Below are 55,336 nucleotides of genomic sequence, written 5' to 3'. Positions count from 1 at the left end.
CAAATGGCGTGTGGTCGGGTCTTTGTCGCCGATTTTCACGATCATCTGGCGATATGACTCGATCGCTACCCGTTCCGCGATCAGATTGGCACGCACCATGCTCTGCACGTCTTCAGAGTCATCATACTCGGCATGGCTACGCGCAAGCAATGTTGCAGGATTAAAATCTGGCTTGCCATTCAATTGCACGATGCGTTCGGCCAGCCAGTCGGCGTGTTCCTGCTCCTGCTGCGCATGTTCCAGGAACTCGGCCTTGATGCTGCCGTTGTCGCGTCCGCTCACCGTGTAGTAATGGCGTTTATAGCGCGCAATACACACCAGTTCGGTGGCCAGCGCCCCATTCAACAGGGTGATCAACTCCTGACGGTCGCCCTGGTAGCCGGCCGTCACGGCACCGTCGTCCAGGTTTTTGGCGGCGGCGCGGATGGCGGCCGTATCGATGCCAGCTGGAATCTCAACAGATGTTTGGGTCATGATGTTTCCTTTCAAGTCTTGCATGGGTATCCACCGGCCAACCTTCGGCCGGTGCTGCCTTTCTACTGCCGCGTCAACTGACGCAGCTTAACGGCGGGCGGGAATGGCCGTGTTGTCCTCGGACAAGACGATTTCCACCCGGCGATTCAGCTGGCGGTTCGCCGCGCTGTCATTGCCGGCGGCCGGATAGGCGGCGCCATAGCCTTTCGTGGCGATGCGGTCGCGGCTGATGCCTTGCTCCAGCAGCGCATTGCGCACGGATTCGGCGCGGCGTTGCGACAATTCCAGGTTGTGCGCGGAACCGCCCGTGCTATCCGTAAAGCCTTCGATCAGCACGGTGCGCTGCGGGTTGTTTTTCAGCACGTCAGCCAGCTTGCGCGCCGTATTCGCTCCATCGGCCGTCAGGTTCGCCTTGTCCGTGCCAAACAGCACGTCACCCAGGGTGATCACCATGCCGCGTTCGGTTTTCTTGGCGGCCAGGTCGGCCAGCTGCGCTTCGAGTCCGGCGGCGCGGGCTTGCGCATCGCGGGCCGACGCTTCGGCCGCTTGCGCCTGGGCCTTGGCCGCTTCCGCATCCGCTTGCGCCGACTGGGCGCGGGCCGTGGCCTGGTCAGCTTGCTGCGTGCGCGCATCGAGGCGCAACTGGTCGCGCTGCTTGCCGGCGTTGGCAATATCGGCTTCCGCGGCCTTTTGCTTGGCAACTTCTTGCGCCGTGGCTATCTTTTGCTTGGCCAGGTAGGCCAGCTTGTCGACCTTTTCGCTATCTTCCTGGCGCGTGGCGGCCGCGTTTGCCGCTTCCAGCGCAGCGCTCGCTTCACGGAATTCGCGTGGCGCATAGGTCGACACGATCGGGTTCGATTGCGCCGCCATGTAGTCGCCGCGCGTCTGGTCGAGCAGGCTGGTGGTGGTCGGTGCGGAGCTGCAGGCGGCGACAAAAGCGGCCATGGCCAGCAGGCCGGGAATGGTGGTGTAAGTAGCTTTTTTCATGATGGGGTCCTGTTATTAGTTATTGTTGTGGCTTATTGTTTTGGGGCTTGCTGATTGGCACGGTCGAGCTCTTCGCGCATGACGCGGATGTTCTCGTTGATTTCATCGGCGGCGCTGGTGGCCTTGGCCGAGTTGGCCTTGCTTTGCGCCAGCTTGGCGTCTGCTTGCGCCTGGTCGGCCAGGTCGCGTGCCGTCTTGTAGTCGCGGTCTTTCAGGGCCTGGTTGGCCATGCGCATTTTTTCGCGTGCCGAGCGCATTTCATCTGGAGCCAGGTCGGCGGCGCCGGCGCTGGCGGCGTTATCGACGGCGGCGCGCGACACGGCGACGTCGGCCGTGGCTGGCGTTTTCAGGCTGGAGCAGCCCGTCATCAGAACGACGGCGGTGGCGCAGGCGGCCAAGGCGGCCAATGGGGACATCTTGAAATCTCGGTTTGTCATTTTTCTTCTCCTGGAGAATGTGAAGCATGGGGTAGATATCGGTACATCTGGAATCAGGAACTGCGTTTGATGTATGACGTTATAGGCTCCGGTTCCCCGCATATCCGTTCGGTGCCGCACATAGAGTAAGAAATCGACAATACTTGCATGGGCAACGTGCGCCAGCGCACGTGTCCGCCAGCAAACCCTGAAACAGGCCCGGCTTTGAAGCGATTCCTGTAGCATCGCAACTACTTGTCCAGAAAGAATCAGCTTATGCCGCTCTCCCGTCGTCAGAAAATCACCCTCGTCAGCACCGCCGTGCTGATCGCCCTGCCCGTCACCGCCTCGCTCATCCTGCTGAACATGGACTGGAACCGCGCCAAGCCCTGGCTCAATGCGCGCGCCAGCGAAGCGCTGGGGCGGCCGTTCGCCATCGAGGGCGACCTGGCGCTGACGTGGCAGCAGCCAACTAACGCGGGGCAAAAAACCTGGCGCGACTATCTGCCCTGGCCGCACCTGCAAGCCAAGGACGTGCGCCTGGGCAACCCGCACACCATGGCGGACACGGATGGCCAGGCGCAATTGGCCAGCGTGAGCCAGCTGGCGTTCTCGCTCAATCCGCTGGCCTTGCTGGACAAGAAAATCATCATTCCTCAATTGCGCTTCGACACGCCGCAGGTGCGCTTGCTGCGCAGCAAGGACGGCAAGAACAACTGGACCTTCGACAAGCAGGACCAGCCGTCGCCATGGCAGCTGGAACTGCAAAGCGTGGTCTTCAGCAAGGGCACCGTGACCCTGAACGATGGCGTCAGCAAAACGGCGATGCGCGCCGATGTCGACACCATCGCGGACGATGCGCGCTACGGCATCGCGTGGACACTGTCCGGCACCTACCGCGGCGAAACCATCAAGGGCGGCGGCAAGGCGGGCAGCGTGCTGTCGCTGCAGCGGCAAGGCACGCCCTTCCCCATCCAGGCCGACATGCGCGCGAGCGGCAGCAGCGTGGCCATCGAAGGCACATTGACCCGCCCGACCAACCTGGCCGCGCTCGACGTGCGCCTGAAGCTATCCGGCCCCAGCATGGCGCGCCTGTATCCCTTGACGGGCGTGCTGCTGCCGGAAACGCCGCACTTCAGCACGGAAGGCCATTTGACGGGCACGCTGGCGCCGCGCGGCGGCGAGTGGGTCTACGACAAGTTCAGCGGCAAGGTGGGCTCCAGCGACATCAGTGGCAAGCTGGCTTTTTTCTCCAGCACGCCGCGCAAGCGCCTGACGGGTGAAGTCCATTCGCGCCTGCTGCAATTTTCAGACCTCGGTCCGCTGGTGGGCGCCGATTCCAGCGCCAGCAAGAAGGAACGGGGCGTACCGTCGACGCAGCCGGCCGGCCGGGTGTTGCCGGTGGAAACCTTCAAGACGGAGCGCTGGACCAGCCTGGACGCCGACGTGCGCTACACGGCGGACAAGATCACGCGCGATGCCGAGCTGCCGATCAGCAAGCTCGACACGCATGTGGTGCTGACAGATGGCGTGCTCTCGCTCACGCCCCTGAATTTCAACGTGGCGGGCGGCACCCTGACGTCGCAGATCAAGCTCGACGGCAGCGGCAAGGTCATCGCCAACGGCATCGCGGCCGAACTCAAGGCCAGCGCCCGCCATCTGCACATCCAGCAACTGTTCCCCCGCCTGCCGGCCCTGCAAGCGAGCGTGGGCGAAATCAATGGCGACGCGTCGCTGTCGGCCACGGGCAATTCCGTCGCCACCCTGCTGGGCAGCTCGAACGGCGAAGTGCGCGCGCTGATCAACCGGGGCAGCATCAGCAAGCTGTTATTGGAAGAAATGGGCTTGAATATCGGCAGTGTCGTGCTGGCCAAACTGTCTGGCGACAAGCAGGTCAGGCTGAACTGCATGGCCGCCGATTTCGTTGTCACCAAGGGGCTGATGCGCACGCGCCAGTTCATCGTCGACACGGATGATGCCGTCCTGAGTATCGACGGCACGGTGAACCTGGCCGATGAACGGCTGGACCTGACCCTGCGACCGGACAGCAAGGGTTTGCGCATCTTTTCGCTGCGCTCGCCCCTGTATGTGCATGGCACCTTCAGCAAGCCCGACGTGAGCGTCGACAAGGGCGTGCTGGCCCTGCGCGCCGGTGGTGCACTGGCGCTGGCCGTGGTGGCGCCTGTGGCGGCCCTGCTGCCGCTGGTGAATACCGGCCCCGTCGAGGATAGCGAATGCGCGGCACTGCTGGCCCAGGCGCGCGTGAAGCCGGTGGCGCCGAAACCGGGCAAGGCGCCGCGCAAAAGCCGTTGAAGGAGATGAGCAGATACGGCAGCCGTGCGCGATTACAATTGTTACACCCCTATGTGCGTTGCCGAACAGACCCTGCCTTGCCAGAATCCTATTCTGTGATCGTGCCTGAAACACCCAAGACGTGGCGATACGAAGTCCTACCGGCCCATACCATGCCGGCGCCACGAGGTCCGAATTCATAGGAGAACTATCATGCAAATCATTAAAAAAATCGCCGCTACCACTTCCGTTGCCGCTTTGCTGCTGAGCTTGACTGCTTGCGCCAACATGTCCGGCCAGGATAAAAACACCGCCATCGGCGCTGGCGTCGGCGCCGTTGCCGGCTCCGTGCTGACGGGCGGCAGCGCAGTCGGCGCAGTCGGCGGCGCCGCAGTCGGCGGCGTGATCGGCAACCAGGTCAAGCCGAAGTAATCGTTGTCTCAAAAGCGGGGTGGGCGCGCAGGCGCCCGCCCCGCTTTTTTGCGTCCGGCTTCCGTTGATGAAATTGAAAAGTTATTCTGAGGAAATTAGACAAAGACGTTGGCCATGCCGATGGCGCCGCTGTCCTTGACCAGCTCGTAACAGCGGCAGGAAACGGCTTCCAGGCCGGCAGAATCGAGGATCTCGATATTGCCGCGGCTGTAGGTGATGAGTTTTTGCTGTTGCAGCGCGCTGGCCGCCTTGGTCACGCCGACCCGCCGCACGCCGAGGGTGTGGGCGAGAAATTCATGCGTGAGGTGAAATTTTTCGGACTGCAGGCGGTCGCGCGTGATCAGCAGCGAACGGGCCAGGCGCGCTTCGAGCACGTGGAAGCGGCTGCACACGGCAATCTGGATGGCTTGCGCCAGCAGGGTGTCCGTGTAGCGGTACAGCAAGCGCTGCAGGGACTCGAGCTGGGCGAACTCGGCGCAGAACTCGGCCCGCGCGATACGGCTGGCCGTACCGGAACGTTGCACCACGGCACGCACTTGCGCCAGGTCATGACCGAGCGCGACGGACGCGCCCAATACGCCTTCGCGGCCGACGGAGCCCACTTCCAGCGTCATGCGGCCCTCCGCCACGGCCAGCAGCGAAATCAGGCAATCGCCGGGAAAATAGATGTGGCCGATAGGCTGGCCCGGTTCGTATAGCACCTCGCCCACCTCGACCGTGACGGTATCGAACAGCGCCGTCAGGTGCCGCAAGTCGTGCTCGGGCAGGCTGGCCAGCAAGCGGTTGCCGGCGTCAAGCGCGCCCACGGGCGAACCCAGGCCGGATCGGCCTGCATCGCGGGACAGGGTCATGCTGGCAGTCGTTGGTGGCATTGCTTTTCCTTGGTGTCGTTACAACTCGACATAATTTTTACTTAGCCTACGGTGCAGTACCGGCCCTGTATGTACGGTGACGCACGGAAGCGGAGCAAGCGGCACAGCACACTGGCAACAGACGCAAATAACACGCAGAACACGCATGACCCTTTTTATTATTTTAAAAAAACCAAGGAGCCTTCCATGACTACCACCACCAAATCCCTTCATCCGCTGGTACTTGCCGCCGCCGTCGCCGTCCTGCTGTTTTGCGGCGTCGGCACGGCTGCCCTGATGGGCTGGCTGCCTTCCTCCCAGGGCGATAGCCAGCCGCTGGCGGCCAGCACCTCGGCCGAGCAAATGGCCAACTTGCAGGCGAACCAGCCGCAAGCGAACTTGCAACCGTCCGTAACGCAGCCGCTGGCCGCCCTGCCGCCACAGCAGCAACAGCAGCAGCAACAGCCGGTGCGCCAGCCGCAGCCGCAGCCGCAGCCACAATACGCGGCCGCCCCGGCGCCGCAGGTATGCAGCAATTGCGGCGTGATCGAAGCCATCCATGAAGTCAATACGCGCGCCGAAGGCAGCGGCGTGGGTGCGGCCGGCGGCGCCGTCGTCGGCGGCTTGCTGGGCAACCAGGTCGGTGGCGGCCACGGCAAGCAACTGGCCACCGTGCTGGGCGCCGTCGGCGGCGCCGTGGCCGGCAACCAGATCGAAGGCAGCGTGCGCGCCACGCGCAGCTACAACATCGTCGTGCGCCTGGATAACGGCAAGACGCGCACCGTGCACCAGAGCGCCGCGCCAAACTGGCGCCAGGGCGACCGCGTACGCGTCGTCAACGGCGGCTTGCGCGCCATGGGCTAAGCAAACCGCGGCGGCGCCGCTGCCGCGATTAGTTGCAAATAAAACACACGCCCAGCCTGTCCGGGCGTTTTCTTTTTGGCAATGTTCGTTGGCGTACAGATGAGCTTGCCGTCGCGCGAGATGATGCATTCAGGAAAGTTCAACGAAACGTCATCAAGGAGTAGCCATGCAAGACGACAAGACAGGCAGCAACAGGATCTGGCTGGGCTTTATTGGCGGTGGTTTGCTGGCCACCGCGCTGGGCTTCTGCGCGCTGGACCTGGCGCCGCAAGCGGGCGGACCCGTGTTCGGCGTCATGCTGCTACTGACCGGCGGCATGGTCAGTTGCCTGGCAGGCGCCGTCGGCATGGCCGGCATGCTGGCGTGGGTGCCGGGCATGGCCGATGAACAGGCCGACCGCTCACGATAGTTGAGACTTGTGTACGACAGCGTACAGAACGCAAGGGAAACAAAGTAGACACTTAGTCATGGCATCAGCGTTCAGCGACCCAGTCGCCGCGCAATGACAAGAACCGATGACGGCGCCACGCGCCAGCGCCTGCAAGGCCACGGCAGTCGCCGTCATCCACACATTACTCTCGGAGGACACATCATGCTGTATACAATCGCCGTCGTACTCATCATTCTTTGGCTGCTGGGCCTGGTAACTTCCTATACCATTGGCGGCTTCATTCACATCCTGCTGGTGGTCGCCGTGATCATGGTGCTGCTGCGCCTGATCAGCGGGCGCGGTTTATAGCCCAGGCCGTTAGTCTGGCCTGACAAGAGCGGCGCGCGTGCAAACGGGCGCCGCCTTTTTGCCTGCATTGTGCGTGCACTGGCACGCCGCGCCATTTTGCAGTAACGTGTGCAGGTAATTCCTGGGTATGTCCCAATAACAAAACAAGGAGAAAATCCATGAAAGAAACATTCAAAAAAGGCCCTGGCGCCAAATCCCTGATCGGCATGCTGGTGATCGCATTGGCCGCCACCGGCTGCGCGGACATGTCCTCGACGCAACGTGGCACGGCCACGGGCGCCGGCATCGGCGCGGGCCTGGGCGCCTTGATCGGCGGCACCACCGGTGGCGGCAGCAGCGGCCGCACGGCCGGCGGCGCCCTGCTGGGTGCGGCAGCTGGCGCCGTGGTCGGCAATATCTGGTCGAACCGCATGGAAAACCAGAAGCGCGCGATGGAACAAGCGACACAGGGTACTGGTGTGCAAGTGTCGCAGACGGCCGATAACCGCCTGAAAATGGAAATCCCAAGCGATATTTCCTTCGACACCAACCGCGCCGACATCAAGGGCAACTTCCGCCCCATCCTCGATCGCTTTGCCGCCACCCTGAACGAAAACCCGAACACCACGGTCAGCATCATCGGCCATACGGACAGCACGGGCAGCGATTCCATCAACGAACCGCTGTCGGTGGAACGCGCCGCCCACACGCGCGACTACCTGTCCATGCGCGGCGTCTCGCCGACCCGCGTCGTCACGGAAGGCCGCGGCGCCCGCGAGCCGATCGCCTCGAATGCGGATGCCTCGGGACGCGCACGCAATCGCCGCGTGGAAATCTACGTAGCAGAATTAGCCCCACGGGGGTAACACCGAACCAAACCTACTGCGCGTCGGTATAGGCGGCTTGCGATGCTCACCGTACTTTAGTACGGTTGCGCTTCTCGGCCACCTCTCCCTTCCGCTCGCTACGGTTTTGTCCGGTGTCGGGACGTTGACATCAAAATCAAGATCGTAAAAAAACCCGCTGGCAAGGTCACTTGCCAACGGGTTTTTCTATTTAAAACAGCTTATTTTGAAGTAGCTTATTTCGACGTCGTTGCCTTGGCGCCGCTTTCGCCCTCTTTCGCCACCTTGGCGAAGTCGCCCGCCACCACCACCGACACGGCCGAGGGCTTCAGGTATTCGCGCAGACCCTGGTTCACTTGCGCCAGGGTCAAGCCGGCCACTTTCGCTTCCAGGTCCTTGTCGTACGCCATGGTGCGGTCTTCGGCAAGGTAGCCGGCCAGTTCGCGCGCCAGGCCAGCGTCTTGCGTGCGGCCCACTTCTTGCGATTGCAACCAGCCTTTCTTCGCCTCGGCCAATTCCTCTTGCGTAAAGCCGTCGGCCAGCACCTTGGCGATTTCCTCGCGCAGCGCCGCTTCCACCTTGACGGTGTTTTGCGGCGCGCTGATGGCGTACGCCATCCAGTAGCCGGCCGGTTCGCGCGACGGCACGCTCACTTGCGAGCCGACGCCGTACGACAGGCCTTCCTTCTGGCGGATGCGGTCGGCCAGGCGGCTGCGCAAGGCGCCGCCACCGAGCATGTGATTGGCGATCAGCAAGGCCGGATAGCTGGCGGCATCATCCTTGAGGGGAATCGGCTGGATGGCGAACAGCACGCTGTTCGCCTTGTCCGGCGTTTCCAGGGTGACTTTCTCGCCGCTGACGGGCTTGACGGCGTCGGGAATGCGCACATACGGCTGCTGCGCCTTCCAGCTGCCGTACAGGCTGGCTACCTGCGCCTTCAGCGCGGCCGGGTCGAAGTCGCCCACGGCAGCAAAAGTCGCGTTGGCGGCGCCATAATAGGCGCCATGGAAGGCTTTCACGTCGGTCACCTGGATGGCTTTCCATTGCGCCAGTTCGGCCGGCAGGGTGGCCACGTGGCGCACATGGCCTTCCGGCGTGGCGTCGAGCAGGCGGCGGAAGGCGTTCACGGCCAGCGGTTGCGGTTCAGGCAGCTCCTGCTCCGCGCGTCCCACGCGCTCGCGCTGAAATTCCAGGAATTCCGTTTCGTTCAGGGCCGGCTTTTGCAGCACTTGCGCCAGCAAGTCCATGGCGGCCGGCAAGTTCTCGCGCTTGCCTGTCAGCATGGCGGTGACACCCTCGGCGCCGCCCGAAATCGCCACTTGCATGCCCAGCTGGTCAAACTTGTCCTTCACTTCCTGGCGCGACAGGTTATCCGTGCCGCGCGACAACAGATTGGCCGTGTAGACGCCTACTTGCGCTTTGCCGCGCAAGTTTTCTTCGCTGCCGATCTGCAATTTCAACACGACGCTGACGGTGCTGCCCTTGGTTTTCTTCGGCAACAAGGCGCCCTTCAAGCCGTTCGGCAAGGTGAAGCGCGTGGTGCGTGCTTCGATATTGTCGGGGCTCGGGTCGAACGCTTCGCCCTGCGCCACCACGGCGCGGCCCGTGTAGCCGGCCAGTTGCGGCGCCACGTCAGCGTAGGCCGGCACGACGGTGCGGTCCGGCGCATCGGTCGGGATGAAGCGGCCCAGGGTACGGTTCGAGCTCTTCAGGTATTTCTCGGCCGCCGCCTGCACCTGCGCTGTCGTCAGCTTGTCGAGCTGGTCGCGCTGCAGGAAGAACAGGCGCCAGTCGCCTGCCGCCAGCGACTCCGTCAGGGCGATCGTCAGGCGTGCCGTATTCGAGGTGGCCAGTTCGATCTGTTTGGTCAATTGCTGTTTCACGCGCGCCACTTCCGCATCTGTGATGGGCTGCGATTTCAGCTCTTCCAGTACTTTCAGCATGGCCGCTTGCGCCGCATCAAGGTTGCCATCGACGGGCACCAGCGCGCCGAACAGGTTGTAGCCCGGCTCCAGGTTGCTCACGGAGTTGTATTCGATCTTGCTGGCCAGCTTGGTTTCCACCAGCGCCTTGTGCAGGCGGCCGGCCGGTGCGTCCGTCAGCACGTGGCCAAGCACTTCGATGGCGACGGCGTCCGGGTTGCCGGACGGCGCCACGTGGTAGCCGGCGCCGACGAACTGCGTGCCGCCGCTGCGGCGCACCGTCACGGCGCGCTCGCCATCCTGCACCGGTTCGGCCGTGTAGGTCGGCTCGATCACGCGCGTCGGTTTCGGGATCTTGCCGAACAGCTCATTGATCTGCTTCAAGACCTTGGCTTCGTCGAAGCGGCCCGCCACCATCAGCACGGCGTTATCCGGCTGATAATATTTATGGTAAAACGCGCGCAAACGGGGAATATTCACCTGCTCGATGTCGGAACGGGCGCCGATGGTCGACTTGCCGTAGTTGTGCCAGTCGTAGGCGATGGCCTGGATGCGTTCGCTCGTCACGCCGATCGGGTCGCTCTCGCCCATCTCGAACTCGTTGCGCACGACGGTCATTTCGCCCTTTTGCGTCTTCGGATTCCACAGGTCGTTCTGGTCGATGGCCGCGTTGACCATGCGGTCCGCTTCCATGGCCAGCATCTGGCGCAGGTTGTCGTCGTTGGCGGGGAAGGTGGCGTAGTAATTGGTGCGGTCATACCAGGTGGTGCCGTTGAACTGGGCACCCGTCGAATTCAGGATCTCGACCGGGGTCTTGGTGCCCTTCTTGACGCCGAAGTTGGCGCTAGGCTTGAACAGCAAGTGTTCGAGCAAGTGGGCCATGCCCGTTTCGCCATAGTTTTCATGGCGCGAACCGACCAGGTAGACGATATTCGTCGTCAGGGTCGGCTTGCTGGCATCGGGGAACAGCAGCACGCGCAAGCCATTGGCCAGGCGGTATTCGGTGATGCCTTCGACGGACGTGACTTTGACGGCGGCGGCGCGGTTGGGCGCAGCCTTGCCGGCTTTCTGGGTCGGCGCCGCTTCCACCGGGGTGGCGGCAAGGATGAATGAAGGCGAGAGGATGCCGGCGGCAAGCAGGAGGGCGGTAATGGGTTTCAAGGCAGAGTCCTGGTAACACTACGTTATAGACGTGCGCAAGCAATCGGCGCAGGCGCGATGTGATACGAACGCAAGAATAGTCACGGGGCCCGCGCTGCGTCTTCGCCGCCACGTGAAATTATTGCTATTTCGTAATTTACGGCATACGTATCACTTATGCAAGTCCTGTCATCGAGCGGTTATGCGCCCGTGTTATACTCCACGGTTCCAGAACTATCTGCCTGTATATGAGACGAGCTCTCGTCCTGCTCTGCCTTTTTGTTTTCATCGCGTTACCCCAGGCGTTCGCCAGCATGGCCTACGCCAGCCCTTCCCCATTCCAGCATGCAATTGCGGCCGGCACTACCGCCACGCCCGCCTTCAGCATCGATTGTGCCGACGCCAGCCTCCATGCGGACCTGCCTGGCGACAGCTGCGATAGCGAAGAATGCGACAACGACCCCATCACGCTGTACCCGACCTCGCGCCAGGGGGCGCCGTTTTGCGCCATCATTTGGCAAGCGGGACCGGGCGCACTTGCCGAAGCGGACGTGCGGCTGGCCACCCGGCCGCCGCGCGTCCGCCCCTGAAGACATGCATGCAGCACCCACACGCCCGGGGCTTTAGCCGCCAGGCACGCTTTACACTGATCGACTTTACAAGGTTACACACATGGAATGGTTATTTGACCCGACAATCTGGGTCGGCCTGCTGACGCTGGTCGTACTGGAAATCGTACTGGGTATCGACAACCTGATTTTCATCGCCATCCTGGCCGAGAAACTGCCGCCGCACCAGCGCGACAAGGCGCGCGTGCTGGGCCTGACCCTGGCCCTCGTCATGCGCCTGGGCCTGCTTTCGCTGATTTCCTGGCTGGTGACATTGACCACGCCGCTGTTTTTTGTCTGGCAATTCTCGTTCTCGGGACGCGACCTGATCCTGCTCGTCGGCGGCCTGTTCCTGCTGTTCAAGGCTACCACCGAGCTGCACGAACGCCTCGAAGGCGTCACGCACGCCCAGACGGGTCCGAAAGTCTATGCCGGCTTCGGCCTCGTGGTGGCGCAGATCGTCGTGCTTGACGCCGTGTTTTCGCTCGACGCCGTCATCACGGCCGTCGGCATGGTGGAAAACCTGTACGTGATGATGGCGGCCGTCGTCATTTCCATCGTCGTCATGATGCTGGCCTCGAAGGTGCTGACGCGCTTCGTCAACGCCCACCCCACCGTCGTCGTGCTGTGCCTGAGCTTCCTGCTGATGATCGGTCTGTCGCTGGTGGCCGAAGGCCTGGGCTTCCACATTCCGAAAGGCTATCTCTACGCCGCCATCGGATTCTCGATCGTCATCGAATTCTTCAACCAGCTGGCGCGCCGCAACTTCCTCAAGCTGCAGTCGAACGCCCCGCTGCGCGACCGCACGGCACAAGCCGTGCTGAGCCTGCTGGGCGGGCGCAAGGGCCGCGAAGCCGTGGAAGAACATGAAGTCAAGGAAATACCCGATGTCTCCGCCTTCGGCGTGGAAGAGCGCAACATGGTCAGCGGCGTGCTGACCCTGGCCGAACGCTCGATCCGCTCCGTCATGACGCCGCGCGGCGACGTCTCGTGGGTCAACCTGAATGACAGCAGCGACAAAATGCTGCAATTGCTGCGCGAAACGCCGCACAGCATGATTCCTGTCTGCAATGATGACCTCGACAACGTGGTCGGCATCGCGCGCAGCAAGGACCTGATCGAAGACCTCGTATCGCGCGGCAAGATCGACCCGGACAGCATGCGCGAAGCCGTCGTCGTGCCGGAAGCGGCCGGCGTGCTGAAAGCCATGGAAACGCTGAAGCGCTCGCGCGGCCAGCTGGTGCTGGTGGTCGACGAGTTCGGCACCGTGCAAGGCGTGCTGACGCCGATCGACATCCTGGAAGCCATCGCCGGCGAATTCCCCGACGAGGACGAGCAACCCGACGTGGAAGTGCTGGGCCCCGGCCACTGGCGCATCGACGGCGCGACGGACCTGCATTACCTGGAGCAAGTGTTCGAGACGGAAACCCTGGTCAGCGAAGACGGCGAATACAATTCGCTGGCCGGCTTCCTGCTGGCGCACTTCGAAAACATGCCGGCCGTGGGCGAAGTGCTGGAACTCGATGATCTGCGTTATGAAATCGTCGAGGCCGACGAGCGCCGCATCGCCTGCGTGGACGTGCGCCGCATCGAGCCAGATCACAGTTTGTAACACAATGGCAAGCGTGCCCCGCTTGCCATGCCGTATGCTGGGGTCTGCCTTTTCTGGAGACGCCAACATGAAACACTCTTTGCTACGCCTGACCCTGCTGGCTTGCGCCGCCTTAGGCAGCCAGGCCAATGTCATGGCCGCCTCGCAGGCCGCCACCATCAAGCCGGGCCTGTGGCAAGTCGACAGCAAGATGGCGTCGCCGGATGCCGCCACCGACAACGCCATGTCCATGGTGCTGCAGCAACTGGGCAACCTCCCTCCCGATCAACGCAAGCAGCTGGAAAACATGGCGGCCAGCCGCGGCATGGCCATGCCCACCGTGGGCGCCGACGGCGCCGTGCGCGTGACGGCATGCGTGACGCCGGACATGGCGGCGCGCAGGCAGATTCCCACGGGCCAGCCCGGCGATTGCAAATCAAAAAATACGGACATCGCGGGCGGCATGCAGGTGTCGTTCACCTGCGCCAATCCGAAATCGAGCGGCGAAGGCAAGGTGCTGTTTACGGGCGACCAGGCATTTTCCATGCAGCTGGCGGTGACCACCAGCGCGCGCGGCACGCCGGAACAGGTGAATGTGACGAGCAACGGCAAGTGGCTGGGGGCAAGCTGCCCTGCCCCATCGGCGACCGCGGCTCAGAAACCGTGACGAAAGCCCAGGTTGAATGCCGCGTCGCCTCTCCCCGCGTCGCTGGCATTGCCCACCGTGTAGCGGGCGCCGTTCTTGTTGTGGATCTTCGCGTAGGACGCATAGAAATCGCTGCGCTTTGACAGGGAATACGTGAGGCCAATGGCCATCTGGCTGGCGTCGCGGTTGGCCAGGTCACGGTCATCCTTGTGCACCCATGATGCCAGCAGCTTGAAGCCAGCCACGGGCACGGATACGCCCAGCAAAGTGTCGCGGCTGTCCGACGACGACATCGACAGGGCCAGCGCGCTGTAGGCATTGTTCGGGTCCCACGGCGAACTGCCATAGCCCTTGTTCATGCCCACGGCGGCAAAGGCGGTGGCCACTTTCAGGTCGATATTCGCCGCGATCAGGGTGTTGCGGGCCGACATGTCGATGGCGGGCAAGGTGCCGGAAGCGAGGATGAGGTTATTCTTGCGCTGGTGCGACACGCTGACATTCACGGCGCCGGCCGAATAGCCTAGGGTGGCGCCATACGCGCGGTTGTTGGCATTGCTGTACGGCGACTCGCCAAAGCTGTAGATGGCGCTGGCGGTCACGCCGCGCAAGGCGGGCGTCACGTATTTGACGGTATTGTCATAGCGTTTCATGCTGTAGCCGGCCAGGTTGCCGGCGCTGCCGGCCATGCCGCCCTTGAACGGGTCGGCCACATCGGTCAGGGCCAGGTAGTGGGGATTGTACTGGCGCCCCAGGGTCAGCGCGCCCAGGCGGCTGTCGAGGCCCACGTAGGCCTGGCGGCCGAACAAGCGGCCTTCTTCCGACTGGCCCGTGTCGTTCTGCACGCCCGCTTCCAGGGTAAATACGGCGGACACGTCATTGCCCAGGGCTTCGCGGCCCTGCACGCCCAGGCGCGAGCCGGACGCGACGCCGCCGGACACCTTGGTGCCGGCGCAATTGGCGGCGCAGCCGCGCTCGGCCACCATGCCCGCGTCGAGCACGCCGTACACGGCAACGTTACTGGATGCGGCACTGCCTGCGCCATCGGCAGCCTGGGCCGGTGCAAAGAGCAGCCACGGCCCCATCCCTATCACAGCAAGCGCAAAATACGAGGTCTGCATGATAAATATCTCGGTAACGTGAATTGAAACTTCCCGGTATTGATCAGGACATGCGCTGTGTGTCTGATCTTAGTGTTACCTTATCCTCGCTTTTTGTCCAGCCATCCGTGCGTTGTACAACAGAAACTTCAGCTTAGTCCCTGACTACGCGTCGCGTACTGACAACACGCAAGAGTGACCATGATTCAGCTAATTTGCGGCAAAATGGCGTGAAATGCAGGCCCTGCCGTAAAGCAATGTTCGGTGGCGAACGTTGCGCGATTTGACGCAGGCGGTACACTACTGGTTTTACCGACAGCGGCTCGCCCGTTTTTTCTGCATGCTAGCTATCCTCGAACGCATTGACCCCAACTCCAGCAATATCGACTTGCTGGTGGAATTATTCAACTCACTGCGTCCCAAGCGCTCGCACGACAGCGCTACCGCGATTGCCAACGTGCGCACCCTGCGCCAGCTTCTCAAAGGTAACCCCGCGCAAGCGCGCGCCCTGCACGAATACGTGCTGCGCGTGCTGGCCGCGCGCCGCCACGCCAGCCTGTACACCGATATCGGCGTACTGTCGAACAGCGGTTTCTTCACGGAATTGAAACGCCGCATCGCCTACCGCATGCTGCCGCCCGCCCTCGGCGACGAATACCTGAACGACGCGCTCGACCAGGTGCTGTACCTGAAAACCGATTATTTGTGGATCAGCAACGTGCCCGCCACGGACTGGCTGGAACTGTTCGACGTGCTCACCAGCGACGACATCGAACTGGCCGTCGGCGATGGCAACATCATGCTGCCAGGCATGCTCGACGCCATCCGCACCCTGTCCTACCGCGTCTGCGCCATGGGCCTGGAACCGGAACTGACGCGTTTCCACAATGAAATTGAAGTGTTCCAGTCGCCGTTCATGGTGCAGAACACGGAAGTGAACGCCTACCTGGACGCCTACACGAATTTGCTGCAAGGCGACATCGAGCACATCGAGGATGCGCGTCATTTGCTGGTGATGCTGGACCAGTGCGACGCCGTCATCGCCAAGATCCGCAAGAAGGCGCTGTACCAGGGCACCAGCATTCCCCTGACGTATTTATTGGTGGCCTTGGCGCAAAGCATCGAGCGCCTGCGCAAGCTGCTGTTCCTGGTCGACACGAGCGGCGAGCTGCCGGCATCGAACAACGTGGACATCGCCGCCATCACGGTGGACGCCACGCAGGACTTGCTGCACCCGCAACCGGTCAGCCGCCGCCGCGCGGGCGCCGTCGGGCTGGCGCTGGAACTGATACGCGCGCATAACCACAAGTACAAGGTCAGCGACCTGTTTTCCGACAACATCAACTTGTTGGCGCGCAATGTGACGGAAAACGCCAGCCGCACGGGCGAACATTACATCGCGGAAAACCGCCGCGAGATGGGCGCCATGTTCCTCTCGTCGGCCGGCGCGGGCGTGATCATCGGCTTCATGGCCCTGTTCAAGATATTGATGTCGTATTTGCGCTCGGCGCCGCTGGTCGAAGCCTTCATGTTCAGCATGAATTACTCTATCGGCTTCATGTTCATCCACTTGCTGCACTTCACAGTGGCCACCAAGCAGCCGGCCATGACGGCCTCGCGCATCGCCGCCGGCCTGCACAGCAAGGATGGACGGAATATCGACCTCGACAGCATGGCGGAACTGATCAACAAGGTCTTCCGCACGCAAAACATGGCCGTGCTGGGCAACCTGGCAACCGCCATCCCCACGGCCTGGCTGATCGCGCTCGGCTACAAGGCGATCACGGGACACAATCTGGTGACGCCGGAAAAAGCCATGCACTTGCTGCACGATATCGACCCCATCGGCAGCCCCGCCATCTTCTACGCCATGATCGCCGGCGTGTGCCTGTTCGTGGCCGGTCTGATTTCGGGCTACTATGACAACCAGGCCCTGTACACGCGCTGGGCGCAGCGCATCGCGCAATTGCGCGGCCTGGGCCGGGTGATCGGCCAGGAACGCCTGCAACGGCTGGGCTTGTATCTGGAAAACAACCTGGGCGGGCTGATGGGTAACTTCTATTTCGGTATCCTGCTCGGTTCCATCGGCACCCTCGGTTTCCTGATCGGCTTGCCGATCGATATCCGCCACATCACCTTCTCGGCCGCCAACTTTGCGACGGCTCTGGTGGGCCTGGACCACAACATGAGCTGGCAACTGGCCGTCAAGTCGCTGTCGGGCATCTTCGCCATCGGCACGGCAAACCTGCTGGTCAGCTTCGGCCTGGCACTGTGGGTCGCCCTGCGTTCGCGCCAGGTACGATTCAAGCACGGCATGCAATTATTGAAGATTCTGGGCAAGCGCTTCCTGCGCTCGCCCATTGTCTTCTTCTTCGGCTCGAAAAACCCGCCACCTTTGGCACTGGTCGACGAGTCGGCAAACCTGTCACCCACGACCAAGGCTCAAAAATGACCGCTAGTCGCATGCAACCCTGCCTCACCGCCCTACTGCTGTGCTGGACCCTGGCTGCATGCGCCTCGCTGCCCAATGTCAAGAATCTCAATACCACCCTCGAACCGGTGGCCAAGCCCAATGTGATCACGAGCAAGGGCGCCTTGCTGAACGTCAACAGCCGGGCCGCCCTGCTCAACAAGCGCTGGGCCAGGTCCGGCATGGACCTGAAAACCCAGGCCGCGCTGGAAGAGGCCGCCACGGGCGTGCCTTTGATCAAGGGCAACAAGGTGACCCTGCTGTTTGACGGCCCGCAAACCATGACCGCCATGTTCCAGGCCATCAGCGAAGCGAAAAACAGCATCAACCTGGAAACCTATATCTTCGACCAGGACCCGCTGGGCCTGAAGTTTGCCGACATGCTCATCGAAAAGCAGCAGGCGGGCGTGACGGTCAACGTCATCTACGACAGCGTGGGCACCCTCGGCGTGCCACAGGCGTTCTTTGAGCGCATGCGCGCGGCCGGCATTCACCTGGTCGCCTTCAACCCCGTCAATCCCGCCAAGCTCAAGGGCGATGACTGGAAGATCAACAACCGCGACCACCGCAAGGTGCTGATCGTCGATGGCAAGATGGCATTTACGGGCGGCATCAATATCAGCGATACCTACGCGAAAAGCTCGCTGTTCCGCTCGAAATCGAAAGCCACCGACAAGAAGGACGTGGGCTGGCGCGACACCCACGTGAAAGTGGAAGGCCCGGCCGTGGCCGCCTTCCAGTGGCTGTTCATCCGCACCTGGGCCCAGCAAGACCAGGCCGACTTGCCGGACGCCAATTATTTCCCTGTACTTTCCGAAGTGGGCGACAAGCTGGTGCGCGTCGTGGCCAGCGAGCCGGACGGCGGCTTTGAAATCTACAAGGCGTACATCCTGGCCATCCAGGAAGCCAAGAAATCCATCCACATCACATCCGCCTATTTCGTGCCCGACCAGCAGACGGTCGACGCGCTGGTCGCGGCCGCCAAACGGGGCGTGGACGTGACCGTGGTGCTGCCCGGCGTGTCCGACAGCGGCCTCGTGTTCCACGCGGGACACGCGCTGTACGACCAGTTGCTGGCTGGCGGCGTCCGCATCTTTCACTTGAAACTGGCCGTGCTGCACGCCAAGACAGCCGTCATCGACGGCGCCTGGTCGACCGTGGGTTCGACCAACATCGACATGCGCAGCTTCCTGCACAATAGCGAGCTGAACGTGATCGTGCTCGGCGACAGCTTCGGGCGCGAAATGGAAAACGCTTTCCAGGAAGACTTGCGCGATTCGGAAGAAATCACCAAAGCAAAATGGGAAACGCGGCCTATCTCGGACCGCATGAAGGAGTGGGCGGCGCGCTTCATGAACTACTGGCTGTAAATGTAGGCGTAGTTCAACGGCTGGATATTCGCACTGATATGCACTATATTGCACCAATAGTATGATGATCGTCGTATTGCTCATTTCTGGAGTTGACCATCATGGGAACCGTGCGCAAGACCATTACCTTGACGGACCAGCAAGACGACTGGATCAAGGCGCAAATTGACGCCGGACGCTATACCAACGACAGCGAATACATCCGCGATCTGATCCGGCGTGAGCAGGAGCGCAGCGCCGAACTTGATGCGATCCGCGCGGCGCTGCTGGAAGGAGAGGCCAGCGGCGAACCCCAGCCTTTCGACGCCAGGGCATTCAAGCAGCCAGCGTAGGTCGGATTAGCGGAGCGTAATCCGACATCACCACAACCATTACCAAAGCCAACAATATTGTCGGATTACGCCCGGCTTCGCCGCGCTAATCCGACCTACAGGAAACCTACAGCGGCCGCAAGCTGGCCCACACGCCGCCCTGGCGCTCGAACGCTTCCGTGCTGACTTTTTCAAAGTCGGCGCTGTCTTCATTCCAGCTGTAGCGCTCGACCCGGATGCAACTGTTTTCCACGCGCAGCACGTTGAAGGAGTTCGACTCGCCCCTGCCCCGCGTCGACGTGGCCGTGCCCGCCTGCACCATCAGGGCAGCGTAGCCGGCGATCTTGTAGCGTTCGGCCGTGTTGCCCGCCACGCTGGCATGCAAGTGTCCTGCCAGCAGCAGATCCACGCCGCATTCGGAAAACATTTGCAGCGCCTGCGGGGCGCGGTCGACCAGGTCATCCTCGTCGAAGTGCTCGGGCAAGTCAAACGGATGATGCGTGACGATGATACGCGTCAAACCGGGTGGCAAACGGCCCAGGCGTTCGCGCAGGAAATCAATCTGTTCGTGACTGATGCGCCCATCCTTGAAGGTCAGGGAGCGGGCGGTATTGATGCCCAGCACGGCGATTTCCTCATCCACATATTCGGGCGACAAATCGTCCGTCACATGGCGCCGGTATTTCACCAGCGGCGTCAGGAAGCGGGAAAAGACGTTGTACAGCGGCACGTCATGGTTGCCCGGCACCACGATTTGCGGCCCCGGCAAGCTGTCGAGAAAGTGCCGCGCCTGTTGGAACTGGGCGCTGCGGGCACGTTGCGTCAAATCGCCCGAGACCACGACCACGTCCGGTTCCAGGCGCTCGACGAGTGCGCGCAAGGGCGCCAGCAGGTCCGCGTCGACCCTGCCAAAATGCAAGTCGGACAAATGCACGATGGTACGCATGCCTTACTCCCCAGTCGGTGCCGGCGCTGGCACCAGCACCGCCAGCGCGGCCGGGCGGATGCGGTACTGCAGCGGCGTATTCATGATCGTCACCTCGCCATCGGTGGCCACACGCAGACGGCGGTGATGCGTCGCGATTTCCAGGTCGGTGGCCGTCAGCACGTCAAAATCCTTGGCTTGCGACAACTTGCCGAACAGCGCGTGCAAGGCCAGCTTCAGCAAGCCCAGGCGGCCCGGACGCTGCGCCACGTACAGGCTCAGCTGGCCGCCATCGAGCCGCTCGCGCTCGCCGATATTCAAGCCTTCCATCAGGTATTCATTATTGCCGATGAAAACAAAGGGCGTGCGCCGCGCATGCACGGCGTCCTTGAGTTTCAATTGCACGCTGAGGAAGGGATAGCGGCGCAAGGCCGCCAGCAGCGCCCAGCTGAAGGCCAACCACTTGCCCCGTCCCAGCCGGCGCTGCTGCTTTTCGCGGTCGCGCACGATGTCCGGATACAGGCCCAGGCTGGAATTGTTCAGGAAGATGCGGCCATTGACTTCGCCCACGTCGACCTGGTGCGGCACGCCCTGCGCCACGTTGGCAATCGCCGCATCGAGCTCGAGCGGAATATTCAAATCCTTGGCGAAATGGTTCAAGGTACCCAGCGGCAAGACGCCAAACGGCGTGCCGCTGCCGACCACGACGGAAGCGACGGCGTTGATGGTGCCGTCGCCACCACCGGCCACGACGATGGGCGCGCCATCGCGCAAGGCTTGTTCGGCCGTGGCGATCATGTCTGCGCCGCTGGCGGCCAGGGTGATGGCAGCGTCGAGCCCCACGGCGGCGAATTTCGCTTCGAGCTGCTGCGCCCAGTCAGGCGCATAGCCGCAACCGGCACCCGCATTGATGATGACTGCAATCTTGCTCAGGATCACTCCCCTTATTTGGTTTGCCGGATATGCCGGCGGCGGCGCAGGGTCGACACGCCGGCGATGCAGATGGCCAGCCAACCATAGCTTTCCGCCATGGCCGCCAGTACATCGCTCAGGTAATGCGCGCCCAGGTAAATGCGGCTGAAACCCACAAGTGACGCCATCAGGAAGGCGCCCAGCGCGATGGTGATGCGCTTGCCCCACGCGCCCGGCGCCGTCTGGCAAATCAGGTAAGCGGCCAGCAAGCCGTACAGGGCTGTCGAGGTGGCCGTATGGCCGCTGGGGAAACTGTACGTGCTCAAGGCCGTCTGCAGAATGGGTTCGTCAAAACTGGGCCGCGCGCGAACAAAAATGTACTTTAGCAGCAGGTTCAAAAACATGACGCCCGGCATGGTGATGAGCAGGGTAAACAGCCAGTAATCGGCGCCCTTGCGGTGCAGATACCAGCCCAGCAAGACGGCCAGGGTGATGGCGCCGATCACGCCATGCATGTGCGTGACGACCAGCAGGCAGCTGGTGATCCACGGCACGGCATGCTGATTGAACCACTGCGCCACCTGCAAGTCGATTACCGTGATCTGGGCCATGCCCATCACGGCTTCGGCGATCTCGTGAAAGACCACGATGGCCACCAGCATCAAGGCCACGCCCACCGTCATATGCAGGCCCAGCTCGCCTTCGGGCGACAGGCGCGCCTCGACAAAGCGGCGCAGTTTCGTGGTCCAGCCCGTGGTCATGCCCATGTCATTCTTCTCTTGCAAACTACTTACTCCTCAAATCAAGCGGGATGATCAAAAAAACCACACCAATAAAAAAATACTGTTTATTCATACAGTAGCTGTGTATTCATACAGTAGTTATGCTATTCTGATGACTCGTTCAACACATCTCCCTCAAAGGAATTGTCATGGCAACATTGAATAGCGGTTTTGGCTCACGGTTCGGCCTGGAATACGCCCCAAGCTCTTTCCTCGTCCGCATGGGCAAGCGCGAAATCCTCGTCTGCCGCGACTTCCGCAAGCGCTACTACACCGTCAATCCCTTGATCGAGTGCGGTACGGGCATCGAGCCGGGCTATGTTGAAGTGCTGCTGATGCGCCGTTGGTTGTTGATCTTATCTAAAGCGCATTAAGTTCACCTTAACCGCGTAGCGGTCCAGGTGCTCCGTCCGGCCACGCCGGGAACGCCTCAGTACCGGCCAGCGGCACGCTGGCCGACCCCTCACTACTGTGTGCGTTCCGGCGCGGCCGGGCTGGCAGGTGTTTCAGCAGCTGCGCCGGCAAGCGCGTTGGCAGCTACGTTGGCAGACGGTACGCGGTCAGACACATTCGCTTCGTACCACAAGGTCACGAACAGCACCATCACGACGGGGCCGATGAACAGGCCCACGAGGCCCAGGGTTTCCACGCCGCCCAGAATGCCGAACAGCACGGCCAGGAAGGGCAAGCGGGTGGCGTTGCCGATCATGCCGGGCCGCACGAAGTGGTCAGCCACGAACAGCACCACGGTGCCCCACGCGGCCACGCCGATGGCGGCGCCCACATTGCCCTGGAAGATCAGCAAGGCAGCCGCGCACAGGTAAGCGAGCGGCGCACCGAACGGGATGATGGCCAGGATGCCAGTGGCAAACGCCCACAGGGCCGGTGACGGCAAGCCGGCGATGGCGTAGGCGATGCCGATCAGCACGCCTTCGGCCAGGCCCACCAGCACCAGGCCGTTGACGGTCGCGCGGATGGCGGTAGGAATCTTTTGCGCATAGCGACCCCACCGTTCGGGGCGCAGGAAATGGCTGCCGACGGCCGTGATCTGGCGCGTCAGCGCTTCGCCATCCTTGTAAAAGAAAAACAGGCATAAAAACGCCAGTCCGAAGTCGACCAGGCGGTGGAACACGTCCGCGCCCAGCACCTTGAGCATGTCGCGCGCGGAATGAAAGCCGCCCACGGCGCTGCCCGCAAAGAAGTGGCCGAGGCCATGGGGCTGGCTCAGGGTGGCTTGCCACCAGTCGGCGATGGCGCTGCCGGCCAGCGGAATATGCGACACCCAGTCCGGCACGGGCAAGCCGTCGGTGTTCGCATGGACGACGAAATTGGCCAGCACGGGCACTTCGCGCGCCGCCTGCGCCACGCCGAACAGCACGGGTATGATGAAGATGCAGGCGAACGCCAGGGTCAGCACGGCTGCCGCAATGATGGTGCGCTGCCCCAGCGCCGCGCGCACGCGCAGGTACAGGGGCCAGGTGGCCACGCACAGGATGCCGGCCCACACGAGCGGCAAAAAGAAACGCTGCATGACGAAGGCCGTCACGGCGATCAAGGCCAGGGAAAAGCCTGCGCTGACAATGTCGCGCTGGGTATCGTTCATGCCACTCCATTCGTGCCCGGCGCCACAGGCCACCAGTATTCGCTATGCGCCAGTTGCGCAGGCGTAGCGTAACACGGTGGCATTGCGATTTACACGAGCCCCAGCTCCACCGGTTTCACGCCGGCAAACACATGGTCGAGCTGCGCCGGGGTCAAGCCGAAGGTGCGGCGCAGCAAGCCGCCCAGCACGGCCCGGTATTCATTCAGCACGGGCATGTCGCGGTTCTGGAACAAATTCGCCTGCGCAATCGCCACCTGCTCGCCCGCCACCTGTTTGCCTTTGATTCCGCCGCCCAGCACCCAGAACACGCTGCCGTGGCCGTGATCCGTGCCGCGGTTGCCGTTTTCGCGAAAGGTGCGGCCAAATTCGCTGACCACGACCACCACCGTATTGCGCCAGGCGCTGCCCATTTCCTGCGAAAACGCGGCCAGGCCCCGCCCCAGCTCCTCGAAGCGCCCCGCCAGGTAGCCGCTGGCGCCGCCCTGCCCCACGTGCGTATCCCAGCCGCCCACGTCGACGAAGCCGAGCTTGTATTTGTCCTTCATCAAGCGGGCGATACGCTGCGCTTCCAGTTCAAAGCCCTTGGTACTGATGGCGTTGCGGTTGGCCGCCTGCATCTCGCCCGTCAATTCCTTGGTCACATCGTCGCGCACGGCAAAGCCCGCGCTGATCGGTTGCTGCAGGGGCGTGCCCTTGTACATGGCGGCGATGACCTGGCTTTGACGCGCATCAATGCCCGCCTTGCCCACGGAGCGCAGTCCCATGTTCGGCACTTGCACGCCGCCCTGGAAAATCAGGGGCAACTGGTCGGTGAAAGAAATGGCGTGATTGCTGCTATTGAGGCTTTGCGCCAGACGGTTCAGGAAACCCGAGCGGAAGTCGCGGCGCCCGCCGATCTCCTGTCCCAGTTCGATGCTGTCCTGCGTCTCGAAATGGCTGCGCGTCAAATCCGTCGTGCCAGCGAACGGGATGAAGGCCGCCTCGCCGCCCGTGAACATGGGATAGATGGTTTCGCGCAAGGCCGGATGCAGGGCCCAGTCCGCGTTCAAGGCCAGCGCGCCGTTGTCCTCGCCCGGTTTCGCGATGGCGATATTCGGCCGCGAGGCATAATAAAAATCGCTGCCGACCGGCACCAGCAGGTTGTTCGCGTCATAGCCACCACGCAGGAAGACGAACAGCAGCCTGGCATCCGTGGCGGGTGCGGCCAGCAGACTGCCCGCGTGAGTGAACAAGGGCGCGGCGGCCAGGGCTTTCAGCAAGTCACGACGATTCATGGCGATTCCTTCAGTTTCAACTTAGCGGTGCATCATTTCAGGGGATGACAGCAAAAAGGTATTCCACTCCTGCGGCGAAGCGGCCTGCTCCAGGGCCTGGCGCGTGGCCGGACTCAGGCCTGGCTGCAGCGACTGGTAATACAGGGCGCTGGCCAGTTGCGGGAACGCGACCTTTTCCTGCGGCTGCGGGCCATCCGTCTTGAACAGGCCGGCGCTGCCCGAACCGATGGTGCGGGCAATATCGAAGCGCGTCGTCATTTGCCCTGGGCTGGCCCAGGAGGCGTCCGTCAATGGATAACCGTCCGGGGTCTGGCGGCCGTACAGGGGCTGCCCCATGCGCGAAAGCCAGCTCAGCATGGGGCCCGCGTTCAGGATGGGCTTGTCGTCATAGCTGAGGCGCACGGCCGACACCACATAATGCATGGGGTCCTTGAATTTCTTGCCCAGCGATTGCCGGAATTCGGGGCTGTCGAACATCGTCTGCAGCACGTCGGCAATCATGCCGTCGCTGTGCTGGAAGGTGGCCGCCATGCGCGCCACCAGCGCTTCGGGCGGATTGTCGCCGACGAAATACTGGGCCAGCTTGCCGCTGACAAAGTGCGCCGTGGCGGGACTGCGGCTCAGGCGATCCAGCGCTTCATCAAGCTCGGCCAGCCCCCGGCCCTTCACCGTTTGCCCGAGGAATTGTTTATCGCCGTAATCGTGGCGGTTCGGGTTGAACTCGAACAAGCCCTTGCGCACATATTGCGACTGCAGCGCCGGTTTCACCTTCGGAGTGTCCGCTCCCAGATTCACGCCCACCCCGGTCAGGATGCGCGCCAGCTCCTGCACGTCAGCCTGGCTGTAGCCGCCGTTCACCCCCAGGGTATGCAGCTCCATCAGCTCGCGCGCATAGTTTTCATTGATGCGCTTGGCGGCGTTGGCTTCATTGTCCAGGTAGCGCAGCATGGCCGGATGGTGGACGGTCGCGCCCAGTAAGTCACGGAATTTCCCCAGTGCATGTGGTGCGATGGCGTTCGCCTCGTAATCGCCCACCATGGCGCGCAAGTTGTGCTTGCCCTGGTGCACGCTGAAATGGTTGAGCCAAAACCAGCTCAGTTGCTGCTGCAACTGGTTAGGCGAATACACATCCAGCAACAGCGAGCGCGTGGCCGCCTCGCGTGCCAGGCGATTCAGTTCCTGCTGGTAATCCTTTTGCGCCTGCTGCTTTGCCATGTCATCCATCACGCCGGCCGCATCCTTGCGCTTTTGCTCCATAGAAACCACCAATTGATCGAGCGGCACCTGGCTGATGGTCATGGCGTCGATTTGCGCCTGCACGGCGGGCGGCAAGCTGGCTTTGCCTGGGTGCAACTGCGCCTGCAGCCAGGCGTTCCAGCCTTTGTCCTGCACCTGGCGCACGCTGCCCCCGTTCACGCCCCAGCTCACCCGTTCCAGCATGGCGATGTCCTGTGTGGAACTAGTCTGCGCGCGATGATCGGACTGGACGGCAGGTCCGGTCGCGGCGCAGCCGGCCAGCAAGAGCAGGGAAATCAAGGTCGGCGGCAAGAATCGGTGTGGGGTCATGGCAGTCCTTCGAGCGGTTTCATGCAGAATGCTTGAGGGTACGCCCAGGTTGACCTGCGCATGATTGCCATTTGCAACGAGTTGTAATCAAGCAGGATTGTTCACCAGCCCTGCGCTCGCGGGTACGGGCGCATTATGATGAATAATCTCGGATAAAATGTTATCGGGAGAATTGCGTATTGCAATGGCAGCGCCGTATTTTCTCTCGAACCAGACATTATCCATACAATACGTCCACATTAAAAGAAATGAAAATATTATTTATCGCTGCATTAGGAACGTTATCGCTGATTCAAACGCCGTCAGCCCTGGCGGAGAATCTGAATGGGAAAACGCTGTATGTCCAGCGCTGCGCCGTGTGCCATGGCGCGGAGATCAAGGGCACCGGGCCATTGGCGAATAAAAGCACGCCTCCCACGCCTGACCTGACAAGCGCCGCGTTCAAAAAACGCCTGAAGGATTATCCGGGCGTAATCGTATCGTCGGTCATACTGCGTCCGAATGGCGATTTGATTCCAAAGACCTTGAAAGAGAATGGCGTCAAGATCGCGCCATATGCCTGGCGGGTGAAGGATTTTCGCGATTTGAATCAATACATGAGTGAAGTGATTTTAAAGAATCGATGATATTCAGATGCGCGGCGGGCACCTCGCGAAGGAATAAGCTCCGCTCAATCATGCTGTTTCAATAGCTGCGCACATTTGTCGCGCAGGAAATCGCGCAACTGCAGCACCAGCGGCGTCACCTGCGCCCGGTGCGTGCAGACCAGGTGCAAGGGCGTCGCTTCGCCCGCCACCTCGGGCAACAGCGCTTGCAAACGGCCGGCGACCAGGTCGCCAGTCACGTCGAGCCGCGATTTGTAAGCGATGCCCAGGCCCGCCACGGCCCAGCGGCGCACCAGGTCGGCGTCGTCTGCGCTGCGGTTGCCGCTCACGGACACCGTCACTTGCTCGCGCTGGGGCAGGCGGTAAAAGGTCCAGCGGTCATGCAAGCCGTCTTCCAGCGCGAAACGCAGGCAATTGCGCTGCGACAAGTCTTCCAGCGCCAGCAGGGGGCCGTATTCGCGCAGGTAGGCGGGAGACGCTACCAGCACCCGGTCGTTGGCGGGCGCGATCGGCATGGCGATCAGGCTCGAATCGTCTTGCTGGCCATAGCGGATGGCCACGTCGACTTGCTGGCGCACCATGTCGGCCACCCGGTCGCTGACGCTGAGCTGGTACTGCAGTTTCGGATGGCGCAGCTGGAACTCGTCCAGCCAGCCCAGCATCAGGTTGCGGCCCAGGTCCGATGGCATGGCAATTTTCAAGGTTCCGCCGAAACTGTCCTTGCTCGCCAGCAGCGCATCGTGGCCTGCGCGCAGCAGGCGCAAGGCTTCGCGCGCGTGCTCCAGGTATTGCGTGCCTTCCGGCGTCAGGCTCAGCGAGCGCGTCGTGCGAGCCAGCAGGCGCATGCCCAGTTCCGCTTCCAGGCGCTTGACGGCGGCGCTGGCCAGCGCGGGCGAAATGCCGAGTTCGCGCGCGGCCGCCGACAAACTGCCGCGGTCGGCCGTGCGCACAAATACCTGCAAGTCATCGAGTCGCAGCAATTTTCAGCATTCCTTTGAAAGTGTTTCGGTACGCGCCCCCTGTTTCCAGGCCGGCATTGCCACCATCATACGGTATCCACTCAACGAGGAAGAACATGAAAGCCATCGCCTACCACCACAGCCTGCCCATCACGGATGCCAACGCCCTGCTCGACATCGAGCTGCCCGTGCCCGCCGCCACGGGACGCGACCTGCTCGTCGCCGTGCACGCCATTTCCGTCAATCCCGTCGACACCAAGGTGCGCAAGAACCGCGCGCCGAAAGACGGCCAGCCGGAAGTGCTGGGCTGGGATGCGGCCGGCGTCGTCACCGCCATCGGCCCCGACGTGACCCTGTTCCAGGTGGGAGATAAAGTCTGGTACGCGGGCGCCATCAACCGCCCCGGCAGCAACAGCGAATTCCAGCTGGTCGACGAGCGCATCGTCGGCCACATGCCAGCCAGCCTGGACTTTGCTCCGGCTGCCGCCCTGCCGCTGACGGCCATTACGGCCTGGGAATTGCTGTTCGACCGCCTGCAGCTCAGCCGCGACAAGAGCCTGACGGGCAAGTCCCTGCTGGTGATCGGCGCGGCCGGCGGCGTCGGTTCCGTGCTGGTGCAACTGGCCCGGCAATTGACAGGTGTCACCATCATCGGCACGGCGTCGCGCGCGGAAACGGCCGACTGGGTGAAGGAACTGGGCGCCCACCACGTGATCGACCATAGCCTGCCGCTGGCGCAGGAAATCACGCGCCTGGGTTTGCCGCCCGTCGATTATGTGATCAGCCTGAACCAGACCGACAAGCATTTCGAGCAAATCGTGGAACTCATCGCGCCGCAAGGCAAGTTCGCCCTGATCGACGACCCCGAGCACATCGATGTGCGCAAGTTCAAGGGCAAGAGCGTGTCGCTGCACTGGGAACTGATGTTTACCCGTTCGCTGTTCCAGACGGCCGACATGGTCAAGCAGCATGAATTGCTCGATGAACTGGCGCAGCTGGTCGACGCGGGTGTCATCAAGACCACCCTGGCCGAGCGCTTCGGCACGATCAATGCCGCGAATTTGAAACGCGCGCATGCCCTGCTGGAAAGCAATACGGCGAAGGGAAAAATCGTACTCGAGGGCTTCTAAACTCAGCTGATCAGGATGGCCCGGAAATCATTGACATTCGTCAAGGTCGGGCCCGTGATCACGCTATCGTCCAGCGCCTGGAAGAAGCCGTGGCCATCGTTGTTGTCGAGGCTGTCGCGGGGCTTGATGCCCAGCGCCCAGGCCCGTTGCAGGGTGTCGGGCGCCAGAACCGCGCCGGCGATGTCTTCCTGGCCGTCGACGCCATCCGTGTCGCCGGCCAGCGCGTGGATGCCCTCGTGTCCATCGAGCGCGATGCCCAGCGCCAGCAGGAATTCCACATTGCGCCCGCCGCGGCCATTGCCGCGCACGGTGACCGTCGTTTCGCCGCCCGACAGCAGCACGCACGGGGCGGGAAACGGCTGGCCCCGCTGCGCCGTTTGCAGCGCGATGCCAGCCATCACCTTGCCCACGTCGCGCGCCTCGCCTTCCAGGCTGTCGCCCAATATATACGGCGTGACGCCGGCCGCGCGCGCCACCTCTGCCGCCGCTTCCAGCGCCATCTGCGGCGTGGCGATCAGGGTCGTCTGCGAGCGCGCCAGGCGTGGGTCATCGGGTTTCACGGATTCGCCGCGCCCGCTTTCCAACACGGCGCGCAGGCTGTCCGGCAATGTGATCCCATAGCGGCGCACGATGGCCAGCGCATCCTCGCACGTCGTGGCGTCGCCCACCGTGGGGCCGGAAGCGATGTCGCCCAGCTTGTCGCCAGGCACGTCGGAAATGGCCAAAGTGATGACTTGCGCCGGATGGCAGGCGGCCGCCAGACGCCCGCCCTTGATGGCGGACAAATGGCGGCGCACGCAATTCATTTCGCCGATGCTGGCGCCAGACGCCAGCAATGCGCGGTTCAAGGCTTGCTTGTCTTCCAGGCTGATCCCCTCCAGGGGCAAGGCCAGCAGGGACGAGCCGCCACCCGAAATCAGGCACAGCACCGTATCGTCCGCCTGCAAGTTGGCGACCAGATCGAGCATGCGCCGCGCCGCGTCCATGCCGGCCTGATCCGGCACAGGGTGCGACGCTTCCACGATCTCGATGCGCACACACGGCACGGCATAGCCGTAGCGCGTGACGACGAGGCCGGACAGCGGCCCCGGCCAGTGCTGTTCCACGGCTTGCGCCATGGCGGCCGACGCCTTGCCGGCGCCGATGACGATCAGCCGGCCCTTGGGCGCAGGCGGCAAATGGGGCGGGATGCAGTGCGATGGCTGGGCCGCTGCGATGGCGGCCTGGAACATGGCTTGCAGCAAGGCGCGCGGCGCCGCGGTGGTCGTCATTGTCAATTCCTCCGGTTCGATGACAGCTTCGTTCAACGGTTCACGATGCGCGCGGGAACGCGCAGCACCAGTATGGCGCCCAGCAGCATGACTGCGGAAAGAATATACAGGGCCACGTCGGTGCCGCCCGTCGCATCCTTGATCCAGCCGACGAGGAAGGGGCTGACGAAGCCCGCCACCTGGCCCAGCGAGTTGATCAGCGCCAGGCCGCCGGCCGCCGCCGCGCTGCCGAGAAACGCCGTCGGCAAAGGCCAGAACATGGGCAGGCCGGACAGCGCACCCATGGTCGCCAGCGACAGGCCGATCAGGGCGATGACCACGTTGCCGTGCGCCTGGGTGGCCAGCAGCAAGCCGCACAGCGCCATCAGCAGGGGGCCACTCAAATGCCAGCGGCGTTCCTTGTGCTTGTCGGCCGAACGGCCCACCCAGATCATGAAGATGCTGGCGCACAGGTAGGGAATGGCGCTGACCCAGCCCACGGCCACGGGGCTGGCGAAACCCAGCGACTTGACGATGGTGGGCAGCCAGAAGTTGATCGCATACACCCCCATCTGGATGCAGAAATACACGAGGCCCAGCATCCATACGTGCTTGTTGCGCAACACGCTGGCAAAGGTGTCGGCCGTATTCGCGCTGTTGCGGCGCTGGCGTTCGTCCTCGTCGAGGTCGGCGCGCAGCAGCTGCTTTTCTTCCGTAGTCAGCCACTTCGCCTGGGCGATGCCGTCATTGAGCAGCACATACACGAGAAAGCCCAGCAGCACGGTGGGTATGCCTTGCAGCAGGAACATCCATTGCCAGCCAGCCAGGCCGCCATGGCCCGCGAACGATTGCATCATCCAGCCCGACAAGGGGCTGCCCAGCAAGCCGGAAATGGGAATGGCCGACATGAACAGGCCCATGATGCGGCCCCGGCGCGAAGCGGGATACCAGTTCGTAAAATACAGCACGATGCCGGGGAAGAAACCCGCCTCGAACACGCCCGTGATGAAGCGCAGCGAGTAAAACGCGGCCGGCGTGGTGACGAACATCAGGCAGGCAGAGGCGATGCCCCAGGCAATCATCAGGGTGCCGATGACCTTGCGCGCGCCCAGGCGGTGCAGCAGCAGATTGCTGGGCACGCCGCTGGCCACGTAGCCGATGAAGAAAATGCCCGCGCCCAGGCCGTACACGCTTTCGCTCCATTGCAGCGCATCGAGCATTTGCAGCTTGGCAAAGCCGACATTCACCCGGTCCAGGTAGTTGAACAGGTAGCAGATGAAGATGAAGGGAATCAGATGCAAGGTGACCTTGCGGTAGGCGCCTTCGCGCACGCGGTCCTGCGCGGACGCGCCGGCGGACAGGCTGGCGCCTGGTTGGGTGGTCATGGGTGTCTCCTGACTATTTTTTTATGGGATGTGACCAGCCCATCGTACAATCGACGGCAGAAACAGTCATCGTGCGGATGCCCTAAGAAATTGGGCATTCAGTCCGATGATTCCATGCAAATGCACAAGATCATAAGGCGGACACCCATGCCGAGCATCGACTTTCCCCTGGCGCAAGACATCGTGCGGCGCACCATGCACATCATTCCCTTCAGCGTGAACGTCATCGATTCGCGCGGCGTGATCCTGGCCAGCGGCGACCCGCAGCGCGTGGGGGACCTGCATCCGGGCGCGCAACTGGCGCTGGCCCGGCGCGCCAGCGTGGAAATCGGCGCGGCCGACATGGCCAGGCTGCCCGGCACGCGGGCCGGCATCAACCTGCCCCTGACGGTGCGCGGCGAGATTTGCGGCGTGCTGGGCCTGACGGGCGAACCGGACGCCGTGCGCCAGTTCGGCGAACTGGTGCGCGCCATGGCGGAAATGATGCTGGAGCAGGCGCGGCTGGTCAGCGAGCTGCAGCACGAAAAACGCTACCGCGAGGAATTCGTGTTCCAGCTCGTCTACCGCACGGGCATTTCGGACGCCAGCATGCAGGCGTGGGCGGCGCGCCTGGCGGTCGATCTGCGCGTGCCGCGCGCCATGTTCGTGCTGGAAATTCCCGCTGCGGGAGACGGCCCGGGCGAGCGGCTGGACCAGGTGCTGACGCAGCTGCAGCAAGTGCAGTCCGACCTGTCGGCCCGCTGGCCGTCACTGCTGATGGCCGTCGTCTCGCCGGGCGAACTGGTGCTGCTCGACGCCTTTCCCGCCAGCGGCCCGCAGCAGGCGCGCGCGGCACAGGCCAGGCAGCGCCTGCTCGAACTGCACCAGGTGGCGCAGCAGGCGCTCACGCCGCCCGCCACCCTGTCCATGGGCGTGGCCTTGCCGGGCCTCGATGGCGCGACGGCCTCGTATGAATCGGCGAAGCAGACGGCGCGCGTGGGGCGCGCCCGCGATGCCGGGCAAGCTACTTTTTCCTATCTGGAACTGAGCCTGCCCGTGCTGCTGTCCGGCCTGAAAGCCGGTTGGCAGGCAGAGCAGCTGCGCCAGACCCTGGCGCGCCTGCAGGCGCACGACCGCAAGTCGGGCACCCTGATGCGCACCTTGGCCGCCTGGTTCCGCCACCACAGCCATCCGATGGCCACGGCCAGGGCCCTGCACATCCACCGCAACACCCTCGATTACCGGCTGCAAAAGATCGCCGAACTGACAGGGCTGGACCTGGATGACACGGATGACCGTTTGCTGCTGTATGTTGCCCTGCAGCTCAATGAAGGCTCTCCCGTCTACAATGGCGGCTCGACTGAAAAAAAAGGAATGCAATGAACGACGCCATTGAGTGGACAGGACTGGCCCGCACCTTCGGGCTGTTTACTGTCACGGCCGTGGCCGAACTGCTGGGCTGCTACCTGCCCATGCTGTGGCTGAGCAACAAGGGCAGCGCCTGGCTGCTGTTGCCGGCCGCCATCAGCCTCTTGATCTTCGTGTGGCTGCTGACCTTGCATCCAGCCGCCAGCGGCCGCGTGTATGCCACGTATGGCGCCATCTATATCGCCACGGCGCTGGGATGGCTGTGGCTGGTGGACGGCATCACGCCCGCCTGGACCGACATCGCCGGCGTGGGCCTGGCCCTGGCCGGCGCCGCCGTCATTGCCATGGGGCACAAGACGGCTTGATGTGCCTCAGGCAGCGTGCGCGCGGAAGTTCGTTTCCGCCGACCACGCCGCGCTGGCGCGGGCCAGCAACACGGCTTCGCCATCGGCCAGCCAGTCGTCCGCGTCGGCGATCTTCCACATGGCTTGCAGCAGCTTGCGGCGCAAGTCGGGATCGGTGATTTCGTCGAGCAGGCTGTCGATCACGCCATTGGCCAGCTGCACGGCGCCATGCACGGTCGAGGTCAGCATGTCGTCACACAGGTCTTGCAGCAGTTGCTGGAAGGCGGCCGGTTCCAGGTCGATATGCTCGAGGATCTTGCTGCGGTGCATCGCTTGCAGCTCGGCGCTGGCCAGGTTGCCATCGACCACCATCATCAGGGCCAAAATACGTCCCGCTGCCTGGGGACTATTTACTTCATACGTACGCATGATTTTCTACTCTTTCTATTAGTCAATTAAAAGGCGCGCCACCGCCACGCGGGGCGCGCCGTACCACATTTACTTCTTGTCGCTGCGGGTGATGAACACGCTCGCCACGCAGCTCGACACGATCAGCACTGCCACTACCAGCAACGATGCTTCCACCGGCACGTGGTACCACGGCATGATCAGCATCTTGGCGCCGATGAACACCAGCACCATGGCCAGGCCGTACTTGAGCATGTGGAAGCGGTCAGCCACATCCACCAGCAGGAAGTACAGGGCGCGCAATCCCATGATGGCGAACAGGTTCGACGTGAAGACGATGAACGGATCCGTCGTGATGGCGAAAATCGCCGGGATCGAATCCACCGCGAAGACCAGGTCCGTCACCTCGATCAGGATCAGCACCAGGAACAGCGGCGTGACATAACGCAAACCGCCCTTTGCCACGAAGAAACGTTCGCCGTGGTCGCCATCGGCCACCCGCAAGTGGCGGCGGGCAAAACGCAGCACCGGGTTGTTCGCCACGTCCGGCTCCGCATCGGCCGCCACCAGCATGCGCATGCCGGTAATCAACAGGAAGGCGCCGAACAGGTACAGCACCCAACTGAACTCGCTCACCACCCACGCACCGGCCATGATCATCACGGCGCGCATGACAATCGCGCCCAGCACGCCATAAATCAACACGCGGCGCTGGTACTGGATCGGCACCTGAAAGGCGCTGAAGATCAGCAGGAAGACGAACACGTTATCGACCGACAGGGCTTTCTCGATCAGGTAGCCGGAGAAAAACTCCAGCGCCTTCTGGTTGGCGATCTCGGGACCGGCCGTGCCGTTCAGATACCACCACAGGCCGCCGTTGAACAGCAGGGCCAGGCTGACCCACACGAGCGACCACGTCGCCGCTTCCTTGACGCTGACCTTGTGCGCCTTGTTGCCGCCGAAGACGAACAAGTCCAGCGCCAGCATCACCAGGACAAAGGCGATGAAGCCGGCCCACATGGGTGCCGTAGCAATACTTTCCAGGCCGTTCATCGGCGGCCTCCGCAACTGTCTGTTTGTATCCTGAAGTCCATGGCACTCTCCTTGCATGAATTGAGCAGCCATCATAGTCTGAATATAAACATCGAACAAATCGAATATAATTTAAGAATACATCGAAAAACTCGATGTATTTATTGCCGGGAAATATCATGTCTACACTCAACTTCAAGCACTTGCGCTATTTCTGGATGGTGGCCAAGACGGGCAGCATCGCGCGCGCGGCCGAGCAGCTGCACCTGACGCCGCAATCGATTTCCGGGCAGCTCAGCGAGTTTGCCGACACCCTGGGCGTGGAACTGTTCCGCCGCAGCGGGCGCCAGCTGGAATTGACGGACACGGGGCGGCGCATCCTCAGCCATGCCGAAAGCATCTTCAGCACGGGCGATGAATTGCTGGAAATCGTGCGCGACCAATCGCGCACCACGACGACGACCTTCCGCGTGGGCTGCGCCGATTCCGTGTCGAAACTGATCGCCTGCCGCCTCGTCGCGCCCGCGCTGGGACTGGCCGAGCCGCTGCGCATCATTTGCCGCGAAGGCCGGCTGGCCAGCCTGCTGGCGGACCTGGCAGTGCACCGGCTCGACCTGATCATGGCGGACCGCCCCATGCCGGCCCACTTGAGCGTGCGCGGCTTTAACCATTTACTGGGCGAAAGCGGCATGACCCTGTTCGGCACGCCAGCGCTGGCCGCCACCCTGACAGGGGGCTTTCCGCAATGCCTGGACGGCGCGCCGCTGCTGCTGCCCGGCGAAGACTTCGCCATTTACGGGCGCTTGCTGCAGTGGCTGGGCGACAACAATCTGCACCCGCGCATCGTAGGCGAGTTCGACGACAGCGCCATGATGAAAGCCTTCGGCCAGTCCGGCGCCGGCCTGTTCTTTGCGCCCACCGTCATCGCGCCCCAGGTCTGCGAACAGTACGCCGTGGTGGCACTGGGCCGGGTCGACAGCCTCGTCGAGCAGGTGTATGCGATCACCACGGAACGGCGCCTGAGCCACCCGGCCACCATCGCCATCAGCCAGAGCGCGCGGCGCGAGCTGTTCGTGTAGCAGTTCCGCAACTGCAATACCAAAATTAAATCCCGCAAATACATTTGAACAAATACATCTATATAATGGCAAGTCTCCCCGACGCCCTGCGCGCCCCTTCCTGGACTTGCCGCAATGAAGCACTTGCACGATATTCCCTCTGCCTTCAAGCATGAATTTGCCAACCCGCGCCTGTGGTGGTCGCGCGCCGTCGTCGTCGGCATGGCCGCCATCGCGGGCCTCGTCGTCGTCGGTTTTACGTGGCTGGCGGAGGAAGCGCTGGACCTGTTTCTCTTTTTTAACGGCAAGGCCTGGTGGTTCGCCCTGCTGTGGACGCCAGCCTGCGCCGCCCTGCTGGTCTGGCTGACGCGCCGCTACGCGATGGGCGCGGCCGGTTCCGGCATCCCGCAAGTGATGGCGACACTGGATCCGGCCGTGGCGCCCGAGCAGCGCTCGCTATTTGTCTCGTTGAAACTCAGTGCCGCGAAAATCGGCCTGACGGCGGGGGGCTTGCTGGGCGGCTTGTCTCTGGGGCGCGAAGGCCCGTCCGTGCAAATTGCGGCTGGCGTGATGCTGGCCGCGCGCCGCTGGCTGCCGCGCCACTCGCAGGTGAGCGCCCATTCGCTGCTGGTGGCCGGCGGCGCGGCCGGCATCGCGGCCGCCTTCAACACGCCGCTGGCGGGCGTCATGTTTGCCATCGAGGAACTCTCGCGCTCGCCCGAGCAGCGCAACAGCGGCCTGATCGTGGCCGGCATCGTGCTGGCCGGCATGATGGCCGTGTCGATCCACGGCAACGCCACGCACTTCGGCATCATCCATCCCGGCCCCATCGGCCTGGCGCTGGCCTTGCCGGGTTTACTCGTCACCTTGATCGCAGGCGTGGCGGGCGGCCTGTTTGCCCGGCTGCTGCTGGCCTCCGCCCGGGGCAATCCGCTGGGAAAACTGTCCGCGTGGAGAAAGGGCCGGCCCGTGCTGTTCGCCGCCGTCTGCGGTGTGCTGGTGGCGGCCATCGGCATCGCCAGCCATGGCGCCACGTTCGGCAGCGGCACCGTGGCCACGCGCGCCATGCTGGAAGGCTCGTCCGACGTGGCGCCCGCCTTTGTTGCCTTCAAATATGTGGCCACGTGGCTGACCGTCTGGTCGGGCGTGCCGGCCGGCATCTTCGCGCCATCGCTGGCCATCGGCGCCGGCATCGGCCACGATATCGCCGTGCTGCTGCACTATCCGCACGCGCCCGCGCTGATCGCGCTGGGCATGGTGGGCTTCCTGGCCGCCGCCACGCAGGCGCCGCTGACGGCGTTTATTATTGTCATGGAAATGGTCGATGGCCACGGCATGGTGCTGAGCCTGATGGCCTGCGCGGTCGTCGCCAGCACAGTCTCGCGCGTACTCAGCGAACCGCTGTACGGGGCGCTGGCGCAATTGCAGCTGCAACGGTTGCCGCAGCAGCAAGCGGGCCGGGAAACTACATCGTAAACGGAAACGGTTGCATGCCCGCCTGCCTGTCATCGGGAGCGACGACGGCCAGCAAGGCGCTCAAGCCCTGGTTCAGGTGCGCCAGGCTGTCGGGGTCCAGCTGAGCCAGCGCACTGGGCAGCAAGCCGCGCGCCGGCTGTGGCGCGCCGGCGATCACGGCCTGTCCTTGCGCCGTCAGGGTCAGGGTGACCACGCGCTGGTCGGGCTGGTCGCGCGCCTTGCGCACATAGGCTTTCTTGACCAGCGCCTCGACCAGGTTGCTGGCCGTCGTCTGGTGGATCGACATCTTGCTGGCCAGCTCGCCCATGCGCAGTCCCGGCCGCTCCAGCAATTCCTGCATCACCCACAATTGCGCGCCCGACACGCCGCATTGTTTCTCGATCTGCGCCGAGTGGCGCTGCGCCGCGCGCATGACGACGCGCATGTTTTGCAAGGCCATGCCTTGCGCCCTGGCCAACGCCGAAACTTCCGCTTCCACCACCATTGCCTCCAGTTATCCCACCGGCTTCGCGCCTGCTGGCGGGCCGGAATCCCTGCATGATACCTGCAAAGGATGCGCTCGACTAACTGCTCGTTACAGGCTGCCCATCGCGCCACGCCTGCTCCAGCACCAGCTTGCCTGCCTTGTCCCACTGGCGCTCGATGCCGTGCTTCTTGCCGTGTTCGTACGGCACGATCTGCCGCAGGCTGCCATCGCTGTACCAGGTTTGCAGCAAGCCGTGGCGCTGGCCTTTGACGAATGGGGTCACGCTGGCGCGCACGCCGTTGGCATGCCAGTCCGTCGTGTCGCCATGGTCGCGCCCCTGCGCGTCTTTCTGCCAGGCAAACACGGGCCGGCCACTCGGCCCCCACGTTTGCAAGCTGAGCACGGCACCTTTCCGGTACAGCGTTTTGTTCGACATGACGCCATTGCCATGGCTTTCAAACGACCAGCCGTCGGGCTGGTCGTGCACCCAGACGGTTTTACCCAGCACGCTGCCGTCCTGCGCATACGTGACAAACTCGCCCTCGCGCTTGCCATCGACGAACTGTCCACGTTGGAACAGCTTGCCATCGGCATAAAACGATTCCTGCACGCCATCCATCTTGCCATTGCGTCGATACGAGCGGCTGCTGACGGCCCCATTCGCGCCATACGACACATGCTCGCCATCGGCCATCTCGTCGTCGTGATACAGCGTCTTGTACGCCAGCTGGCCATTCTCGTGGTACGTTTCAGAGATGCTGTCGCGCCCGTTCGGCAAGGCCGTCACCCGCTGCTGGACCTGGCCATTTTCAAAGTACACGCAGCCGCCCAGCAGCTCCTCGCCCTGGGCATTGAAGTAGGTTTCACGCTGCAGTTGGCCATTTTCGTAGTAGGACTTGCGAAAATGCACGAACCTGACCTGGCTCAGGTCCAGGTCCGTGGTGTAGGTTTCAAAGGCCAGCATGCCCGGCGTGTCGGGAAATTCGAGGCGCACATGCCAGGCGCCCAGCGCCTCGTCGCGCACGGGCGGCGTGCGCAGCGCATACACGGCGCGGCGCTGGTTGCTTGGCATGAAATTTTGATCCAGATACATGGTGTGGTCTTCCTCCTGTAAGGTTGGCGTTGGCGTTTGCCCTTCGGGCTGTTCCTGTGCCGCCAGTGGCAGGGCTGCGCCCATGGCCAGCGCGGCGGCCAGCAGCCAGCGCATCGTCTGTGGTGTCTGCATTGTGTTCCATTGCAATGTTATTGTGTGGGCGCCATCATAATGGAAAGCAACGTTTTCCCCCGTCACGAAAGAAATCCATGCACTTGCCCGCCGCCCCCAGCGACACCCAGATACTGGACATCATCGATGCCTGGATCTCCGACCTGGCGCGCGGCGATTACGCGTGCGCCCATGCGCGCACGGCGCACGACGCGTACTACGGCTGGACGCCGGCGCTGCTGCGCGCCGTGATCGAAGGGTATGGTTCGCCGGAGCCGTATGCGGATGGCACGGCGTATCGCGTCACGCCGGCAGCCCAAGCCAGCGGCGCGCCACATGAGCGCTGCGTCGAGCGCCTGGCTGGCCAGGACGGCGGCGCGGCGCTTGCCGAAGCGCGCCATTCGCTGCCCCTGAATGGCGTTTGGTCGGATCTGACCGCCACGTTCCGCGTGGAGGGCGCCACGCTGGTATTACAGGAAATTCACGTGTTCTAAGGTGCTAGGCCACGCCATCCTTGACGGGAGACAGCTGGCTCGCATGCAGGCGCGCATACGCGCCGCCCTGCTGCAGCAAGTCCGTGTGGCTGCCCGCTTCCACCAGGCGCCCGCCCTGCATGACGACGATGCGGTCGGCACTTTCGATGGTCGACAGGCGGTGGGCGATGACGATAGTGGTGCGGTTGCGCATCAGCACTTCCAGCGCCGCCTGCACGGAACGCTCCGACTCCGTGTCCAGTGCGCTGGTCGCTTCGTCGAGCAGCAGGATCGGCGCATCCTTGTACAGGGCGCGGGCGATGGCCAGGCGCTGGCGTTGCCCGCCCGACAGGCGCGAACCGTTCTGCCCCGCCTGGGTCTCGTAGCCCTGCGGCAACTGCATGATGAAGTCGTGCGCGTAGGCGGCGCGCGCCGACGCTTCGATCCTGTCCTGGTCCGGGGCCGGGTCGCCATACGCGATATTCGCCGCCATCGTGTCATTGAACAAAATCACATCCTGGCTGACGAGGGCGAACTGGCGCCGCAGAGCCAGCAAGGCGTAATCGCGCAGGTCCACGCCGTCGAGCAGGATCTGGCCGCCGCTGACGTCATAGAAGCGCGGCAGCAAGCCCAGCAAGGTTGTCTTGCCACCGCCGGAGCCGCCCACCAGGGCCACCGTTTCGCCGGCGCGGATGTCGAGCGTGATGTCGCTCAAGGCCGTGGGCGCATCGGGATCGTCGCTGTTGTAGCGGAAGTTGACGTTCTGCAGGGACAGATTGCCGTGCACCGTGACGGGCGCGATGGTGCCCGGGTCCGGTTCCAGCGGCGTGTCGATCAGGCCGAAGACGGACTCGGCCGCAGCCAGGCCCCGCTGCAGCGGCTCATTGATCTTCGTCAAATTCTTGATCGGCGACTGCATCGCCATCAGCGCGCCCATGAAGGCAACGAAGGCGCCCGGCGTGATGGCGCCGCTTTGTGCGCGCAGCATGGCGAAATAGATGACGGACGACAGGGTAATGCCGACGAGCATCATGATGAAGCCGGAATTCATGGCCGAGGTAGCTGCATGCTTGACGGCCAGCTGGCGGTTGCGCTTGACCACGTTGACGAAGCGCGCCTGTTCATAATCCTGGCCGCCGAAGATTTTCACGACGCGCTGGCCGCCGATGCTTTCGTCGAGCACGGACGTCAGCTCGCCCACGGCTTGCTGCGAACTCTTGCTCAGGTGGCGCATGCGGCGTCCCGCCAGGGTCACAACGATGGCCACGATGGGCATCGAGGCCATGCAGAACAGGGCCAGCTTGACGTCAATGCTGAACAATAAAATCAGGTAGCCGACGGTGGCGACGGAATCGCGCACCATCACGTTGAGCACGTTCAAGCCCGCCTGCGACACCTGGCTGGCGTCGAAGGCCACGCGCGACTGCGTCAGGCTGGTGGTGGTGGTATCGAAAAAGCGGCTGGGCAGGCGCATGATGGTGGCGAACATCTTTTCGCGCAAATCGGCCTGCACCCGGCTCGATAACCAGACGGAACCATAATCGCCGGCAAAGCTCGACACCATGCGCAGCACGGCCAGGCCCAGGATGGTGGCGGGAATCACCCACAAGTCCACCTGCCCCGCCTGTGCCGGCAAGAAACGGTCGACCCAGCCCTGCAACATGCCCATCACGCCGGACGCGGGCGCGACCTGCGTGCTGGCCGTCGCGCGCATGGCGTCGACGACGTTTTGCAACTGGCGGATTAACAACACATCGGTGGCGGACGCCACGCCCACGGCCAGCAAGGTGGCGGCAACGATGGCGCCATAGCGGCGAAACTGGCCGGCCAGGCGGAAGAACAGGAGGCGACTTTGCTGCATGCAGGTGAGAAAAGTGAGGGTAAAACGTGATTCTAACCGCTGCAACACTTACTTATGAGAAAGTCGTACCTTGCCGGTGCAGAACCGGCAAGGGAAATGCACGGACGATCAGCTCTTCGCCACTTTCCAGGCGGCCGTGCCGGCCTTGCAGACCGTCAGCTTGAGGGTCTGTTCCTGGCCCTTGGCGCTCAAGCCCACCTGCACCTTGCGGCACGTTTGCGCCTCCGTCTTTTGCGTATCGCTGGCCGTGATCTCGGCGGCGATGCGCACGGAATTGCGCAAGCCTTCATTGCTCCATTGCACGGTTTCGCCATCCTTCTTGTCATTGAGCACGTCGGTGACGGCTTTCACGAAGACGGGCTTGTCGTTCTTGTTCAGGTAGGCCATCGGCGTATCGGCCAGGAAACCCAGGCCGACGGCGGAGGCGGAAGCGCTGAAGACGACGCTGCCGAAGATCAGGGCGGACAGCAGTGTGGCGGGACGAATACGCATGGAAAACTCCTTTAAAGTGAAAATAGGGACCGCCGGAGCGGTCCTTAGCCGGGATCCGCCGGCGAAATACCCACGGCCAGCAAGGCATCGATGCTGGGCACAAAATAGATCGCCGACGACAGCGCCGTGGAAAAATCCAGCAGCCGGTCCGTCTTGGTGACGCCATCATAGCCTACGCCGTACATTTGCCGCAGCATGCCCATGGTCACCGTGATGTCCTTGCAAAAACCGACAAACATGACGCCCGCCTCGCCGGCATTGGCGTAATTGGCATTGCGGCGCACGATATCGACTTCCTCGCCATCGCGGATGAACTGGTTGCGGCCCACGTGGGAATCGACGGGCAGCGGCGACAATTCATGGCTGCCGGCCTTGGTGCGGCCCCACACCTGCTCCGCCGCATGCACAGGCAAGGCGCGCAGGCGCTCCACATCCATGCGCCACTTTTGCAGCAGCACGGTCGAACCGCCTGCGCCCGCTTCGCCATCCGGAATGATGGCCACGCCGTTGGCGCGAAACGGATTCGGATTGGCGACGCCGTCGGCAAAACCGTCGAAGGTCACGTTATTGTGATACGGAAAACACACCTGCTCGCTGGCCAGCTCGGCGAAGGGACTCAAAAGCGTGAGCGTCGTGCGCATGCTGTCGTACAGGGTGGCCGCGTTCGACTGCGTGATCCAGACCCAGAAATCGTGCTGCGTGGCCGGCGCCGTCTTGCCATTGGCGCCCACCAGGTCTTGCGCGAACGAGGCCATGTTGTCCGGCACGCAGCCGGGGCAGGCGGCGCGCCACAGCTCGGGCTTGAATCCCAGCACCACATTGGCCGTGCCGCCCGTCAACTGATGGTGGCGGTTCAGGGTGGGATCGAGGATACCCGTGACTTCGGACTCCCACAGCTTTCCAAGTAACTTGAACAGCTGCCGCAGGTCGACGCCGGCCTTCACATTGAACTGCAAATGCACTTCGTCGCGCGCGACGACCGACAACATGCTTTGTGGAATTGCCATAACCAATATTCCTCTTTTTGTTTTCTATGTGGATCTTAAACCAGAAGTGCCGGATGGCAGTTTCATTTAGGCAACATGCTTTAGGCAACATGCGATAACTGTAACTATAGGTAGTCATGAATTGGACGATAATGCAATGACGTAGAGCAAGAATAAGAATGGATACCATTGCATGAAATTGTATGAAAAGCTCGTCAGCGACATCGAGCAACTGGTGGACAAGGGCGTGCTCCTGCCCGGCGAACGCATTCCGTCCGTGCGCCAGACCAGCCAGCAGCACAAGCTGAGCATCACCACGGTGCTGCGCGCCTACGTCAAGCTGGAAGGCATGGGCGTGATCGAAAGCCGGCCCCAGTCCGGCTACTTCGTGCGCCAGCGGGCCAGCGATGCGGCCACACCGTCCTTGTGCATGCAGGCTTCGCATCCCAGCCCCGTGCCGGCGGAAGTGCACGTCAGCCGCCTGGTGCTGTCGACCCTGCGCTCGATCGGTTTGCATGACGCCATACCGCTGGGCTCGCCCTACCCCGATCCGTCGCTGTTTCCGTGGGAACGCATCAACCAGTATGCGGGCACCGTGGCGCGCCGCAACCGCGCGTGGAGCGTGACGGACGACCTGCCGCCGGGCAACCCGCAGCTGATCCGCGAAATTGCCCGCCGCCACATGGAAAACGGCCTGGCCGTCGATCCCGACGAAATCATCGTCACCGTGGGCGCCACGGAAGCCATCAACCTGTGCCTGCAAGCCGTGGCCAAGCCGGGCGACACCATCGCCGTCGAGTCGCCTACCTTCTATGCCATGCTGATGGCCGTCGAACGGCTGGGCATGAAAGTGGTGGAAGTGTCCACCGATCCGTATGAAGGCATCAGCATCGAGGCGCTGGCCGACATCATGGCCCAGCAACCGATCGCCGCCGTCATGGTGATGCCGAACTTCCAGAATCCGTTGGGCTTTCAAATGTCCGACCAGCGCAAGCGGGCCCTGGTCCAGCTGCTGGAGCAGCACGATGTGCCCGCCATCGAAAACGGCGTCTACAACGAGCTGTACTACGGCGACGCCCACCCGTCCTCGCTCAAGTCCTACGACCGCAAGGGCCTGGTGCTGCACTGTTCCTCGTTTTCCAAAAGCCTCAGTTCCGCGCAGCGCGTGGGGTGGGCCCTGGCCGGACGCTACCGGGGCAAGGTGGAGGAACTCAAATTCCTCAACACCCTGGCCACGTCCTCGTTTCCGCAGCTGGCCATCGCCGAATACCTGCAAAACGATGGCTACGAACAGCATCTGCGGCGCACCCGCAAGGCCTATGCCCAGCAGGCGCGCATCATGGCGGCCGCCGTGCAGCGCTTCTTTCCTGCTGGCACGAAAATCTCGCACCCGCAGGGCGGCTACGTGCTGTGGGTGGAATTGCCCGGCGACATAGATTCCATGCAGCTGTACCGGCGCGCGCTGGAATGCAAGATCACGGTGGGTCCGGGGCGCATGTTTTCCGTCAGCCAGGCCTACAAGCATTGCATCCGCCTCAACTACAGCTATCCGTGGAGCGTGGGCGTCGAGCAAGCCATTATCCTGCTCGGCAAACTCATCACCGAATTCCTCTAGCCCCATCCTTCATCCGCCCACCAGCGACATGCGCACGGTGGGATACTGCTTGCGCCCGCCAAGCTGGGCCAGTGCGCCGCGCACTTCCGAGTAGCGGTCGCCACGCCGCTGCCAGTGCTGGCGCAGCAGGGTTTCCAGCCCTTGTCCGGTATCAAGCTGGGGCAGCAGGTCGAGGCCGTCCTGGGCGAACAAACAGGTAAACAACTTGCCGTCCGACGAGACGCGCACGCGGCTGCAGTCGCCGCAGAACGGCTGCGACACGCTGGAAATGAAGCCCACTTCGCCGCCGCCATCGAGATAACGGTAGCGGCTGGCCGTCTCGTGCAGGACAGGCTTGCCTTCGCCCAGCGACACGAGGGGGAATTCGGCGGCGATCAGCGCGCGCGCCGCCTCGGACGTGACGACGTGCGTGCGCGACCAGGCGCCGATGCCACCCACGTCCATGAATTCGATCAGGCGCAGGATCACGCCCGTGTGGCGGAAATGGCGTGCCAGCGGCACGATCTGGCTGTCGTTGACGCCTTTCTGCACGACCATGTTGATCTTCACGGGGTTCAAGCCCACGGCTTGCGCTACCTCAATACCGTGCAGCACTTTCTCGACGGGAAAATCGACGCCATTCATGCGCTGAAAAATGCCGTTATCGAGACTGTCGAGGCTGACGGTGACCCGGTCCAGGCCCGCATCCTTCAGCGAGCGCGCCTTGGCCGCCAGCAAGCTGCCATTCGTCGTCAGCGCGATGCTCACGGCGCGCCCGTCCGGCGTGGTGAGCTTCGCCAGCGTCTCGATCAGCTGCTCCAGGTTCTTGCGCAGCAGCGGCTCGCCGCCCGTGATGCGGATTTTATCCACGCCCAGACGCACGAAGGCGCGCGCCATGGTGTCGATCTGCGCGAAGGACAGGCGCTCGCTGGAGGGAAGAAACGGGTAATCGCTGGGGTACAGTTCGGCCGGCATGCAATAGGTGCAGCGGAAGTTGCACTGGTCAATGACGGAAATGCGCAAGTCCGTCAGGGGGCGACCAAGCATGTCCACGCACGGTTCAATATGGTCTGGCTGCGGATACCTGATGGTGTTCATTGTGCTTCCCCTTGATGTGCGTTCGTCTGGAAGTAGCATAGGACGAATGCAGGCACTCAAGGAGGTACAGTCCGGCGCCAGGCGATAGAGTACAGATTCGGCTTTACTCTCCTGGTGGCGCGAACACGCTGGCGCACAGCTCCGCGCCCGCCGTACTCAGCGAAGCGCTGCCGCCGCCACTCTCCGCCGTCGTTACGCTTGCCAGTCCCGCGCTGGACAGCGCATTGAGCTGGCGCAGCAAAGTGCTCATCTGCACTCCTGCCCGCTTGGCCAGCTTGGCCAGCGACCACGGTTTCTCCGGCGCCTCCTGCCGTGCTTCCCACAGCAGCGCCAGCAGGGCTATCAGCGCCGCGTCGACTCCGTCCTCCTTGTCTTCCTTGTGCATGTTTTTCTCCTTGTGCACATCATAAATCACGGCCGGCGCCGGCGCGACCGGCATCGTCGTCTTGCCATCTGTACTCTGTTTTTTTGTCCGGAACTGTGCGCCTACGGGGCGGTTCGCCGCCCCTACCATGTGATTGTCCCATCGCATATCACCAGGAGAGTCATCATGAGCAAGCCAAAGTCCGACGCGCGCATCGCGCCCTACACCCATGCCGCGGCCGGTTGGGGTGCCCTCAAGTATGTGGCCATCAACCTGTTCAAGGAAAAAGTCAGCGCGGGCAATTACCGCTCGCTGTTCGAGCAAAACCAGCCCGACGGTTTCGACTGTCCCGGCTGCGCCTGGCCCGACCGCGAACACGCGTCGACGTTTGAATTCTGCGAAAACGGCGTCAAGGCCGTGGCCGCCGAATCGACGAGCAAGCGCGTGCGCCCAGAGTTTTTCCAGGAACACACGGTCACCGAATTGATGGAGCAGTCGGACTATGATCTGGAGCAACATGGCCGTTTGACGGACCCCATGGTGTACGACTCTGCCAGCGACAAATACCAGGCCATTTCCTGGGACGACGCCTTCGCCCTTGTAGCGCACCACTTGCACGCGCTGGACGATCCGAACCAGGCCGCCTTCTATACGTCTGGCCGCGCCAGCAACGAAGCCGCTTTCCTGTATCAGCTGTTCGTGCGCGCCTACGGCACCAACAATTTCCCCGATTGCTCCAACCTGTGCCACGAAGCGACCAGCCGCGGCTTGCCGGAAACGGTCGGCATCGGCAAGGGAACGGTGCTGCTGGACGACTTCGAACATGCGGACACCCTGCTGCTGTTCGGCCAGAATCCCGCCACCAACCACCCGCGCATGCTGGGAGAATTGCGCGAAGCGTCGCGCCGTGGCGCCACCATCGTGTCCATCAACCCATTGCACGAACGGGGCCTGGAGCGCTTCACGAGCCCCCAGCATCCGCTGGAAATGCTCACGGGCGGCAGCACGAACATCTGCTCGCTGTTCATCTGCCCCACCCTGGGCGGCGACTTCGCGCTGATCAAGGCCATGGCCAAGCGCGTCGTCGAGCTCGATGACGCGGCCATCGCCCACGGCCAGGAGCGCGTGCTCGACTGCACCTTCATCGCCGAGCACACGAAGGGCTTCGAAGCGTTCGCGGCCGACCTGCGCGCCGAAAGCTGGGACTTGCTGCTGGCCGAATCGGGCGTGGCGCGCGACAAGATCGAGGAACTGACGCAGATCTATGTGAAGGGCAAGGCCGTCATCGCCACCTGGGGCATGGGCGTGACGCAGCACAAGAATTCGCTGGCCACCGTGCAAATCCTGTCGAACTTGATGATGATGCGCGGCAATATCGGCAAGCGCGGCGCGGGCCTGTGTCCCGTGCGCGGCCACTCGAACGTGCAGGGCGACCGCACCATGGGCATCGAGGAACAGCCGACCAAGGAATTCCTCGACCGCCTGGGCCTCGTCTTCAACTTCGAGCCGCCGCGCCACCACGGCTACGACGCCGTCGGCACGATCGCAGCCATGCTGGAAAAGAAAGTCAAAGTGTTTGTCGCGCTCGGTGGCAATTTCTCGATGGCCACGCCGGACACGCCGCGCACCTGGGGCGCGCTGCGCTCGTGCGACCTGACCGTGCACATCGCTACCAAGCTCAACCGCAGCCATCTGGTGCATGGCAAGGATGCGCTGATCCTGCCGACTTTGGGCCGCACGGAAATCGACGTGCAGGAAGGCGTGGCGCAAGGCGTGACGGTGGAAGACTCGATGAGCATGGTGCACATCTCGTTCGGCATGAACCAGCCCGCCTCGCCCAATCTGCGCTCGGAAATCGCCATCGTGGCCGGCATGGCGCAAGCGACCGTGGGCAGCGAAAAGATCGACTGGCTGCGCTTTTCCGGCAACTATGCGCTGCTGCGCGATTCCATCGAGCAAGTTTTTGACGACTTTTTCGACTACAACTTGCGCGTGGCCAAGCCAGGCGGTTTCCACCTGAAAATCGCCTCGCGCGAACGCGTATGGAAGACGGACAGCGGCAAGGCGCAATTCCTCGTCAACGCCGTGGAACTGGACACGCCGATCCACCGTGCGCGCCAGCAATATGGCGAGCGCCTGATGGTGCTGATGACGACGCGTTCGCACGACCAGTACAACACGACGATCTATGCCATGGACGACCGCTACCGCGGCGTGTTCGGCCAGCGCCGCGTGGTTTTCATCAACAAGGACGACCTGGCCATGCTGGGCTTTGCGGCCGGCGACTGGGTCGACCTGATCGGCGTGTGGCATGACGGCATCGAACGCCGCGCCGACCGCTTCCTGCTGGTCGAGTACGACATCCCGCGCGGCTGCATCGGCGCCTACTACCCGGAAACCAATCCGCTGGTGCCGCTCGACAGCGTGGGCGAAGGCTCGCGCACGCCGACCTTCAAATCCATCCCCGTGCTGCTGTCGCCTTCGGCCGCCCTCAGTTGATCAGGAGAACGCCATGTTCGGTTTCGATACCCTGGACCTGTCGCGCGCGCAATTTGCGATGACGGCCATCTTCCACATCCTGTGGCCCATATTGACGATCAGCCTGTCGCTATTCCTGTTTGTCGTCGAGGCGCTGTGGCTGCGCACCAGCGACCCCGTCTACTACCGCCACGCGCGCTTCTGGAGCAAGCTGCTGGTGCTCAACTTTGCCGTCGGCGTCGTCAGCGGGATTCCCCTGGAATTCCAGTTCGGCACCAACTGGGCGCCGTTCTCGCACCATTCCGGCCAGTTCATCGGCAACATCCTCGGCTTCGAGGGCGCCATGGCCTTCATGCTCGAGGCGGGCTTCATCGGCGTCATGATGTTCGGCTGGGGCCGCGTACCGAAAGGCGTGCACCTGTTTGCCACCGGCATGGTGGCGCTCGGTTCCAGCATTTCCTCGTTCTGGATCATGGTCGCCAATTCCTGGATGCAGACGCCGGCCGGCGTGCGCGTGGTCGACGGCAAGATCATCGTCACCGATTATGTGGCCGCCATCTTCAATCCCGACATGGCCTGGGCCGTGGGCCACATGTGGGTGGCGGCCGTGGAAACGGGCTTGTTCGTCATCGCCGGCATTTCCGCCTGGTATATGTTCAAGCGCCGCGAGCCGGCCTTCTTCGCCCGCTCGTTCAAGCTGGCGCTGATGTTGCTGCTGGTGATCGCACCGTTGCAAGTGTGGCTCGGCGATTCGAGCGGCGTCGACGTCTTCAAGACCCAGCCCGCCAAGGGCGCGGCCATCGAAGGCCACTGGCACACGAACCGCGATGGCGAAGGTGCGGCCTGGTCCCTGCTGGCCTGGCCCAACCAGGCGGAGCAAAAGAATGACTGGTCCATCGAAGTGCCCGGCATGCTCAGCGTGATCGCCACGCATAGCGCCACGGGCAAGATCACGGGCCTGGCCGACATCGCCCGCGAAGACCAGCCGCCCATGCTGCCGCTACTGTACTACGCTTTCCGCGCCATGGCCGGCATCGGCATGTGGTTTGTGCTGCTGTCGTTCTGGACCTTCGTGGCCTGGCGCAAGGTGGGCGGCCGGGTGGAAGAGTTCGTGCGCAAGCGCAAGCTGCTGCTTGCCTGGGTGCTGACGATACCGCTGCCGTATATCGCCGTCGAGTGCGGCTGGATCGTGCGCGAAGTGGGACGCCAGCCGTGGGTCGTGTACGGCTTGCTGCGCACGCGCGACGCCGTCTCCGACGTGGCGGCCCATGCCGTGGCCGGCAGCATGCTGATGTTCTTCGTGTTTTACATCGTGCTGTTTGTCACTTTCTTTGTGTTTGCCAAAAAATGGCTGCAACAAGGCCCGGATGTGGCGCTGCCGCTGCCGGACGCTGCACATGCCGTGGGGTACTGAAGTGCGCCGCTATCTGACTAGGAGTTTGTAATGGATATCAATTCGCATGCCATGCTGGGCAATGCCTGGTTCGGCCTGATCGGCCTGATGCTGATCTTTTACGTGGTCACGGACGGCTTCGACCTGGGCGTGGGCATCCTCAGCCTGTTCACCCGCCGCGAGCAGGAGCGCAACCTGATCTTTCAATCGATCGCCCACGTGTGGGACGCCAACGAAACCTGGCTGGTGGTGGTGGGCGGCGCCCTGTTCGGCGCCTTTCCCAGCGCCTACGCCACCTTGCTGGAAGGGCTGTACATTCCCATCATGCTGCTGATCGCCAGCCTGATCATGCGCGGCGCCTCGATCGAGTTCCGCCATGCGGCCGGCAACAAGCGCCTGTGGGACCTGATCTTCGGCGTGGGCAGCCTGCTGGCCGCCGTGGCGCAGGGCGTGGTGCTGGGCGAGGTCATCACGGGATTGCAGCCGGGATGGCTGAGCGGCATCTTCACGGCCTGCACGGCGCTGGGCGTGGTGGCCGGCTATTGCCTTCTGGGCAGCACTTATCTGATCAAGAAGACGGGCGGCCAGCTGGAAGCGGCAGCGCGCCGCTACGCCATGGCCAGCGTGCTGGCGACTGTCGCGGCCGCCATCGTGCTGTCGGCCGGCACCATGGTATTCAGCGCCATCGGCCACGACCGCTGGGCGCAGCCGGGCGTGTTCGGCGTGCTGCTGGCCCTGGCCGCCATCGCCGCCAGCGCCTTCATCTACATCCTGTGGGCCGTGCACGTGAACGGCGTGCGCGGCCCGTTTCGCGGCGCCATCGTGCTGTTCCTGGCGTCGTTCGCGGGCCTGGCCATCAGCTTCTTCCCCGATCTGGTGCCGGGCAAGCTGAGCATCGCGTCGGCTGCATCCGATGAGCCGACCCTGATCTTCATGCTGATCGGCATGGGTTCCATGCTGCCGATCATGATCGGCTACAACCTGTTCCAATACTACGTCTTCGAGGGCAAAGTCGTGCCCCAGAAGCATTGAGCGGCATCACATCATGATCATTCGGCCTACCACCAACTGGTTTCGCATGCTGTTTGTCTGGGATGGCTCGGTGCTGCAAGCCATCATCCCGCAATTGCTGCTGATGCTGGTCGTCAGTTCGCTGGCCCTGCTGACGGATGGCCGCATCTTCGGCGTCAAGATTCCACTCGATACGGCGCCGTTTCCCATGGTCGGCATCAGCCTGGCGATCTTCCTCGGCTTTCGCAACAATGCCAGCTATGCGCGCTTCGTCGAGGCGCGGCATATCTGGGGGCAATTGCTGATCGCCGCGCGGGCCCTTGCTTCGCAGGCGCTCACGTATCTGCCACAGGAGACGAGCGGCCTCGACCACCAGTTGCTGCTGCGCCGCCTGATCGCTTTCGTGTATGCACTCAAGCACCAGTTGCGCCAGACGGACCCGCAGGAAGACCTGGCGCGCTTCCTGCCGGCCGAGGATGTGCAGCGCTTGCAGGGCGTCAACTTCAAGCCTGTCGCCGTGCTCCATTCCGTGCGCGCCATGCTGCACGACGCCGTGCAGCACCAGCCGGGCCAGACCCAGCTGCTGTGGATGCTCGACACCCAGCTCAACGACCTGGCCGCCACCGTGGCCGGCTGCGAGCGTATCAAGAACACGCCGATACCGTATCCGTACGGCGTGCTGGTGCACCGCACCGTCTACATGTACTGTTTTTTACTGCCGCTGGGCCTGGTGGACGCCATCGGCGTGGCCACGCCCCTCATTTCCGTCTTTGTCGCCTACACCCTGTTTGCGCTGGAAGCCATCGCGCAGCAGATCGCCGAACCGTTCGGCCTGGCGCCCAACTGCCTGGCCCTGAACGCCATGACGCGGGAAACGGAACGCTCGCTGCTGGAATTGCATGGCGACCCGCTGCCGCCTTCGATACGGCCTTGTCCGCGCTATCAAATCAATTAACGGGAGAACACACATCATGGAATGCGACATCACCACCATCGAACGCGACGGTTATCTGGAAGTTCCCATGGTGCGCCACCAGGCCGGCGTGGCCACGGCGGGCCACGACATGGTGGCCGAGGAGTATCCCGTGGCCCTCGTCTACAACGGCATCGCCCACGCGGTGATGATGGCCACGCCGCGCGACCTCGAGGAATTCGCCGTCGGCTTTACCTTGACCGAAGGCATCGTCGGCAGCGTGCGCGATATCTACGACCTCGACGTGTGCTGCGGCGCGGACAGCGCGGAAGTGCGGCTGACCATCGCCCAGCCGGATTTGATCAAGCTCAAGGCCCGCCGCCGCGCGCTGACGGGGCGCACGGGTTGCGGCGTGTGCGGCATCGAAAGCCTGTCCCTGCTGGACCTGGTGCCGGAAAAGATCACGCGCCCCCTGCCGCCGCTGGTCGCCAGCAGCGCCATCCTCGGCCGCGCCGCGCGCGAACTGCTGCCCTACCAGGAATTGATGCACAAGACGGGCGGCGTGCATGCGGCCGCCTGGTGCACGGCCGAGGGCGCCATCGTGAAAGTGTTCGAGGACGTGGGCCGGCATAACGGCCTGGATAAACTGATCGGCTACCTGGCGCTGCACCGCATCGCCATGCACGACGGCTTCGTCTTCCTGTCCAGCCGCGCCAGCTATGAACTGGTGCGCAAGTCGGCGCGCATGCATATCGGGCTCGTCGCCACCATCTCGGCGCCCACCTCGCTGGCCATCCGCATCGCGCGCCAGGCCGGCATGCAGCTGGCCAGCTTTTGCCGCCGCGACGGCTTTGTCGATTACACGACGGGCGAAAGGGGAAATAGCGGCCAGCATGCACCTTGAACAGCCGATGCTACATTCTTTGCCGTAAAGCAAGTGCACGCTTGACTTGCCGCCGCTGCAGGCCAACTATGACAATAGTTTCCTATTGTTAACTTTGCCTGCAGCCACATGCTGGCGCGGCAGCGATGAAAGGATGGCGGCGATGGCCCTGGCACAAGAGCAGCATCTGATGGATACGTGGCAAACGGGCGGCTTGAAGCCGCGTGCCTGCGATTGCGGCGGCACCGTCTTCACCATCCTGCACCAGCGGGTGATGGCGGACATGCGGCGCCGCCAGTTTCTCGGTGGCACGGCCGCCATGCTGGCGCCGTTCATCGGCTTGTCCACCGGCAACGCCGTCGCCCAGCAGCCGCAAACGCCCCAGCGCCCCCTGCTGCTGACCAATCTGCGCCTGTTCGACGGCACGGGCAAGACGCCCCGCTCCGGTATCCACGTGCTGGTGACAGGCCCGACCATTACCGCCCTGTTGCCGGCCGGCGAGAAGGTGGAAGGCGCGCACGTCATCGATTGCCAGGGCAAGCTGGTGATGCCGGGCCTGATCGACGCCCACTGGCACACCATGCTGGCCGCCATCAACCAGGTGACGGCCATGACGTCCGACGTTGGCTATCTGTATCTGGTGGCGGCGCAGGAAGCGCAGCGCACCCTGCTGCGCGGCTTTACCTCCGTGCGCGATCCTGGCGGCCCCGCCTTTGCTTTACAACGCGCCATCGATGAAGGCATCGTCGACGGTCCGCGCATCTTCCCCTCGGGCGCCATGATTTCGCAAACCTCGGGCCATGGCGACTTCCGCCTGCGCTCGGAGATTCCCCGCGCGGCCAACGCGCCGCTGGGCATGGCGGAAACGGCGGGCATGGCCATGATCGCCGATGGCGAGGCGGAAGTGCTGCGCCGCGTGCGCGAGCAGCTGATGCTGGGCGCGACGCAAATCAAGATGATGGCCGGCGGCGGCGTCGCGTCGATGTACGACCCGCTCGACAGCACGCAATATTCGGAACGCGAACTGCGCGCCGGCGTGGAAGCGGCCGCCGACTGGGGCACGTATGTGATGACCCACGTCTACACGCCGAAAGGCATACAGCGGGCCATCCGCGCAGGCGTGCGCAGCATCGAACATGGCCAGCTGGCGGACGACGATGCCGTGCGCCTGATGCGCGACACGGGCACGTGGTGGAGCCTGCAGCCTTTCCTGCAAGACGCGGATGCGAATGTCTACCCCGATGCGGCGCGCAAGGCCAGCCAAACCATCGTATCCGAAGGCACGGTGAAGGCGTATGCGCTGGCGCAAAAGTACGGCATCAGGACGGGCTGGGGCACGGACATCCTGTTCAGCGCGAAAAACACGCCCACGCAGGGCCGCCAACTGGCGAAACTCACGCGCTTTTACGATCCCCTGACCTTGCTGGCACAGGCGACGGGGCAGAATGGCGAACTGCTGGCCCTGTCCGGCCAGCGCTCGCCCTATCCGGGCACTCTGGGCAAGCTGGCCGTGGGCGCGTTTGCCGACTTGCTGGTGGCCGATGGCGATCCCACGAAGAACCTCGATTTCCTCGCCCAGCCGGAAGAAAGCCTGCTGCTGATCATGAAGAACGGGCGCATCTACAAGGACAAATTGAGCGCGCCACGGGCAAGCTGAAGGCTGGCGCGTTGGCAACAGCGATGGCTTGCCGCATAATGCGCCCATGTTCAAACTGACTTTTCTCGGCACGTCTTCCGGCGTGCCCACGCGCCACCGCAACGTCACGTCGCTGGCCCTGCAAACCACGCACAACCGCGACTGGTGGATGATCGATTGCGGCGAAGCCACGCAGCACCGGCTGCAGCGCCTGCCCCTGTCCGTGCACGACCTGGTGGGCATCTGCATCACCCACGTGCATGGCGACCACAGCTATGGGCTGCCTGGCTTGCTGGCCAGCGCCTCGATGACGGGACGCAAGAAGCCCTTGCTGCTGATCGCCCCGGCCGCCATCAAGGCCTGGATCGACGCCACCCTGCTGCACACGGAACTGTTTTTGACGTACCCCTTGGTTCATATCGACGTGGACAGCGCGCCAGTCGTGCATGAGGAAGCGGGCTTGACCATCTCACGCCATGCGTTGTCGCACCGCGCCCCGAGCGTCGGTTATCGTTTTGCGCTGGAAACAAGCAGGTGGAAGCTGGACAAGATGGCCCTGCAGGCAGCCGGCGTGCCGCCCGGCCCCGCCTGGGGACTCTTGCAGGCTGGCCAGGATGCGATCCTGGACGATGGCACGGTATTGAACGCCGCCACCTTCCGCCAGACGGACACGCAGCGCGCCACGGTGGTGATTGGCGGCGACAACGACACGCCAGCGTTGCTGACGGACGCCTGTGCCGGCGCGCAACTGCTCGTGCATGAAGCCACCTACACGGAAGCCATGCTGCAGAAAGTGGGCCCCGGCCCCACGCACAGTTCCGTGCAGCGCGTGGCGCAGTTCGCCGAAGCCGCCCGCTTGCCGAACCTGATCCTCACCCACTTCAGCGCCCGCTATCACCATGCGGACGGCATGGCCGAGCTGGAAGCGGAAGCCCGGCTGCATTACTCGGGTGAACTATTCCTCGCGCGCGATTTCGACAGCTATGAACTCGATGCGGCAGGTGTGCTCAGCAAGCTGCCGGCAAAGAAATCTAGTGGGGATTGACGCCATACTGCGCCGCATACTCTGCCGCCAGCGCGCGCGCCGCCTGCTGCTGTGACGGCGTGAGGATTTCCAGCAACTGGTCGCGGTTCTTGATCGATTGTGCGCTGCCCGCCTCGGCCGGCATGGCGATCCACGCATACGCCTGCACGTAGTCGAGTTCCACGCCCTGCCCTTGCGCGTACAGCAAGCCGTATTCGTTCTGCGCCGACAGGGAACCGGCTTCGGCCGCCTGCTTGTACCAGAAGGCCGCCTCGGCGAAGTCTTGCGGCACATCAACCCCCTTGCGGTAGGCCTGCGCCAGGTTGAATTGCGACTGGCCATCGCCCGCCTCGGCCGCCTGGCGGCCATA

Annotated in this window: 53 protein-coding genes (2 of these 53 only partly in view); 28 read left to right on the top strand and 25 right to left on the bottom strand. The window is 63.2% G+C overall.

Annotated elements, in window-relative coordinates:
- From CSQ93_RS23330 to CSQ93_RS23320, 3 genes are all read right to left on the bottom strand, one after another.
- Nucleotides 1-498, bottom strand: partial view of a ferritin-like domain-containing protein gene (locus CSQ93_RS23330; RefSeq protein WP_374106441.1) — the 5' portion only. Its footprint begins 63 nt before the window's first position; only the first 498 of its 561 coding nucleotides appear in the window; its start codon is at nt 496-498; its stop codon lies off the left edge, out of view.
- A gap of 63 nt (nt 499-561) precedes the next feature.
- Nucleotides 562-1,461, bottom strand: coding sequence for an OmpA family protein (locus tag CSQ93_RS23325; RefSeq protein WP_099380101.1), 900 nt, complete (start codon nt 1,459-1,461; stop codon nt 562-564).
- A gap of 32 nt (nt 1,462-1,493) precedes the next feature.
- Nucleotides 1,494-1,898: a DUF4398 domain-containing protein gene (locus CSQ93_RS23320; RefSeq protein WP_051992010.1), complete on the bottom strand. Its 405-nt coding sequence runs from the start codon at nt 1,896-1,898 to the stop codon at nt 1,494-1,496.
- Nucleotides 1,899-2,153: 255 nt separating this feature from the next.
- On the opposite strand from CSQ93_RS23320, the gene CSQ93_RS23315 reads away from it, so the two are divergent.
- Nucleotides 2,154-4,190 (top strand): AsmA family protein, encoded by a 2,037-nt coding sequence (locus CSQ93_RS23315; RefSeq protein WP_099380100.1) that lies wholly within the window; start codon nt 2,154-2,156, stop codon nt 4,188-4,190.
- A 192-nt stretch (nt 4,191-4,382) separates the two neighbouring features.
- Nucleotides 4,383-4,601: a glycine zipper 2TM domain-containing protein gene (locus CSQ93_RS23310; RefSeq protein ID WP_034758955.1), complete on the top strand. Its 219-nt coding sequence runs from the start codon at nt 4,383-4,385 to the stop codon at nt 4,599-4,601.
- A 95-nt stretch (nt 4,602-4,696) separates the two neighbouring features.
- On the opposite strand, the gene CSQ93_RS23305 is transcribed toward CSQ93_RS23310, so the two are convergent.
- Complete coding sequence (locus CSQ93_RS23305; RefSeq protein WP_099380099.1) at nt 4,697-5,473, bottom strand: Crp/Fnr family transcriptional regulator; 777 nt, start codon at nt 5,471-5,473, stop codon at nt 4,697-4,699.
- A gap of 186 nt (nt 5,474-5,659) precedes the next feature.
- Here CSQ93_RS23305 and CSQ93_RS23300 point away from each other — a divergent pair, with 186 nt between their 5' ends.
- The 4 genes from CSQ93_RS23300 to CSQ93_RS23290 all read left to right on the top strand — a co-directional run bounded on the left by CSQ93_RS23300 (nt 5,660) and on the right by CSQ93_RS23290 (nt 7,900).
- Nucleotides 5,660-6,316 carry a glycine zipper 2TM domain-containing protein gene (locus CSQ93_RS23300; protein ID WP_099380098.1) on the top strand — a complete coding sequence of 219 codons (657 nt, stop codon included), beginning with the start codon at nt 5,660-5,662 and terminating at the stop codon, nt 6,314-6,316.
- A gap of 166 nt (nt 6,317-6,482) precedes the next feature.
- Nucleotides 6,483-6,725, top strand: a complete 243-nt coding sequence (locus CSQ93_RS23295; RefSeq protein ID WP_099380097.1) for a hypothetical protein — start codon at nt 6,483-6,485, stop codon at nt 6,723-6,725.
- A 183-nt stretch (nt 6,726-6,908) separates the two neighbouring features.
- A complete protein-coding gene (locus CSQ93_RS29055; protein ID WP_010396376.1) occupies nt 6,909-7,055 on the top strand; it encodes a lmo0937 family membrane protein in 147 nt (48 codons plus the stop codon).
- Nucleotides 7,056-7,261: 206 nt separating this feature from the next.
- Nucleotides 7,262-7,900, top strand: a complete 639-nt coding sequence (locus tag CSQ93_RS23290) for an OmpA family protein (RefSeq protein ID WP_099380108.1) — start codon at nt 7,262-7,264, stop codon at nt 7,898-7,900.
- A gap of 215 nt (nt 7,901-8,115) precedes the next feature.
- Here CSQ93_RS23290 and CSQ93_RS23285 read toward each other — a convergent pair whose 3' ends face one another.
- Nucleotides 8,116-10,962 carry a M16 family metallopeptidase gene (locus CSQ93_RS23285; protein WP_099380096.1) on the bottom strand — a complete coding sequence of 949 codons (2,847 nt, stop codon included), beginning with the start codon at nt 10,960-10,962 and terminating at the stop codon, nt 8,116-8,118.
- Between the two features lie 293 nt (nt 10,963-11,255).
- Between CSQ93_RS23285 and CSQ93_RS23280 the strand changes: the two genes are divergently transcribed.
- The 3 genes from CSQ93_RS23280 (at nt 11,256) to CSQ93_RS23270 (ending at nt 13,807) form a co-directional block, all read left to right on the top strand.
- Entirely contained in the window at nt 11,256-11,531 is a 276-nt protein-coding gene (locus CSQ93_RS23280; RefSeq protein WP_099380095.1) for a hypothetical protein, read from the top strand.
- Between the two features lie 82 nt (nt 11,532-11,613).
- On the top strand, nt 11,614-13,161 hold the full coding sequence (locus CSQ93_RS23275) for a TerC family protein (RefSeq protein ID WP_099380094.1): 1,548 nt from the start codon (nt 11,614-11,616) through the stop codon (nt 13,159-13,161).
- Between the two features lie 67 nt (nt 13,162-13,228).
- Nucleotides 13,229-13,807 (top strand): DUF3617 domain-containing protein, encoded by a 579-nt coding sequence (locus CSQ93_RS23270; RefSeq protein ID WP_099380093.1) that lies wholly within the window; start codon nt 13,229-13,231, stop codon nt 13,805-13,807.
- On the opposite strand, the gene CSQ93_RS23265 is transcribed toward CSQ93_RS23270, so the two are convergent.
- A complete protein-coding gene (locus CSQ93_RS23265) occupies nt 13,795-14,904 on the bottom strand; it encodes a porin (protein ID WP_099380092.1) in 1,110 nt (369 codons plus the stop codon). The two genes, CSQ93_RS23270 and CSQ93_RS23265, sit on opposite strands and share 13 nt — an antisense overlap.
- 319 nt (nt 14,905-15,223) lie before the next feature.
- Here CSQ93_RS23265 and CSQ93_RS23260 point away from each other — a divergent pair, with 319 nt between their 5' ends.
- The 3 genes from CSQ93_RS23260 (at nt 15,224) to CSQ93_RS23250 (ending at nt 19,055) form a co-directional block, all read left to right on the top strand.
- Nucleotides 15,224-17,335 (top strand): site-specific recombinase, encoded by a 2,112-nt coding sequence (locus tag CSQ93_RS23260; RefSeq protein WP_099380107.1) that lies wholly within the window; start codon nt 15,224-15,226, stop codon nt 17,333-17,335.
- A complete protein-coding gene (gene cls / locus CSQ93_RS23255) occupies nt 17,332-18,723 on the top strand; it encodes a cardiolipin synthase (protein WP_099380091.1) in 1,392 nt (463 codons plus the stop codon). The genes CSQ93_RS23260 and cls overlap by 4 nt, the downstream gene beginning before the upstream one ends.
- 101 nt (nt 18,724-18,824) lie before the next feature.
- Nucleotides 18,825-19,055, top strand: a complete 231-nt coding sequence (locus CSQ93_RS23250; RefSeq protein ID WP_099380090.1) for a type II toxin-antitoxin system ParD family antitoxin — start codon at nt 18,825-18,827, stop codon at nt 19,053-19,055.
- 106 nt (nt 19,056-19,161) lie between these two features.
- Here the strand turns inward: CSQ93_RS23250 and CSQ93_RS23245 are convergent, their stop codons facing one another.
- Genes CSQ93_RS23245 through CSQ93_RS23235 form a run of 3 tightly spaced genes read right to left on the bottom strand, consistent with a single transcriptional unit; the run spans nt 19,162 to nt 21,656 of the window.
- The gene (locus CSQ93_RS23245) at nt 19,162-19,980 is read right to left on the bottom strand and encodes a metallophosphoesterase family protein (protein ID WP_099380089.1); all 819 of its coding nucleotides are present in this window, start codon (nt 19,978-19,980) and stop codon (nt 19,162-19,164) included.
- Nucleotides 19,981-19,983: 3 nt separating this feature from the next.
- Nucleotides 19,984-20,898, bottom strand: a complete 915-nt coding sequence (locus CSQ93_RS23240) for a diacylglycerol/lipid kinase family protein (RefSeq protein WP_099380088.1) — start codon at nt 20,896-20,898, stop codon at nt 19,984-19,986.
- A 5-nt stretch (nt 20,899-20,903) separates the two neighbouring features.
- The gene (locus tag CSQ93_RS23235) at nt 20,904-21,656 is read right to left on the bottom strand and encodes a phosphatase PAP2 family protein (RefSeq protein ID WP_322427979.1); all 753 of its coding nucleotides are present in this window, start codon (nt 21,654-21,656) and stop codon (nt 20,904-20,906) included.
- A gap of 146 nt (nt 21,657-21,802) precedes the next feature.
- Here CSQ93_RS23235 and CSQ93_RS23230 point away from each other — a divergent pair, with 146 nt between their 5' ends.
- Nucleotides 21,803-22,027, top strand: coding sequence for a hypothetical protein (locus tag CSQ93_RS23230; protein WP_010396348.1), 225 nt, complete (start codon nt 21,803-21,805; stop codon nt 22,025-22,027).
- A gap of 92 nt (nt 22,028-22,119) precedes the next feature.
- Here CSQ93_RS23230 and CSQ93_RS23225 read toward each other — a convergent pair whose 3' ends face one another.
- The 3 genes from CSQ93_RS23225 to CSQ93_RS23215 form a co-directional block, all read right to left on the bottom strand.
- Nucleotides 22,120-23,256 carry an AI-2E family transporter gene (locus CSQ93_RS23225; RefSeq protein ID WP_099380086.1) on the bottom strand — a complete coding sequence of 379 codons (1,137 nt, stop codon included), beginning with the start codon at nt 23,254-23,256 and terminating at the stop codon, nt 22,120-22,122.
- A gap of 89 nt (nt 23,257-23,345) precedes the next feature.
- Nucleotides 23,346-24,530 carry a DUF1501 domain-containing protein gene (locus CSQ93_RS23220; RefSeq protein WP_099380085.1) on the bottom strand — a complete coding sequence of 395 codons (1,185 nt, stop codon included), beginning with the start codon at nt 24,528-24,530 and terminating at the stop codon, nt 23,346-23,348.
- Nucleotides 24,531-24,551: 21 nt separating this feature from the next.
- Nucleotides 24,552-26,096, bottom strand: a complete 1,545-nt coding sequence (locus CSQ93_RS23215) for a DUF1800 domain-containing protein (RefSeq protein ID WP_099380084.1) — start codon at nt 26,094-26,096, stop codon at nt 24,552-24,554.
- 248 nt (nt 26,097-26,344) lie between these two features.
- On the opposite strand from CSQ93_RS23215, the gene CSQ93_RS23210 reads away from it, so the two are divergent.
- Nucleotides 26,345-26,722 carry a c-type cytochrome gene (locus CSQ93_RS23210; protein WP_099380083.1) on the top strand — a complete coding sequence of 126 codons (378 nt, stop codon included), beginning with the start codon at nt 26,345-26,347 and terminating at the stop codon, nt 26,720-26,722.
- A 44-nt stretch (nt 26,723-26,766) separates the two neighbouring features.
- On the opposite strand, the gene CSQ93_RS23205 is transcribed toward CSQ93_RS23210, so the two are convergent.
- A complete protein-coding gene (locus tag CSQ93_RS23205) occupies nt 26,767-27,681 on the bottom strand; it encodes a LysR family transcriptional regulator (protein ID WP_099380082.1) in 915 nt (304 codons plus the stop codon).
- A gap of 95 nt (nt 27,682-27,776) precedes the next feature.
- On the opposite strand from CSQ93_RS23205, the gene CSQ93_RS23200 reads away from it, so the two are divergent.
- Nucleotides 27,777-28,790, top strand: coding sequence for a zinc-binding alcohol dehydrogenase family protein (locus CSQ93_RS23200; RefSeq protein WP_099380081.1), 1,014 nt, complete (start codon nt 27,777-27,779; stop codon nt 28,788-28,790).
- Between the two features lie 2 nt (nt 28,791-28,792).
- Here the strand turns inward: CSQ93_RS23200 and CSQ93_RS23195 are convergent, their stop codons facing one another.
- Together CSQ93_RS23195 and CSQ93_RS23190 are read right to left on the bottom strand one after the other, a co-directional pair.
- Complete coding sequence (locus CSQ93_RS23195) at nt 28,793-30,061, bottom strand: glycerate kinase type-2 family protein (RefSeq protein WP_099380080.1); 1,269 nt, start codon at nt 30,059-30,061, stop codon at nt 28,793-28,795.
- A 32-nt stretch (nt 30,062-30,093) separates the two neighbouring features.
- The gene (locus tag CSQ93_RS23190) at nt 30,094-31,425 is read right to left on the bottom strand and encodes an MFS transporter (protein WP_099380079.1); all 1,332 of its coding nucleotides are present in this window, start codon (nt 31,423-31,425) and stop codon (nt 30,094-30,096) included.
- Between the two features lie 147 nt (nt 31,426-31,572).
- Between CSQ93_RS23190 and CSQ93_RS23185 the strand changes: the two genes are divergently transcribed.
- Together CSQ93_RS23185 and CSQ93_RS23180 are read left to right on the top strand one after the other, a co-directional pair.
- On the top strand, nt 31,573-32,787 hold the full coding sequence (locus CSQ93_RS23185; RefSeq protein WP_099380078.1) for a sugar diacid recognition domain-containing protein: 1,215 nt from the start codon (nt 31,573-31,575) through the stop codon (nt 32,785-32,787).
- Entirely contained in the window at nt 32,784-33,137 is a 354-nt protein-coding gene (locus CSQ93_RS23180; RefSeq protein WP_099380077.1) for a YnfA family protein, read from the top strand. Before CSQ93_RS23185 ends, CSQ93_RS23180 begins: the two co-directional genes overlap by 4 nt.
- A 6-nt stretch (nt 33,138-33,143) precedes the next feature.
- On the opposite strand, the gene CSQ93_RS23175 is transcribed toward CSQ93_RS23180, so the two are convergent.
- Nucleotides 33,144-33,545, bottom strand: a complete 402-nt coding sequence (locus CSQ93_RS23175; protein WP_099380076.1) for a TerB family tellurite resistance protein — start codon at nt 33,543-33,545, stop codon at nt 33,144-33,146.
- 69 nt (nt 33,546-33,614) lie between these two features.
- The gene (locus CSQ93_RS23170; RefSeq protein WP_035826186.1) at nt 33,615-34,577 is read right to left on the bottom strand and encodes a TerC family protein; all 963 of its coding nucleotides are present in this window, start codon (nt 34,575-34,577) and stop codon (nt 33,615-33,617) included.
- A gap of 158 nt (nt 34,578-34,735) precedes the next feature.
- Here CSQ93_RS23170 and nhaR point away from each other — a divergent pair, with 158 nt between their 5' ends.
- Entirely contained in the window at nt 34,736-35,635 is a 900-nt protein-coding gene (gene nhaR / locus CSQ93_RS23165) for a transcriptional activator NhaR (RefSeq protein WP_099380075.1), read from the top strand.
- A 114-nt stretch (nt 35,636-35,749) separates the two neighbouring features.
- Nucleotides 35,750-37,090, top strand: a complete 1,341-nt coding sequence (locus CSQ93_RS23160; RefSeq protein WP_099380074.1) for a chloride channel protein — start codon at nt 35,750-35,752, stop codon at nt 37,088-37,090.
- Here the strand turns inward: CSQ93_RS23160 and CSQ93_RS23155 are convergent.
- Nucleotides 37,080-37,529: a MarR family winged helix-turn-helix transcriptional regulator gene (locus CSQ93_RS23155; RefSeq protein ID WP_233516312.1), complete on the bottom strand. Its 450-nt coding sequence runs from the start codon at nt 37,527-37,529 to the stop codon at nt 37,080-37,082. The genes CSQ93_RS23160 and CSQ93_RS23155 overlap by 11 nt on opposite strands.
- 124 nt (nt 37,530-37,653) lie before the next feature.
- On the bottom strand, nt 37,654-38,781 hold the full coding sequence (locus tag CSQ93_RS23150) for a toxin-antitoxin system YwqK family antitoxin (RefSeq protein ID WP_158301337.1): 1,128 nt from the start codon (nt 38,779-38,781) through the stop codon (nt 37,654-37,656).
- Nucleotides 38,782-38,858: 77 nt separating this feature from the next.
- On the opposite strand from CSQ93_RS23150, the gene CSQ93_RS23145 reads away from it, so the two are divergent.
- A complete protein-coding gene (locus tag CSQ93_RS23145) occupies nt 38,859-39,254 on the top strand; it encodes a hypothetical protein (RefSeq protein ID WP_099380071.1) in 396 nt (131 codons plus the stop codon).
- A 4-nt stretch (nt 39,255-39,258) separates the two neighbouring features.
- Here CSQ93_RS23145 and msbA read toward each other — a convergent pair whose 3' ends face one another.
- The 3 genes from msbA to CSQ93_RS23130 form a co-directional block, all read right to left on the bottom strand.
- Complete coding sequence (gene msbA / locus CSQ93_RS23140) at nt 39,259-41,094, bottom strand: lipid A export permease/ATP-binding protein MsbA (RefSeq protein WP_099380070.1); 1,836 nt, start codon at nt 41,092-41,094, stop codon at nt 39,259-39,261.
- A 108-nt stretch (nt 41,095-41,202) separates the two neighbouring features.
- The gene (locus tag CSQ93_RS23135) at nt 41,203-41,586 is read right to left on the bottom strand and encodes a hypothetical protein (RefSeq protein ID WP_099380069.1); all 384 of its coding nucleotides are present in this window, start codon (nt 41,584-41,586) and stop codon (nt 41,203-41,205) included.
- Between the two features lie 44 nt (nt 41,587-41,630).
- Complete coding sequence (locus CSQ93_RS23130) at nt 41,631-42,593, bottom strand: Dyp-type peroxidase (protein WP_099380068.1); 963 nt, start codon at nt 42,591-42,593, stop codon at nt 41,631-41,633.
- A gap of 172 nt (nt 42,594-42,765) precedes the next feature.
- On the opposite strand from CSQ93_RS23130, the gene CSQ93_RS23125 reads away from it, so the two are divergent.
- On the top strand, nt 42,766-44,187 hold the full coding sequence (locus tag CSQ93_RS23125) for an aminotransferase-like domain-containing protein (RefSeq protein WP_099380067.1): 1,422 nt from the start codon (nt 42,766-42,768) through the stop codon (nt 44,185-44,187).
- 9 nt (nt 44,188-44,196) lie between these two features.
- On the opposite strand, the gene moaA is transcribed toward CSQ93_RS23125, so the two are convergent.
- Both moaA and CSQ93_RS23115 read right to left on the bottom strand, forming a co-directional pair.
- Nucleotides 44,197-45,264, bottom strand: a complete 1,068-nt coding sequence (gene moaA, locus CSQ93_RS23120) for a GTP 3',8-cyclase MoaA (RefSeq protein WP_099380066.1) — start codon at nt 45,262-45,264, stop codon at nt 44,197-44,199.
- Between the two features lie 103 nt (nt 45,265-45,367).
- Nucleotides 45,368-45,649, bottom strand: a complete 282-nt coding sequence (locus CSQ93_RS23115; RefSeq protein WP_099380106.1) for a helix-turn-helix domain-containing protein — start codon at nt 45,647-45,649, stop codon at nt 45,368-45,370.
- 165 nt (nt 45,650-45,814) lie between these two features.
- Here CSQ93_RS23115 and CSQ93_RS23110 point away from each other — a divergent pair, with 165 nt between their 5' ends.
- The 7 genes from CSQ93_RS23110 (at nt 45,815) to CSQ93_RS23080 (ending at nt 54,987) form a co-directional block, all read left to right on the top strand.
- Nucleotides 45,815-48,127 (top strand): FdhF/YdeP family oxidoreductase, encoded by a 2,313-nt coding sequence (locus CSQ93_RS23110; protein WP_099380065.1) that lies wholly within the window; start codon nt 45,815-45,817, stop codon nt 48,125-48,127.
- Between the two features lie 13 nt (nt 48,128-48,140).
- Nucleotides 48,141-49,520, top strand: coding sequence for a cytochrome ubiquinol oxidase subunit I (locus CSQ93_RS23105; RefSeq protein WP_099380064.1), 1,380 nt, complete (start codon nt 48,141-48,143; stop codon nt 49,518-49,520).
- 30 nt (nt 49,521-49,550) lie between these two features.
- Nucleotides 49,551-50,531 carry a cytochrome d ubiquinol oxidase subunit II gene (locus CSQ93_RS23100; protein WP_099380063.1) on the top strand — a complete coding sequence of 327 codons (981 nt, stop codon included), beginning with the start codon at nt 49,551-49,553 and terminating at the stop codon, nt 50,529-50,531.
- A gap of 13 nt (nt 50,532-50,544) precedes the next feature.
- On the top strand, nt 50,545-51,465 hold the full coding sequence (locus CSQ93_RS23095) for a bestrophin family protein (RefSeq protein WP_099380062.1): 921 nt from the start codon (nt 50,545-50,547) through the stop codon (nt 51,463-51,465).
- A gap of 16 nt (nt 51,466-51,481) precedes the next feature.
- The gene (gene fdhD / locus CSQ93_RS23090; protein WP_442778346.1) at nt 51,482-52,327 is read left to right on the top strand and encodes a formate dehydrogenase accessory sulfurtransferase FdhD; all 846 of its coding nucleotides are present in this window, start codon (nt 51,482-51,484) and stop codon (nt 52,325-52,327) included.
- Between the two features lie 142 nt (nt 52,328-52,469).
- A complete protein-coding gene (locus CSQ93_RS23085; RefSeq protein WP_233516311.1) occupies nt 52,470-53,963 on the top strand; it encodes a metal-dependent hydrolase family protein in 1,494 nt (497 codons plus the stop codon).
- 46 nt (nt 53,964-54,009) lie between these two features.
- The gene (locus tag CSQ93_RS23080; RefSeq protein ID WP_099380061.1) at nt 54,010-54,987 is read left to right on the top strand and encodes a ribonuclease Z; all 978 of its coding nucleotides are present in this window, start codon (nt 54,010-54,012) and stop codon (nt 54,985-54,987) included.
- Here the strand turns inward: CSQ93_RS23080 and CSQ93_RS23075 are convergent.
- A protein-coding gene (locus CSQ93_RS23075; RefSeq protein ID WP_099380060.1) for a tetratricopeptide repeat protein crosses the window boundary here: on the bottom strand, nt 54,974-55,336 show its 3' portion. Its footprint extends 294 nt past the window's final position; 363 of the gene's 657 nt are visible here — the last part of the coding sequence; the start codon falls outside the window, past its right edge — the gene reads right to left on this strand; the stop codon is at nt 54,974-54,976. The genes CSQ93_RS23080 and CSQ93_RS23075 overlap by 14 nt on opposite strands.

The sequence above is a fragment of the Janthinobacterium sp. BJB426 genome (genome assembly GCF_002735705.1).
GTDB lineage: Bacteria > Pseudomonadota > Gammaproteobacteria > Burkholderiales > Burkholderiaceae_D > Janthinobacterium.
This window is presented reverse-complemented; position numbering and strand designations above follow the sequence as displayed.

What these genes read in the sequence shown, in the direction of transcription:
- CSQ93_RS23325 (WP_099380101.1), bottom strand. Translation starts at nt 1,461, where the DNA reads ATGAAAAAAGCTACTTACACCACCATTCCCGGCCTGCTGGCCATGGCC.
- CSQ93_RS23320 (WP_051992010.1), bottom strand. Translation starts at nt 1,898, where the DNA reads ATGACAAACCGAGATTTCAAGATGTCCCCATTGGCCGCCTTGGCCGCC.
- CSQ93_RS23315 (WP_099380100.1), top strand. Translation starts at nt 2,154, where the DNA reads ATGCCGCTCTCCCGTCGTCAGAAAATCACCCTCGTCAGCACCGCCGTG.
- CSQ93_RS23310 (WP_034758955.1), top strand. Translation starts at nt 4,383, where the DNA reads ATGCAAATCATTAAAAAAATCGCCGCTACCACTTCCGTTGCCGCTTTG.
- CSQ93_RS23305 (WP_099380099.1), bottom strand. Translation starts at nt 5,473, where the DNA reads ATGCCACCAACGACTGCCAGCATGACCCTGTCCCGCGATGCAGGCCGA.
- CSQ93_RS23300 (WP_099380098.1), top strand. Translation starts at nt 5,660, where the DNA reads ATGACTACCACCACCAAATCCCTTCATCCGCTGGTACTTGCCGCCGCC.
- CSQ93_RS23295 (WP_099380097.1), top strand. Translation starts at nt 6,483, where the DNA reads ATGCAAGACGACAAGACAGGCAGCAACAGGATCTGGCTGGGCTTTATT.
- CSQ93_RS29055 (WP_010396376.1), top strand. Translation starts at nt 6,909, where the DNA reads ATGCTGTATACAATCGCCGTCGTACTCATCATTCTTTGGCTGCTGGGC.
- CSQ93_RS23290 (WP_099380108.1), top strand. Translation starts at nt 7,262, where the DNA reads ATGCTGGTGATCGCATTGGCCGCCACCGGCTGCGCGGACATGTCCTCG.
- CSQ93_RS23280 (WP_099380095.1), top strand. Translation starts at nt 11,256, where the DNA reads ATGGCCTACGCCAGCCCTTCCCCATTCCAGCATGCAATTGCGGCCGGC.
- CSQ93_RS23275 (WP_099380094.1), top strand. Translation starts at nt 11,614, where the DNA reads ATGGAATGGTTATTTGACCCGACAATCTGGGTCGGCCTGCTGACGCTG.
- CSQ93_RS23270 (WP_099380093.1), top strand. Translation starts at nt 13,229, where the DNA reads ATGAAACACTCTTTGCTACGCCTGACCCTGCTGGCTTGCGCCGCCTTA.
- CSQ93_RS23265 (WP_099380092.1), bottom strand. Translation starts at nt 14,904, where the DNA reads ATGCAGACCTCGTATTTTGCGCTTGCTGTGATAGGGATGGGGCCGTGG.
- CSQ93_RS23260 (WP_099380107.1), top strand. Translation starts at nt 15,224, where the DNA reads ATGCTAGCTATCCTCGAACGCATTGACCCCAACTCCAGCAATATCGAC.
- cls (WP_099380091.1), top strand. Translation starts at nt 17,332, where the DNA reads ATGACCGCTAGTCGCATGCAACCCTGCCTCACCGCCCTACTGCTGTGC.
- CSQ93_RS23250 (WP_099380090.1), top strand. Translation starts at nt 18,825, where the DNA reads ATGGGAACCGTGCGCAAGACCATTACCTTGACGGACCAGCAAGACGAC.
- CSQ93_RS23245 (WP_099380089.1), bottom strand. Translation starts at nt 19,980, where the DNA reads ATGCGTACCATCGTGCATTTGTCCGACTTGCATTTTGGCAGGGTCGAC.
- CSQ93_RS23230 (WP_010396348.1), top strand. Translation starts at nt 21,803, where the DNA reads ATGGCAACATTGAATAGCGGTTTTGGCTCACGGTTCGGCCTGGAATAC.
- CSQ93_RS23225 (WP_099380086.1), bottom strand. Translation starts at nt 23,256, where the DNA reads ATGAACGATACCCAGCGCGACATTGTCAGCGCAGGCTTTTCCCTGGCC.
- CSQ93_RS23220 (WP_099380085.1), bottom strand. Translation starts at nt 24,530, where the DNA reads ATGAATCGTCGTGACTTGCTGAAAGCCCTGGCCGCCGCGCCCTTGTTC.
- CSQ93_RS23215 (WP_099380084.1), bottom strand. Translation starts at nt 26,096, where the DNA reads ATGACCCCACACCGATTCTTGCCGCCGACCTTGATTTCCCTGCTCTTG.
- CSQ93_RS23210 (WP_099380083.1), top strand. Translation starts at nt 26,345, where the DNA reads ATGAAAATATTATTTATCGCTGCATTAGGAACGTTATCGCTGATTCAA.
- CSQ93_RS23200 (WP_099380081.1), top strand. Translation starts at nt 27,777, where the DNA reads ATGAAAGCCATCGCCTACCACCACAGCCTGCCCATCACGGATGCCAAC.
- CSQ93_RS23195 (WP_099380080.1), bottom strand. Translation starts at nt 30,061, where the DNA reads ATGACGACCACCGCGGCGCCGCGCGCCTTGCTGCAAGCCATGTTCCAG.
- CSQ93_RS23190 (WP_099380079.1), bottom strand. Translation starts at nt 31,425, where the DNA reads ATGACCACCCAACCAGGCGCCAGCCTGTCCGCCGGCGCGTCCGCGCAG.
- CSQ93_RS23185 (WP_099380078.1), top strand. Translation starts at nt 31,573, where the DNA reads ATGCCGAGCATCGACTTTCCCCTGGCGCAAGACATCGTGCGGCGCACC.
- CSQ93_RS23180 (WP_099380077.1), top strand. Translation starts at nt 32,784, where the DNA reads ATGAACGACGCCATTGAGTGGACAGGACTGGCCCGCACCTTCGGGCTG.
- CSQ93_RS23175 (WP_099380076.1), bottom strand. Translation starts at nt 33,545, where the DNA reads ATGCGTACGTATGAAGTAAATAGTCCCCAGGCAGCGGGACGTATTTTG.
- CSQ93_RS23170 (WP_035826186.1), bottom strand. Translation starts at nt 34,577, where the DNA reads ATGAACGGCCTGGAAAGTATTGCTACGGCACCCATGTGGGCCGGCTTC.
- nhaR (WP_099380075.1), top strand. Translation starts at nt 34,736, where the DNA reads ATGTCTACACTCAACTTCAAGCACTTGCGCTATTTCTGGATGGTGGCC.
- CSQ93_RS23160 (WP_099380074.1), top strand. Translation starts at nt 35,750, where the DNA reads ATGAAGCACTTGCACGATATTCCCTCTGCCTTCAAGCATGAATTTGCC.
- CSQ93_RS23155 (WP_233516312.1), bottom strand. Translation starts at nt 37,529, where the DNA reads ATGGCCTTGCAAAACATGCGCGTCGTCATGCGCGCGGCGCAGCGCCAC.
- CSQ93_RS23150 (WP_158301337.1), bottom strand. Translation starts at nt 38,781, where the DNA reads ATGCAGACACCACAGACGATGCGCTGGCTGCTGGCCGCCGCGCTGGCC.
- CSQ93_RS23145 (WP_099380071.1), top strand. Translation starts at nt 38,859, where the DNA reads ATGCACTTGCCCGCCGCCCCCAGCGACACCCAGATACTGGACATCATC.
- msbA (WP_099380070.1), bottom strand. Translation starts at nt 41,094, where the DNA reads ATGCAGCAAAGTCGCCTCCTGTTCTTCCGCCTGGCCGGCCAGTTTCGC.
- CSQ93_RS23135 (WP_099380069.1), bottom strand. Translation starts at nt 41,586, where the DNA reads ATGCGTATTCGTCCCGCCACACTGCTGTCCGCCCTGATCTTCGGCAGC.
- CSQ93_RS23130 (WP_099380068.1), bottom strand. Translation starts at nt 42,593, where the DNA reads ATGGCAATTCCACAAAGCATGTTGTCGGTCGTCGCGCGCGACGAAGTG.
- CSQ93_RS23125 (WP_099380067.1), top strand. Translation starts at nt 42,766, where the DNA reads ATGAAATTGTATGAAAAGCTCGTCAGCGACATCGAGCAACTGGTGGAC.
- moaA (WP_099380066.1), bottom strand. Translation starts at nt 45,264, where the DNA reads ATGAACACCATCAGGTATCCGCAGCCAGACCATATTGAACCGTGCGTG.
- CSQ93_RS23115 (WP_099380106.1), bottom strand. Translation starts at nt 45,649, where the DNA reads ATGCACAAGGAAGACAAGGAGGACGGAGTCGACGCGGCGCTGATAGCC.
- CSQ93_RS23110 (WP_099380065.1), top strand. Translation starts at nt 45,815, where the DNA reads ATGAGCAAGCCAAAGTCCGACGCGCGCATCGCGCCCTACACCCATGCC.
- CSQ93_RS23105 (WP_099380064.1), top strand. Translation starts at nt 48,141, where the DNA reads ATGTTCGGTTTCGATACCCTGGACCTGTCGCGCGCGCAATTTGCGATG.
- CSQ93_RS23100 (WP_099380063.1), top strand. Translation starts at nt 49,551, where the DNA reads ATGGATATCAATTCGCATGCCATGCTGGGCAATGCCTGGTTCGGCCTG.
- CSQ93_RS23095 (WP_099380062.1), top strand. Translation starts at nt 50,545, where the DNA reads ATGATCATTCGGCCTACCACCAACTGGTTTCGCATGCTGTTTGTCTGG.
- fdhD (WP_442778346.1), top strand. Translation starts at nt 51,482, where the DNA reads ATGGAATGCGACATCACCACCATCGAACGCGACGGTTATCTGGAAGTT.
- CSQ93_RS23085 (WP_233516311.1), top strand. Translation starts at nt 52,470, where the DNA reads ATGGCCCTGGCACAAGAGCAGCATCTGATGGATACGTGGCAAACGGGC.
- CSQ93_RS23080 (WP_099380061.1), top strand. Translation starts at nt 54,010, where the DNA reads ATGTTCAAACTGACTTTTCTCGGCACGTCTTCCGGCGTGCCCACGCGC.